This is a genomic window from Anabaena sp. CCY 0017 (assembly GCF_963920885.1).
Lineage (GTDB): Bacteria > Cyanobacteriota > Cyanobacteriia > Cyanobacteriales > Nostocaceae > Nodularia.
On record NZ_CAWUDG010000013.1, the window covers coordinates 1 to 57,671 of the forward strand.

The following is a 57,671-nucleotide window of genomic DNA, read 5'->3' on the forward strand; positions in this document are numbered from 1 at the left end:
CAGTTTTTGCGATCGCTTGTTTTTTCTCCGACTTCACAAAATCGCGTTGCTCCCTTTGATGGCGGTAGTACTCAAAGATTAGCAGGAATTGAGCCTTTAGTCATTCCTGGTTTGGCGAATATCCCTCTACTGGGTTCTATATTGTTTCAGCAAGATGTTTTCGTATATTTACTGATAATTTTAGTTGCTGTAAGTTACTATATTTTATTTCACACTAGCTTTGGGTTGACATTACGGGCTGTAGGTGAATATCCCGAAGCTGCTGCTACGACTGGGGTTGCAGTCTCTCAGGTGCGATATTGGGCGGTTATCCTTAGTGGCTGTCTTGCCAGTTTAGGAGGTGCTTATCTGACTTTAGTACAAATACAATTTTTTGCCGAAAATATGAGTGCAGGTAAAGGATTTATTGCGATCGCAGCTTTAATTTTTGGCAGATGGCATCCTATAGGTATTACTCTAACTTGTTTGTTGTTTGGCGCGACAGAAGCTTTATAGTTACGGATTCAAGCCCTGGGTGTGAACATTCCCTATCAGTTTCTCGCCATGTTACCCTATGCGATCGCTTTATTAGCATTACTGGGATTAGCTGGTAAATCTAAACCTCCCCAGGGCTTAGGTGTTCCTTACTCGCCAGAAAATCGCCCAGATTCTCAAATCTAAAATTGCTTCACCCCAAAGCAAAGGAGGCAGTTACTAACCACCTCCTGATCAATTAAAGCTGGGTTGAGAAATGCTTTGATAGTAGCCTAGGAATTCAAAAATATAATTAAGGCTACTCCCAGAATAATCGCTCCACCTCCCAGGATGAATGACCAAAAACGATGGTAACTATTGACAATTGTGCCATTTTCACTCTGAAGTTGGATTAAATCCATCCAAGGCATTATACCCCGGCGAAACCAACCTACAGCCCCGACTTGTTCACCAATCAAGCTTTCTACTCGCTTCATCCCAAATAAGAAGTTACCGATGGGGCCAAAACGGGAGGCGTAACGCAGATAAAGCATCCCGTTACGGTCTTGGATTTTCAAATCGGAACCAAATTTATAACCAGCGTCGCCACGACCAATTAGTGAACCTTCTATTTTTGCGGGTTGTCCGCGTAAAGGACTAGCATAGGGGTCTGACATTAAAGTGAGAATATCAGTTGCTGGTGCTTGGTTGTAGTCGGGAAACATGACAAAGGCTTTGACTAGTATTCCTAACCCTAAGCCGATGAGTGGCGCACCCAATATTAAACCTGGATTGGCGGAAGTTGATAGTAAAATGAAGCCAATTATTAAGCCTGCGAAGAAACCAATAGTTTCCGCACCATATAGCAGCATATCTAAGAAAAAGTTACCGTAAAGCTTCTGCTTATTCAAAGTTTTACCTTCTCCGATGACTCTTCCCATGTCGAACTCGATTGGTAAACCTAACTGTTCCGCATAGGTACTCAATGCACGGACACGTTTACCTGTCAATGGATGAGTAGAATTTAATTCCATCCACCAACCCCAAGGATTAAACATATCCCACAAAAAGACGCGCCCAATTTTTTGGGGGTCAGATGCAACTCGGTAAGCGGTTCCGGTGGAACTTGCGGCTTTATGGTCATAAATACCCAAAGCACGAGTGCCTTCAACTAAACGACTGGGTTCAGGCGATCGCTCTCCTTCTTCTAAAATACCATAGGCAATTTTCACCAAAGCACGGGATAATCCATTGGGGTTCCCTGTGGTTTCGGCGGCGAAGTGGTCAGCAAAGTATTCTCTGGTACGGGAAAGGTACAATAATAAATAAGTGCCAACAATATAAAACACGTAAGCCAGGGAACCAGCAGTTTGCAAAGCATCTTTGATTTTACTATTGCCGCCACGACTCAATCTATTGGCTGTAATATAAATCAGGTAGCAAATCTGCACTAAGGTAGAGGCTACTGTCATCACCGCAAAATCCCAATGCACAACGTGTCCTAATTCATGGGCGTAAACGGTAGCAATTTCATCATCATCCAGGTAAGTGAAAAGTCCCTGACTGACTACTAAACGAGCGCTATTAGGTAAGGAACCGTAGGTAAAAGCCGTGGGGTTTTGGTCGTCAATAATTCCCAAGCGGGGAGTTTTGAGATTTTTATCTTCGCAGATTTGGCGTATAATTTTCGCTGTTTCTGGGCTGAGGCTTTCCACTTCTGCAAACTCTACCCAGCGAGTCTGATAAAGCCAGCGTTGGGTTAAGTCCATGAACCAAGGAGACAGAAAAAAGGCCGCGATATTGAAAATTAAAGTAATGGCGATCGCAAAGAATAACCCTTGCACTGGATTGTCACTACCCACAATTAATACTAAGCTTAAACCCAAGACCAACACCATACCAGACATCAAGGTCATGGTGACACCAGAAGCTAAAGCTAAATTACCGCCTACACCTCCCATCGCTAATTTGACACCAGTAGTAGCCGCACGTCCAGCTTTTTGCATGGGGTTAGACGGTTGAGTGAAAGATTTGCGGGCTTTTTCTGCCCATTTACGAGCCTGTGGGTTTTCACTTACCATTAACTTTTGACAGAGGATTGTGGCTTTTTCAATTTCGCCTGTACCTTGATAAGCTTTCATCAGCCACATCTGCGCTGAAAGATAATCAGAGGAATTTTGGTCAACACAATTACGGCTGAATTGTTCGAGTAATTCCACCGCTTCCTGATAACGTCCTTGTTGAAAGGCTTCTAATCCAGATTGCAATGACATAGTATATTATTGTGGGCAAAGTTTATCCATCAATACTCAATAGATCCAGCCCTTGTCATCAGAATTACGGAAACTTAACAAGTATAATATGGAGAACCTCACCCCCAGCCCCTCTCCTTGATAAGGAGAGGGGAGATAAAGATGTTATTTAATTCAGATTCCTAAGATTGATAGGATGAGGAAAAAGCTCAGTTTTGTAATATGACTATTATTCAAGATACTTCTCCCTTAATTGCGATCGCGCAACAAACCCGCCAAGCTGCTAGTAAATTGGCACTTCTGGACACTGAAGCGAAAAATCAAGCCTTAGAAGCGATCGCGCAAGCTTTAGAATCAGCCAAGGATGAGATACTACAGGCAAATATCGCTGATTGTCAAGCCGCAGATGCTGAGGGAATTGCTAAACCACTGTATAAACGGTTGCAGTTAGATGAACATAAATTAAGAGATGCGATCGCTGGGGTGCGAGATGTGGGTAAACTAGCTGATCCAGTGGGTCAAATGCAGATTCACCGGGAACTTGATACAGGTTTAGTTCTCAAGCGGATAACTTGTCCTTTGGGTGTATTAGGGATTATTTTTGAAGCCCGTCCAGAAGCAGCGATTCAAATTGTTTCCCTGGCGATTAAATCAGGTAACGGTGTAATTCTCAAAGGTGGAAAAGAAGCAATTCGTTCTTGTGAAGCCATAGTTAAAGCCATTAAACAAGGATTATCTCAGACTGCGGTGAACTCAGATGCAGTACAGTTATTAACAACCAGAGAAGAAACCTTAGAACTTTTAAATTTAGATAAATATGTAGATTTAATTATTCCCAGAGGTTCCAACTCCTTTGTGCAGTTTGTCCAGGATAATACCCGCATTCCCGTATTAGGACACGCCGAGGGAATTTGTCATATTTATATAGACAAAGCTGCTGATATTGCCAAAGCCATTAAAGTTACCGTTGATGCTAAAATTCAATATGCCGCAGCTTGTAATGCCATTGAAACTTTGTTAATTCACCAATCAATAGCTGCCGAATTTTTACCGAAAATTGCAGAATCTTTGCAACTAGTTGATGTAGAATTAAGAGGTGGTCAACGCAGCTTAGAAATATTACCAAATATTTTCAAAGCCACAGATACAGACTGGGAAACAGAATACAGTGATTTTATTTTAGCGATTAAAATAGTAGACTCAATAGAAGAGGCGATCGCTCATATTAACGAATATGGTTCCCGTCATACTGAAGCCATCATCACAGAAGATTTAGCAGCCGTAGAAACCTTTTTTGGACTAGTGAATGCAGCCGGAGTATTTCACAATTGTTCTACCCGTTTCGCTGATGGTTTCCGCTACGGATTTGGTGCAGAAGTAGGAATTAGCACCCAACAAATGCCGCCCCGTGGACCAGTCGGATTAGAAGGATTAATTACCTACAAATATCAAATGACTGGTAACGGTCATATTGTCGCCGCATATACTGGAGAAAACGCCCAATCATTTACACATCAAGATTTAGGATAAAAACACCCAAAAACCGGATAATTACAGCAAAATAGCAGAAATCCATCTGCACTTAATAACCTCTTCCCAATACTTAAAAAATACAAACTTAAAATTCAAAAAATAATCTCTCTTCCCTTGGCGTACTTGGCGACTTGGCGGTTCGTCCTCCAACCTCCATTATTCCTGACAACCACCAAAGCAAAACCGAAAAACTTATCATTTTCTTAAGTAATAACATTCGGTACAATACAAAAGCCTCACTTTTTTTCCTCAACATCATGGGTAACACATTCGGACATTTATTTCGCATTACAACATTTGGCGAGTCCCACGGCGGCGGTGTGGGGGTAATAATTGATGGCTGTCCTCCACAACTGGAAATTACAGCCGAAGAAATTCAAGTAGAATTAGACAGAAGACGACCGGGACAAAGTAAAATTACCACACCCCGCAAAGAAGCCGACACTTGCGAAATCCTCTCTGGAGTATTTGCAGGAAAAACCTTGGGAACACCCATAGCCATTATGGTGCGGAATAAAGACACCCGTCCCCAAGACTACGACGAGATGGCGCAAACCTATCGCCCATCCCACGCCGATGCAACTTATGATGCAAAATATGGCATTCGTAATTGGCAAGGTGGCGGCAGGTCATCAGCCCGTGAGACAATAGGTAGAGTTGCAGCTGGTGCGATCGCTAAAAAAATTCTCCGTCAAGTTGCTAATATTGAAATTATCGGTTACGTCAAGCGCATCAAAGACTTAGAAGGCGTAATAGATCCCAACACCGTCACCTTAGAACAAGTCGAAAGCAATATTGTCCGCTGTCCCGATGCGGAATGTTGCGATCGCATGATTGAATTAATAGAACAAATTGGCAGACAAGGTGATTCCATCGGTGGTGTAGTGGAATGCGTCGCCCGGAATGTCCCCAAAGGTTTAGGCGAACCAGTATTTGATAAATTAGAAGCTGATATTGCCAAAGGTGTGATGTCTCTACCCGCTAGTAAAGGCTTTGAAATTGGTTCAGGTTTTGCCGGGACACTACTAACAGGAATTGAACATAACGACGAATTTTATATTGATGAAAATGGAGAAATTCGCACCGTTACCAACCGTTCTGGAGGTATCCAAGGGGGAATTTCCAACGGTGAAAATATAATTTTAAGAGTTGCATTTAAGCCCACAGCCACCATTAGAAAAGAGCAAAAAACAGTTACTAAAGAAGGTGAAGAAACAGTATTAGCAGCCAAAGGAAGACATGATCCTTGTGTTTTACCCCGTGCAGTGCCAATGGTTGAAGCGATGGTAGCATTAGTATTGTGTGACCATTTATTACGCCATCATGGGCAGTGTCAGGTGTTGTAATTGGTCATTCACGATCAGTAAACAAACACAATCAATGTTTGTGCTATAACTCTTATCCTGTAAGGATTATAGATTATTCTGTCGCGCAATTGCGTGATAGAATATGGTAAAAATAAATATCTAAATTTACATTCTGACTAGATATTTTTACTTGCCATTGTTATAGTAGTCTGTAATACATTCTAAAGCGTGTAATAGCAGCTACTGTCAACATGGATAAAGATTATAAAACTCGGCTCAAACATTTTGCTGAACTCAAGTGTAAATACCAAGCAACTCAATATGAAGATTCATCACCTTCTAACTTGCTGTATCTGATTTTGCGAAAAGTTGACTTAGATATTGAACTCAGTGAGTTAGAATTAAATTGGTTGCGAAAACGGAAGCTTTTTGAAACAATTGAAATTATTGAATTAGAAAAGTTTAAGCTGGGAGAACGCAAAAGGCTAGAAATTGAATTTTCTCAACTAAAAACTAAATATAAAGTCTCCAACAACTGGGATACATCAGTAACAAGTTTTTTATATTCTATACTTTGGAAACTTGAAGCAGGAAATAATTTAACTGATTCAGAATTTAAATTATTGCAAGATAATCGACTTACTCAAACCGTCGAAATTGTTCAGGATATGAGACGATTTGCTGCTTTGAAGCAAAAGTATAAAGCCACTAAAGTTCAAGATTCATTCCCTAACAGCCATCTGTATAAAATACTAAATAGACTAGATACAGAAACAAGTTTAACTCAGTCTGAATACCAGTGGCTACTCAATCATAAACTGTCTGAAACGATAGAAATTTTTCAACAACAAGAATCTGCAAGACAAGCTAAATTTACCGAATTAAAGGCTAAGTATCAAGCAAGCCAACACCCAGATAAAGAACTATCCAGTCAACTATATCTAATACTACAAAAACTTGATACAGATACAAAACTCATTGCTTCAGAAATGCACTGGTTGAAGAAACAAAAACTTACAGGAACAATTACCATTGCAGAGGAACTTGAAAAAAAACGAGAATTCACTGCTTTGAAGGTTAAGTATAAAGCAACTAAATACACAGATTTATCATTGAATAGTGATTTATATAACCTGCTTAAAAAGATTGAGACACATCCTCAGCTAAATAAGAGTGATATCAAATATTTAAGGGGAATTAATCTAACTGAAACAATTGAATTTGCCAATCAAAAATATGCTTTTATTTTGAATTCAAGGATAGAATCAGGAGGAGTTCTGAGCGATGGAGAAATTGACTGGCTAAGAAATAATAAATATGAAGATATCATTATTTTAGCCCAAAAAAAGCACTTTGCGATTCTCAAGAAAAAATATGGCTTGATAGATCCTGCATTACCAATGGAGCCATTCTACGAAATTATGCTAAAAATTGAGAAAAAAGAACGCTTAGATCCTGTATTAGTGTTCCAGCTTATAGAAGAAGATTTGTTATCTCATGATGGAAAGATAGCTCGTGCATATTACAGATTAGAAGCAGAATTTTATGAGAGTGAAATGAAACGGACTGGAAATAAATGGAGTATCCCAAATGCTAGTAGTTGTTGGCGTAAAGCAAAAGAACCTGAAGAGGCTTTAAAAATTACAAATTTAGACTTAAATAAAATTAAGGATAATAAGCTAAAATCAGCTATTTCAGTATCTAGAGGTGCAGCCTTTAGAGATATTTATAAATTAGATGATGCAGAAATATGTGCAATGCAAGCCATTGATTATCAACCTGAGACTCATCAACCTTATACTTTAATGGGAGCTATCTGTTATGACAGATATGCGTATGATAAAGGTAATGTTTGGTTTGAAAAAGCTATTAAGCTTGGGGCTGAAACTGAAGATATTGATGCTGAAATTAAAAGAATACTCAAGAATGCCAAGAATGATGACAAACGAGATGAAGCAGCACAGTATCTTTTGAAAAAAGATGCAAAACGCTATGCTTGGGCTAAAGATTATCTCAAAAAGCAGAATACTCAGAAATAAAACCGATATTTTCAATTTTTAAATTGTAGAGATTTTATGTACAATGTCTCTACAATTAAACCTGTTAAATACAAAATTATGTGATAATTTAGCAGTCGGAAGAAACTTTTTTTCCGTCAACATTCCCTTGGCGTTCTTGGCGACTTGGCGGTTCGTTTAAAATTACTTATTAAAACTCAGATATAATTCCTATATATTACAACCTAACGGATATGGAATTTATCACAATATTAGGATTATGTGCTGCCACCTTAACAACCAGCGCCTTCTTACCCCAAATGTGGAAAACATGGCAAAGCAAATCAGCAAAAGATGTATCTTACCTGATGCTGATTACATTTATAAGTGGTCTTTCCTTATGGTTAATATATGGAATTTATTTAAAATCCTTACCGATTATTCTGGCTAACAGCTTCACCTTATTTTTCAACTTCATAATTCTATGGCTTAAAATTAAATATAGATAAACTTGCTCCTAATAAATACCTGTGACATCATCTCTATTTGCCTCTGAACGCCTTCTATTCACCCCCACAACCCCCCACAACGATGCTATACCGCTAATTTTCGCCTTTCCCAACGAGTACACAGTGGGTATTACCAGCCTCGGCTATCAGGTGGTGTGGGCAACTTTAGCCATGCGTGAAGATGTGCAGGTGAGTCGCTTATTTACCGATATTCAAGAACAACTACCGAGAAACCCGGAAATTGTGGGATTTTCTATCTCCTGGGAACTCGATTATGTGAATATTTTAAATTTACTCGAATCTTTAGATATTCCCATCAGGGCTACTTCTCGCAATGATTCCCATCCGATAATTTTTGGTGGTGGCCCTGTTCTCACTGCTAACCCAGAACCTTTTGCCGACTTTTTTGACATCATTTTACTCGGTGACGGGGAAAATCTGCTACCTAATTTTATTGAAACTTATAAAGAAGTCAGAAACGCTTCTAGAGAAATTCAACTCAAAGCTTTGGCGCAAGTACCAGGAATTTATGTTCCTAGTTTGTATGCGGTGGAATATCACGCAAAAGATGGTGAGTTAAAGTCAATCAAGCCAATGTTCCCAGAAATTCCCGCAGTGGTGCAGAAACAGACTTACCGAGGGAATACTTTATCTACATCAACTGTGGTGACAGAAAAAGCCGCATGGGAAAATATTTATATGGTGGAAGTGGTGCGGAGTTGTCCCGAAATGTGCCGCTTTTGTATGGCGAGTTATCTGACTTTACCTTTTAGAACAGCCAGTTTGGAAGAGTCGTTAATTCCCGCTATTGAAAAAGGGTTAGCTGTCACCAACCGCTTGGGGTTATTGGGGGCTTCTGTGACTCAACACCCAGAGTTTGAGGCTTTGTTAGATTATATTAGTCAGCCCAAATACGATGATGTCCGTTTGAGTATTGCCTCGGTGCGAACCAATACCGTAACTGTGCAGCTTGCCGAAACTTTAGCAAAACGAGACACGCGATCGCTTACAATTGCAGTAGAGAGTGGTTCTGAAAAACTCCGCCAAATCGTCAACAAAAAGCTGCATAATGATGAAATCATCCAAGCAGCCATCAATGCCAAGGCTGGAGGATTAAAAGGTTTGAAGCTTTACGGTATGGCAGGTATCCCCGGTGAAGAACCAGAAGATTTAGAGCAAACTGTGGCGATGATGCGGAGTATTAAAAAAGCCGCCCCAGGACTGCGGTTAACCTTTGGATGTAGTACATTTGTTCCCAAAGCACACACGCCATTTCAATGGTTTGGGGTAAATCGCCAAGCCGAAAAGCGGCTACAGATGCTGCAAAAACAGCTAAAACCCCAGGGGATAGAATTTCGCCCAGAAAGCTATAATTGGTCAATTATACAGGCTTTGATATCGAGAGGCGATCGCAGACTGTCCCAACTTCTAGAATTAACCCGTGAATTTGGCGACTCTTTAGGTAGCTACAAACGTGCTTTCAAACAACTCAAAGGGCAAATACCCGATTTAGAGTTTTACGTCCACAGCAATTGGTCAACAGAGCAAATCTTACCTTGGAATCACTTGCAAGGGCCGCTACCACAGTCTACACTACTGAAGCACTTGGCTGAAGCTACCAGTCATTTCAACTCAACCCCCCCAGAACTACAGCCATTAAATGCAAAATACTGCTGAGTACTACTGCGCTTATTGCGGCGAACCAAACTTAACTTTTATCGATTTAAGTGCCGGTTCACAACAATCTTATGTAGAAGATTGTCAAGTTTGCTGTAACCCGAATATTTTGTATGTATCGGTTGATGAAGATACCCTAGATATAGAGATTTCAACTGACTGCGAAAGCTAAATTTTACGTTTTTTCTTTCCATGCTGCAATTTCAACATTCCTCAGTCATTAATGCGCCAGTCGAAGTAGTGTGGAAATTCCACGAAAGACCAGATATTTTACAACTACTCAACCCACCTTGGCAACCGGTGCAAGTAATTCGTCGTGAAGGCGGGCTAGAAGTGGGCGCTATCACTGAATTTCGTTTATTTTTAGGGCTATTACCTTTAACTTGGTTAGCGCGACACACTGAATGTGAAAAAAATCGTTTGTTTATTGACGAACAGATATCTGGCCCTTTTGAAACTTGGGTACATCGACATGAATTCGCCCCAGAAAATGGTAAAACCAAGTTAACTGATGCGGTTTCCTTCTCTATGCCTGGTGGTAGTACAGTTGAATTTGCCAGTGGTTGGCTAATACAAGCCCAATTAGAAGCGATGTTTCGCTATCGCCACCATGTCACTAAACGCGAGTGTGAGTCACGATAAGGGAGTGACAAAGAAGAAACCATCCAAAAAGCTAAAATAATAAACTCTCTCTTCCTTATTTCTCTGTGTACTCTGTGTCTCTGTGGTTCGTTTGCCCTAAGAAATCCATTCGGGTAAATGCGATGGACTTATTCTTTAGCGACTGAAGAGTATTGCCAATAATAACTTAGAGAAAATTTAATTTACTAATTTAGTTGAGGCATTAGTGATATTTTGGAGAGTTAACTCTAACTTATTACGAATCTATATGAGTTGTTGCTTTCCTTTATTAAAAGTTACTATCGACTGTTCTTGAGTTCGCCTAGTCTCAGCAATTTTATTTTCAATTTCCCAGCATCGAACGAAAAACGGAAATAAGCAGCATTACATGAATACTAAAAAAGTTTTTTACCGCTAAAATCCTTAATTTCCTGTTAAGCAGTTAATTGAGGATTTGAAAAGTGAGCTACTACTACCCTTGAAAGAATCCTTACTCAATCAAAATTTTAAGCTTAACCCCGTTTTCTTTTTCAATGATTTTCATGCCCCTACAAACGGTAATTTTTGATGCGGAAGACAAAAGAGTCTTCAATTGCTTTCATATCTTCGACAAAATGTCGGAAGAGTGACCAATAACTGCTGTTCCGATTAACATCATGCCAAAAGTACTCGCTGTCCCAACAACGCAGAGCATAATATGCAAACATATAGAAGGCAACATGACGTTTCATTATGCCGGAATATACCATTAAAGCAACATCCTCATAGAACCCTAGTAGCTCAACCTTTTCCGACCAAGGAAGTTTAGCTAGTTTAGGGTCATTTTCCTCAAGCAAGTCAAGTAATTTTGGAAAAGTTTTACTCTCTCTAAACCGCTTTCGCATTTCCGCGTACTGCTCACTTCGTTTTTGCGCTACCTGGCGTGTGTATTCATAAACGCCCTTGATCAAGGTTAGCAAGGTAATAATTGTTCCTACGATTATCGCAATGTTCCGCCCATCATCTAGTATCAAAGAAATAGGTTCACTCATACAAATCATTATCCATTTTGTTACATTTTTTATTTAATTGTATTTAGTTATTTGTTGAAATTTGCAAGCATTTTATTATAACTTAAATAGTCATAAACCTATAATGTGCAGATTAATTCAATTTTGAGCAAGTATTAATTTTTTCGCAGTAACCTAAAAAAGTTGTGAATTTTATAAATTGTTATGAATGCTCTTGAATTCTCAGGATTTATAAAAGTATTAACTGATTTATTTTTATATTTTCGGAAAGTGATAATATAATCTATGTTTTTATCAGTTAAAAACCATAAGCGATATGCTTATGTACCTCCAATGTTTAATTTTTCCTTATGTTGATGTAGCAAATGATGTATCAATTGAAATTATAAACACATTTAAACTTAACAGCAAGAGTTTAAATAGTAAATTTTTCATGATTACTATTGAAAAAAATAAATACAACGTCTAGAGGACTTTCAGTAAATACCACAATAATTGCCATAGCTATTCCACCCCCATAAATCTTGAGTAGGGAAGAGTGCCTAGCAACTGAATATGTGGCAATACAAAAATATGTAAAACCACATATTGAAACATGAAGAAACTACTGTTATATACTTAAACCTAAGTATTGAAACTATTGGTAAATGACTACATCATTATACAGACTACGAGAAGATACTTATTTCAATGCAACTTAGCCTACTGTCCATAATTCAACATTCTTGAGGGAAAAGCTATGACGAGCGATCGCACAAACATCCACCATGAGCGATCGCTGATAACATAAATATGGAAAATTGTCTTTACTTTTGCTTACATACTTATAGTTAAGTTTATTTCCACTGACCCACTTATATCCTGTTGAGCAATCGAGAAATTTGTAATATTTTTATCCTTCTGTTTCTCCTTATCTTTATCTTTCTCGAAATCACCATCCACATCATCTGGGTTTTGTCCACCAGATAAAAGTTCTTGCTCCACTAAAGTTAGGTCAAAGAGGAACATAGAGTATAAATTTTCATTTTTCATAAATTCATTCCTTAAATCGTATTCATCCCGTTTCTACAGGCGTTGAACTTCCTAAATTAGCAACGGTATTGATTAATTATCTTGATTTTTCAAAGTTTGCCGAGAAACCCACTTCATCACACCAGGAAACAATCGATATAAACCCTGAGAGACATTAGCAGAACCAACCATGACATCTGACTTTTGATGCTGGACTGCATCCCAAATAGCATTCGCCACATCTTCCGGCTTCTCTATTACAGGAGTTTTCAGGACATTATCAAGCTGTTCCCTTCGAGTTTGGATTTCTTGTTCATCCTGTCCTCGAAAAACTGCCCGTTCCATAAAACTACTCTTGATTAAATTCGGATAAATCCCACAAACTTGAATACCTTTTGGTTGTAATTCCGCTTGCAGTGTTTCCGTTAACCCTGTCACAGCAAACTTACTCGTACAGTAGGGAACCATGTAAGCTGTAGGTACTTTACCGCCAATAGAACTAACATTAACTATGGTTCCCCTTCCCCGTTGTAGAAAATGCGGTAACAGGGCATGAATAGTATGAATATATCCCCAAAGGTTAGTGTCTATAACTTCATGCCAATCATCGAGCGAAAATTGTTCTACTGGCCCTGATGCAAATATCCCGGCATTATTTACCAGCACATCGATATCAGCATAATTTTCTAATGCTGCCTGCACTAATATATCTACCTGAGATGGATCTTTGACATCACAAGTTATAGTTAATGGGGCGGGATGACCAAGGTTTTCTATCTCTTGGGATGTGGTGGCTAATGTTTTAGCATGACGGGCTGCAAGGACGAGATTATAACCTTTGCGGGAAAATAAAAGTGCCGTTGATTTGCCGATGCCTTCAGATGCACCTGTAATTAATACTGTGGGAGCCATATTCAGCAATTATAAATATAATACTGTCTTTTAGTTTGGATAATAATACTCACGAAACCTTCTAACTTTCGTTAGATTTTTTATGGCATCTGAAGTTTGATTTTTTGTTCACATTGCCAGTGTTATGACATTTATAAATTATTTGAGCAAAAATTCTCATAATATTTAAAATCTAAAAATTCTCAGAGTTGCGATTCTTCCCAGTATTCCTGATAAATCTGAAAAATTCATCCTTTAGACTTGCTTACACTTTGGCACTAGAGACAGATAGCACTAAATGAGCAGGTAAATACTATAAAAAAGGAAATCTTATTATTGGCTGGAAAATTGATAATGGGAAATTATCCTAATGATGCTACAGAAACCGCCTACAACGGCAAGGATCGTAATGCTTTAAAATTTGGGTTTACGCCTCAATCTGAACTTTGGAATGGTCGCTTGGCGATGATTGGTTTTGTTGCTTACTTACTTTGGGATCTTAATGGCTACAGCGTATTGCGGGAAGTACTGCCGTTCGGTTCCTAATTGTCGGTTGGGGCTGTTGAGAACAAACTAAACAGTATCTTCACCATTATTACCTATTTTCTTAGCTGAATACAGTTTTTGGTGTGGGGAGCATAATGTGTAATAATAGTTAAGTTATTTTAATATTTCTACACAGTTTGGGATGATTGGCACTGCCTAGTGCAGAACGCTTACCACCAAAATTAGTTTCTAGACTAATGTTGAGTGCTTTTCCACAACTATATTCTGAAATTTTCACCTGAATCCTACGCGGAGTAAAAGCGTGTTCCAGTTAGAACAACCACAGTTACCTCAAATCAAAATCGCCACCACGCCAGCAGTGAAAAGTACATCCCCGTTTGGGGGCATTTTCATGGCGATCGCCATTATTAGTATATGGGCTATTAGTCTCGGTTTGTTACTTTATATTGATATATCCCAATTCAAATTCTGGATGTTGTTGCCGATCATCTTTTGGCAAACATTTTTATATACTGGATTATTTATTACTGCTCATGATGCCATGCATGGGGTAGTTTTTCCCAAGAATCCCAAAATTAACCATTTCATTGGCTCATTGTGCCTGTTTCTTTATGGTCTTTTATCCTATCCCAAACTTTTAAAAAAGCATTGGGTACATCACCATAATCCAGCTAGTGAAACAGACCCAGATTTTCATAACGGTAAGCATAAAAACTTTTTTGCTTGGTATTTATATTTTATGAAGGGTTACTGGAGTTGGCTGCAAATTATCACATTAATGATTATCTATAATTTTGTCAAATATATATGGCATCTTCCAGATGATAATCTGACTTATTTCTGGGTAATTCCTTCAATTTTAAGTTCCTTACAATTATTTTATTTTGGAACTTTTCTACCTCACAGTGAACCTGTAGAAGGTTATAAAGAGCCTCACCGTTCCCAAACTATTAGTCGTCCCATTTGGTGGTCATTCATCACTTGTTACCATTTTGGCTACCATTACGAACATCACGAATACCCCCATGTTCCTTGGTGGCAGTTACCAGAAGTTTATAAAATTTCTAAACAGTAATTGTTGTTGCTGGGAATTGAAATGACTGCGAAATTTTAGTGATTACCGATTAGCTGATTAGCCAGCTTTCACGAGTGGGTAACGGCGGACGTAACCACAGATAAGCAAGTGGACCCAGTAGCAGAACAAAAGCTACTATCCCAAAGATTTCGGGACTATACCAGCGACGGCGAGACATATCATCATAAAGCACTGTGGGGAACAACAAGCAGAAAAGACCAAATGCTAAAGTCATACCATGAATGAAGCGATCGCTGCGGAAGTGTTGCCAAAAGTCTCCCCAATTACCAAAAAACACAGCATAGGCCAGCAAGCCAATTGTACTGAAACTCAGAATTATCGCGAACCAGCGAGAATCTAGCAGACTCAAAAAAGCATCCTTTTCTCCAGAAAATGCTTGATTTGGTTCACGAACAGCTAAATATGGTATAAGACCAAGCACACCAGACACCACCGAGGCTAAAGCAAAAGGCCAAAATGGAATCTGTTGCATTCTGCCATCAATGAACAGCACGCTACTGTAAATTAATAGCCAAATACCCACCAAAGAAAATAAGGACAGGATAATGGGATTTATATTCGCCCACTGAAGAGTCAAGAGATTTTTCAGCAGTGCGAGTGTTTCGTCTAAGTGAAACGGCGGCGCTAAAAACACAAGATAGGCAATAAATCCCACCCATAAGATCCACAAAGCCAGTTTTCTCTTCATCAACAAATATTAATTAGTTACTTGCTGATTGTTGCTGATTGGATACTGTCTCTGCATCTGCTTCTGGTAAGGGCGATGGGCTACGCCCCACCTGCGGCGATCGCACTGTTAAATAAATTAAGGGACCGAATAGGGGAATCAATGCGATTAACCAGAACAATGGCTGATTTTTCATCCCCCGACGTGCCATATCATCTCCCAATAGTGCGGGAAATAATAGCGAAAGTAGGCAAAAGTCTAAACTCATCACATGGATGAAGCGGCTAGTTTGCCACTGCTGTACAAAGTTTCCCCAATCTCCTTGTAAACCAGATGCGACTAGAATCGCTGCGCCGATAGTCAAAATAAAACCAGTAATCCGAGAATCTAGTAACTTTAGCCAGAGATTTTTGTTTCCAGAAAACTCCAGATTTGGTTCTCGTAAAGCTAAATAAGGTAATAGCGCAAAAGCACCGACAGCAAAAGAAGCTGTAGCAAATGGCCAAGCGGGGATTTTCTGCCCTCTACCATCAATAAACAAAACGGCACTGTAAATTACAGGCCAGATGCCCATGAGGTTGAATAATGCTATGACTATGGGGTTAATACCTTGCCATTGCCCAACGGAAAGATTTTTAATTAACTCAAATGTATCAGGTTGATCTGGGGGAGCAAAGATAAAAGCATAAGTAAGAAATCCCAGCCATATTAAACCAAAGGCAATTTTTCTGAACATAATTTAAACAATTTAACTAAAAGCGTCTGAGAGGTAATCAGCCGCAGCCGCGACAACTGCGATCGCGCTATCATAATCCAGGCGTGTCGGTCCCAAAACTCCTACACTCCCTACAGGTAGCAAACCCCGGCGATAGGTAGAAGTAATTAAGGTGCAAGTACGTATCGGTTCCAGGGGATTTTCTGTACCAATGCGAACCGTTACCCTGGACTTACCCACATCTTCCGCTTCCGGTTCCTCAAAGATTAATCGCCACAGTTGGTCTTGTTCTTCTTCCAGCAGGTGGATAATTGTCTGTGCTTGCTGTAATTGAGAAAATTCTGGTTGACGCAAAACTTCTGCTACACCCCTAACCATAATTTGGGTTGTAGTTGGTGTCAAATTACGACGAGTTAATTCTGCGACTGAACCTTTCAAGAATTCGCCATAACGTTGGAACGCTTGATCTAAATCACTCCAGTCGAGAGTGGCTAATTCCAATAAACTGCGTCCCCGCAAGTGGGTATTCAAAAAGTTAGAAACAATCTGCAATTCACGATCTATTCCCTCTGGATCAAGTTTTGCTTCTTCCTCGATTGGCGACAAATTCATCACCTTAGAATGGGTCTCATAAGCATCCGTCACCACAATTAGCATAATCTTGTTAGTTTCAATTTGCACTAATTGCAGATGTCGCAAGATTGCTGTGGTGGTTTGCGGCATAGTAATTAAACTAATGCAGCCACTCACAGTGGCTAAAATTTGCGCTGCACCTTGGAGTACGGCTTCTAAACTCCAATCTTCCCAGTGGAGGCGATTTTGTAGCGCCAGTTCTACCTCCTTGGCTAAAACATCCGTGCGCGTCGCGTCTCGCAGACCAGGTGTAATTAACTGGTCAACATAAATCCGATAACCTGAGTCTGAAGGTATTCGTCCAGCAGAGGTGTGTGGCTGGTAAAGTAACCCAGATTTTTCTAACACGCCCATCACATTGCGAATTGTGGCTGAACTCACACCCAAGTCGTACTCATCAACCAAAGCTTTTGAACCTACAGGTTCTGCTGTAGCGATATAGTGACGTACTGTTGCCCAAAGTATATGCTGTTGTCGATTCGTTAACTGGACTTGCATAGGGTATGTTTTGCTGAAGGCAAATTTTGACTAAACTGGGAAAATTTTGGGGATTTAAAAGCCAGATTTTATGAATAATAGTTAATTAATTTAGCAAATTATTTAATTTTGTTGTAAGTACAGTAGGAAAGTGCTGAGTATCAAGCCAAGTAGGGGCGGGTTTACAGATATGTTCGATTATCAATAATTTTAATAAACGCGCCCCTACATCAAGGATCTCAAGTTATCAAGACTGTGATCACTCTTATGAAAACCGCTATGATAGTCAACTTTCCATCTTACGAGACAGGTCAGCATTTTTAAGTATTATTGCATCTTTAGCAGAAAAAAGCTGTATTTAAAATTACTTATTGTTAGACAAAATCCATATATGCAAAATGAGTCAAATCTTAGTGGTGCTAAGAGTCGCGAGTTTTGTTTGCTAGATCCTCAACTGAAAGGGTATTGTGTTCAGAATAGCATTGCTCAGAGGTCAGTATCAGCCGCATCTTCGCAATGCCATCTTTTAGGGGATGATCAAACCGCTAGGCGGAATCATTAGTCCTTGGTATTTAGCCCTTAGTTAACCACACCCAATAGGGGCAGGGAGGGGTATGCAGCCTGAACAACTAATGACTAATATTGGGGAATTGAATCATCCACTACTAGAGAATAGGCATCAATGCCACCCGTAATATTTTTAACATTTGTAAATCCTTGAACCGTTAGCCACTGGCACATTTGGGCAGAGCGAATGCCGTGGTGACATAATACAAGGGTTTCAGCTTGGGGATTGAACATAGTGGGGACTTGATCACCCCATTCCACAAATTCACTCAGGGGGAGGTTGACAAAACCCTCAAGTTTAGCTGCTGCCAGTTCTTGAGGTTCACGTACATCTATTAACTGAATACTTGCATCACCAGAAGACAGACGTTGCGCCAGTTCCTCTACACTAATCTGAGTAATGACTTGACCAGAAGGATTCCCTGTCATGAGATTTTTGTAAACAACCTTATCACCTTTATGGTGACAGAAAATCTTTCTCCTAGCATCAGCATCTATTCCCAGGGAAGTAGTTATAAGAAAATACTGAGACTAGCTTCCTTATCCCTAGCCTCTGGGCTGGCAAATCTAACTGTGTAAAATTTATTTCTGGTGTAGTATGTCTAATGTCAATAGTCAACGCTCATTTATTGGTTTCTTGGTGGCTGGTGCAATCGCACTACTAATCATAGCCGCAGGTTTTTACTGGTTTTTCGCCAAGACTCCGGTGAAGTTATTCGCCTCTACCTCACAGCCCAATGCGGCTATATTCGTATCAAAACTGGCTCCGGTGACGGTTTCGTTGCTGACCAATCCTGAACGCTTACAATCGTTGGAGCGTAAAGGGGAATTCTCACAACTCAAAACCAGTCTCTTGGCTAAAAGTGGTATAGATTACAAACAAGATATTCAGCCTTGGCTAGGAAATGAAATTACCCTCTCCGTGACTACTGTAGATATTGATCGTGATCCAGAGAACGGAAAGCAGCCAGGGTATTTAATGGCACTCGCTACTGAGAAACCAGACAAAAGCCGTGAGTTTTTAGACTTGCTATTTTCTCGCAGGGTATTGGCTGGCGCAAATTTGGCTGTGGAGGAATATGAAGGCGTAAAGCTAATATCTGACGATTCCCAACCACAGCAAGATTCCCTGGCTGGTGCGGTTGTGGATGGCTTTGTTTTATTTGCTAATGATTTGAAGGTGCTGCGAGATGCAATTAATAATGTCCAAGCTCCTGATTTGAATTTGTCCAGTTCGCCCAAATACCAAAAAGCTGCCCAACAATTGCCTAAAGCGTCCTTAGCTACGGCTTTTCTCAATCTTCCCGCCGTGGCAGAATGGCAAGGTTTAGAACTACCAGCAGCAACCTTTGATAGCCAAATTATTTCTTTGTCTTTGAACTCCAAGGGACTGTTAGCAGAAACTAATTTCCTGACTGACTCGGAAATTACGCCCGTTTCTGAACCACTTAGTAAACCTGTCAAGGCGTTAGAATATATACCAGATGGGGCGGGTTTGGTGATTTCCAGTTCTCATTTAGACAATTTGGGTAATAGTGATTTAGCCCAACTCTGGACACAAGTAAAAACGGCTCTCTCTGGTTCTGGAACTGATGTAATTTCTACTGTGGTAAAACCCTTGGCAGAATTGCAAAACAACCAGGGGATAAATTTGGCAGAGGATATCTTTAATTGGGTAAAAGGAGAATATGCCTTAGCTGTGTTACCCCATGCTGGAGAAAGCGCTGCTGATTGGGTGTTTGTGGTGGAAAAACTAGAGGATGTTTCAGAAGGAATTTCTCGTTTAGATGCGATCGCCTCGTCTCATGGACTCAGTATTAGTTCTTTCAACTTGAATCAACAAAAAATCTTTGCTTGGACACAGTTAAATGCTGTAAGTAAAGAAACTGATACTCAAGTACGCCCAGGATTTGCTATTGAGGCCGATGTCCAGGGAGTACACACAACTCTCGGAAATTACGAAATTTTTGCCTCGAATTTGGAAACTTTGAACGAAGTGATCACCAGCAAAAACGATTCGTTGATCAGCGATCGCAATTTCCAAGCTAGTATTGCGGCGATTCCCCAACCCAATCAGGGGTATGTCTATCTCGATTGGACAAAAAGCCAAACTCTGTTAGAGCGTCAATTGCCGATTTTGCCGTTAGTGGAAATAGTGGGTAAACCGTTTTTCCAAAACTTGCGATCGCTCACAATTAGCAGTTATGGTAGCGAGAAAGGATTACTCAAAGGCGGAATATTATTCAGACTTGACCATTGATAGCAAAGGATAGGGATTTGTCCAGTCTCCCCTCTCCTTAGCAAGGAGAGGGGTTGGGGGTGAGGTTCTGTATTTTATTAAATCCACATTCCTAAATTAAAGGTCAAAGTTAATCACCCAACCCGTCTACTAACAAAATGCTGTTGAGTAGATTTAATTCACTAGAGGCGAGAAAATAGCGATCGCTAAAAATAGTCTCCAATTGGCTAAAAACTCTCCGCCCAGCTACAGCAGCCCAAGGAAATGTTTCATATTGGGGAACTACAGGCATAACTAAACCTTGTGGTGTTAAACTTCTTCCTAAAGTTTTCTGCCATGTATCAGGTTCTTCTAACACTTGTTTTGGACTATCATCGTCTGACCTTTTACGCCAAAAATGGGGATAATCAAGGGGAATACTCGCAACAATATTTTGTGTTCTCAAACTTTGGAGTGTGGAATATTCCCAAATCGATTCTTCCTTTTCTCGAATTAAAAGTTGATGTAATTCCTTTGCAGGACGTTTGAGTTTAGGCGGAAACTTGCCATTTTTATCTTGATAAATTACTCTCAGTAATCCTAAAAGTTGTTGGCTATGTTCTTGAATATATTTTCGCCATCCTTCAAAACTGAATTTTTCCTCCGTGCGGCGATGAGACCAGTCTTCCATCCAGAAAGGACCAATACAGGTTAAATAATCAGGAATTACTAAAGCGGCATTTTCTAAAGATGGTAATAATCGGCTTGAACTTCTAGATACAGCTTTGATCAAGGCTTCCAAAGTAGCATAATCTACATAAGACTTAGCCATTCTATCAACTGTATTCCCCTTTAATGTAAATTGGGCAAAGATTTGTCGTGTTAACATCTCTGCTTTTTTGACAATACCTTTTTCCTCTTCCGATTGATGATCATAGACAAAAACTCGTGCTTCTTGCAAAAAACTCCAGACATCATCAGACATTAAATTCAACAATTCCTCATCCCCAACTGACCCCACCGGCACTAAAGCCAGGCGCTGGTTTTTTAGTCCTGCATCCCCTTTAATCCTGGTGTGAATTGTCGAACGTAGCATCATCAATAAAGTTAATAAATCACTAGATTGACGTAACCAGCGCCTTGAGTTGTCAATATCTTCCTCTACAACAAAACCATCATTAATCAGCATTACTAATCGCCTGGCTTTATCATCTCCAGAAACTAGCGTTTTTGTCTCTGGATCTGTATACATCCCTCGACCTCGATAAATGAGTTGGGCGACTTCCATCAAAGCAGCTTCTATGTTAAATCTAGGAATTGCGGCAATAATCCAATCAGTTTTGGGAAAAGAAACACCTCTAGCCCCTGAAGAAGTCATTAAAAAAACGCGGATTTTATCTCTTTTTTCTTCCTGGACTAATTCTAATCGCTTGTTAGGCGGTACACTTTGATCTAAAATTGCCACTTCAGGACTTTGACAAAGAGCATTTTTACACCCTATCAATTTCTGCTTTAATTTACGCAGAAAGGTTTTATTTTGGGCAAAGAAAATTAATTGTTCTGCCCCTGCTTTTAACCCGCGTTCAATTTCTTTGTAGGCATTATCTAATAATTGTTCATCTAATGTAGCTCGTATTGCTTGACGAATTTGTTGTTGAATATTTGTTTTGATCAGCTTCGGTATGATTGGTGAAAGGCGGATACTATATTCAATATTAAGTTGAGAAGCCGGATAGCTATTAGTCATGATATGTAATGCTGGGTATTTTCTCAACCCAATTTTGATATCAGTACCCGTAACGCGAAATGGCGCTTCCCCTTGCGTCGGACTAATTAATACTTTATCAGGGGCAGAATCGCCAGAATTAAGATAACTATTCAGGACTATTTCATTACTTAAAGAAGCATCAGCAATAATCAGAATTACTTTAAACGGTGATTGAGTCCCTTCAAAAGATTCAATAAACTGTTGCTGCAACCAATCTGCTAGTTTATGAACAAATAACGCCCCTGCACCATCACCAGCCAATTCATCCACCATTGCAATGATAGTAGGGATTCTGGCTGCAAAGTTGCGGCGTTCTTGTTGTCCTGGTTTGGTATGAGCTTTTTTAGCAAATAAATTTCCTAAACCATCAATTGTAGTTGTTTTATCAAGGTGTCGATAACCTTGAATTGCTGCTGTCATCACCAGATGATTTACTTGGGGATTGTGTTCTAATAATTTGCGGGCGGAACTAGCAAGAGTGCGGAATACACCGGGACGACGTATTGATTCTACGCTGTCTTCTCGTTCATTGCGAGGACGTTTAAAGCGGCTAGAAGTGACTACGTTACAATAAATTTCGTGTTCCTGTTCAGGTGTTAAGAAAACGGTACTACAATCAGGATGATTCAGTTCTGCAATCCCATCTACAACAACTGCACTATCTACACGGCGCTGTTTTCTACGTTTTTGCTTCACTTCTTCTTCGTACCATTTAGGCGCTGAGGCAATTAAATTGGCATTAGTAGTGATGGTTAATATATCGCGATGATTTTCATCTTTTTTGGCAAGTTTAGAGGTAACATCCCCATTAATCACCACTCGTGGACTGAGATAAATAAACATAAAACCTTCTGACTGTGCTTCTAGAAATTTAATCACAGCCGTGGTTTTACCAATTCCTGGATTTCCTTCTAAAGCAATGACATTCAGCCTTCCAGTTTGGGCAGATTTAAGACCGGTAATGACTGCACTTTCATGGATTGTTCGCAGGGGAATTTGTTCTGGTAGGTGTTTAAAGATGGATTGAAAATGAACCAGAGGACTACTACCAAAGAATTTATGCAGCGATTCTGTTGTTTCAATATTGGCGATCGCATCCTGCTGAGAAAATTCTTGCATAGGGTTGTAGAAACCTGTCACCTGTTCTGTAAATTGGTAGTGCAGTGACGTTTCTGAATTGGGTTTTTGCCTGAGTTGCTTGGCTTGGCGCTCAAAATCCGAGGGAAGCGATCGCACCAATTTATTAAAGGCTACACGAATTTCTGTTGACAGTGCATCCGGTTGGTCATCTAGTTTGCGGGTGTGACGATATGCTTCTCCTAGAGATGTCATCAACTGAGTTCTAGGATTTGGTTCTGATTCTTCAAAAAAATGGGCAGCAATACTTTCACAGCCATTGGAGGTAATAGCGATCGCTCTAGCACTACAACCACCCTCTAACCGTCCTTGTTTTCTTAACAAATTTATCAGACGCTCAGTATAAGATGAAGCTTGACACAACTTAAACAAAGGTTTATCCAAACCACTGAAAGCTGCTAGGTGATTTTTCAGACTTGACGAAAACAAAAATTCCCCACCTTCCACCTCCGCACAAACCCTAGAAAAAACACCTCGTGAATCAATATAACGAGCATAACGGCTCATTTCCTCCCGATGAGCAGCTTCTGTGGTAAAGTCTGCCAATTTTACCGGTGCATTATAAGAAAACTCCAAACACAGAAGGAAATGCTCAAATTTTTGTCTGGTATTCTTTCCACTCGATAACCAAAGCAAAAAATCTGCTCTTGCTGGTTGTCCTGTTGTGACTAATCCTAAATCTGGTTGTCCAGGGAGATTAAAAGCCGCCTTAAATTCCTGTGCTGTTTTTTCTTTTTCCGCTTCACGTTGCATCTGCTGTCCCGGAAGCAGCAACGGACACCAAATAGCTGCCAACTGCGGCTGACGGACTGCTACATACTTGAGACATTCCCGCATTGCTGTCCAGCCTAACCCATAGCCCAATCCCAGCAGATGACGCACCATAGAGCCAACCCATGCTTGAGCATTTGGATCGGTCAACTTCAGAGTTTTCACCAACTGGCTATCAATGTCTGCATTCTTTACCTCTTGCCAAGGTTTCAGAAGCGGATGTTGATCACTAAGTAACTTTTGATGAATCAAATTTTGCAGAACTCCGCGTTTGACAGCAATTTCAAACACCTGTCCCCATATAGATGCTTGTTCTAAAAATGAAATTTGCTTAACTTCCTGTCCCATAAAACTAATCCAAATCGTTAAAAATAGAACAATTGATATTACAGCAATTTCCAGGTAAATGAACCACACTTTAAAATCTCACGCAAAGGCGCAAAGACGCAAAGGAAGAAGGAAATACATCAACAATAGTGTGGTCTAAATGTGTGAAAATTGCTGTAAAAACTGAAAATGTGAACCTTGCAGAACCCTTCTCAGGAAAACGAGCCAACCAAAACCACTCCTTCTTCTTTCTCTGTGTCCTCTGCGCCTCTGCGGTATGCGCTACGCGCACGCTACGCGAACGTTAAAAAAAATTGACTTTGATAAAAAATTGGGTTACTTAACCCAAAATGATATTACTTCCTGCGGTGCAGAACCTGAGAAATATGAGTCAATAAAGCCGGATAGCTGAGATACACCTTACCTTTGCGCCGAGTATGCAATACTTCCACCTCTCCCGCCGCCTCAACAGTATTTGGTGATATCCAACGAAAAGGATCTAAAACGGGAATCAGTTGTCCTTGCTTCTCACCACATTCCGCCTCAATAAAATGTAACCCCCGTAAAACAGAAATTAAGCAAGGATTAACAGGAGAATTTTGCTCTGCATTGACAAGATGTTGGCGAGCGCGTTCTGTCCAAGTAATATCACTTACCCGTTGGTCAGACACTAGAAAATAGACACAAAAACCAGACTGTGGCCGTTCTTGTTCTTGAACTGCAAACAGTGTCGCAAAAGTGTAAACCGGAATTACATCTCGCACCCGAACTGTTTCTACAGAATGCAGAAAATTAGTGTGATCTGCTGCGTGTAAAATTTCAAATGCAGCTTCACCTCTACCACGTTTTTGTAATCTTGTCGCTGGGAACACATCCCGCAGCATAGTATAAATATTTAAATCAGGAAAAGTTTGAAAAACATCTTCTAAAAATTCCTTCGGTGTTAAAGCCGAATTGTAATCTGCTGTGCGGTTAAACCTGCGTCCACGATAAGCATGAGACAGCAAAATAATATGTTGACAGCCTTGATTTTTCAGATAACGAATTTCTTCTTGTACTAAGCGTTGCTTTTTCAACTGTTCTGGAGAATCAACAATATCAGACTGGATTCTTTCTGCTTTGAGTTCATAACCAGAAACAGGATTAACTACAGCAGTAGCAATATAACTTTGAGTCAGAAAAAGATAACCTTTATCTTCCGATTTTAATAAAACAGCCTCATTACAAGGACGAGTTGCATAGGAAATTAAACCAATTTTTGGTACTTCTGGCGGTACTGGTGTAGTAATAGCCAAAGGAAAAGCACTTAATAAAGCATTAAAAATATTTCGTTTTATAAATTTAGTACTGTCATTCTGTTTAGCCAAATTGTCGAGAATAACTCCTTGCATTCTGATATTAGTATCTTCAGCTAATATCGCTTCTAAAGTTTGGGCGGCTGCATAAACGTAATTATCACCACTGGTTTCATCAGCAGTTTTACCTTGATCTTGGAGTCGTAGCATTAAGGTAGTAAAATTAGATTTACTACTTTGGTTTAATTTATCAATAATCCGCCATAAACAGCAGTAAACTAATACTGTAAAAGCAGCAACAGCCGCCGCATGATATTGTTTATTTTCTTCACCTCTTTTTTTGTCTTTGGAACGAGTTAAAAGTTTAGCGTCATAATCAATGATGACTGCTGCTGGTAAAATCCATCCTCCAGCATGACGAGCATTGGGAGATAATTCATACTTCCAATCTTTTTCTTCTTTATTAAAAGAGAAAGAGCGAGGAACCCAAATAATTTGCAGCAGTTGTTGGGTTAATAACCTTTGGGCTTGAATTGGATAGCTATCGCCTTTGGTTACTAAATCATGTTCGGAAATATCTGTATTTACATGAACAGAAAATAAAAGCCCCGGTGTTTCTGGAGTATTGCAAATTTCAATATGTTTAAACCATTCTACATTTTCACGGCTAGTTTGAGGAGAACTTTTGAGTAAATCCCTGACTCCTGCTTCTGCTCCTTCTAAACGTGACCATTCAATAATGCTCCGTTTTACACAAATAAATTGTTGGGAAGATTGCTTTTGCACCTGGGAAATAACTTTTTCACCTTTGGTTTGAAGTACATCAATTAAACCAGAAGCAATTGTTTGCATTGAAGACTCACGGTTTCGTAAATCATCTATGACTTGTTGGATATCTGTCTTACCGCCTGCTTTCATCTCTGTGATGATTTTGTCAACAAAATTAGGGAAATCTTCTGCACTTATTCCTTTTTCACCTGGAAGAGGAATAACAATTCTTAAAAATATGAGTTCAGCTAGACGACGACATACTCTCCAGGGGTTTTGGGCTACTGTTTCATCATCTGTTTTTAGTTCTTCTTCAATTTGGTCAAGTCGTGCTAAAAAAGCTGATTTCTGCTTCTCAGGATTATTACCATTAATCCGAAAACGATAACTTACTTCGCGGACTACCCCATAACTAGTTCCTTGTTGATTTCTGGTTTTTTCCTCGAAGATTTGAGTTTCCCATTCCGCCCAAACTGGAAGACAGTAATAGAAAGTTGCTTTATTCAAGTATTCTGATAAATCAAATTCAGCACCAACGCCAAAAGCAGCAGTTAAATCAACGTTGTAACCGACTTCTGTTGCAGATGTTAATAGATTGCTGACGCGATGGACATATTCTGCTAAAAGCTGATGTTTGGGTTGACTATTCGTGGGACTATATTGAGCGATCGCCTCCATAATCCGCAGGGTAATTGTCTGTCTTACCCGTGCTAAGGCTTCATCATCTAAAAAATTAAGAAATCGAGTTAATTGGCTATCTGTTCTATCTCGCTCTGCACGTAAACTATCAATAGCTGCTTCAATATCATCTTCATCCCAATCTAGCTGATTCTGCACATAGTCCCTAACTGCACTACACATCCGTTCAAAGTAATCATCAGCATCAATTTGTTCACGAGCCGAAATTACTTTGGCGACACGCTTATTTTTGATATTAGTCTTAGCCTCAGCATCAGGGAAAGCAATCGGCACAAGGTTAGCTGTTTGTGGTTTATTCTGAAAATTAGCACCTGTTTTTTTCGCTAATTGCTGAAGCTGTTGAATCGGTTGATCTAACAACAGTGTTGACAATGAATTTTCTTGAGGTAATGCAGCCTCAATCTCTTGATCAATAACTCTAATTAACTTCTCTACAGCAGCAGATAGCCTAACTGTACTTTTTTCTGTTAAGTTACCACCAACCAGAGACTTAGTTCCAAATCCTGATAATTCCAAATCTTGAATAAACCCGCCACCTTCTTTGGGGTTAAAAGCTTCGTTGAAATCTTTTAATCCAAACAGCCTCCGTAAAACTGCTGAACTACAAAGCCGTAACCGTTGCTTTTGACTATCGAAATCAAACGCCAGCTTGTAGTCAGGATGTAACCCAGTTGTATTTGTTCTATTTTCCTTAGTGGGAATAGATTTAGCTAGTAATTCTACCAGAGTTGCTAGGTCAATAGAAGGTTTAGGTGAGCTTGCCTGAATTTTGGCACTACCAATTTTCTCTGACGACATATTTACTTTATCCTTTACACCAGCCTGTTGACTGCTTCACTTGCTTCAACTATCAAGTTGGAACAAATGGAACCTTTCCCCTACGTAACTTAAGTATAAGTGATTTGTCAAGTTATGGCAGCCCCAGGTATAGTCAGCTACAAAAATATCTGTGGTCAATTGCCACAATTTTCAATAAATTAGACCACCATTTAGAGACATTGTATACAATACTCTACGGAATTTAAAATTCCTTTATGTATTTCATGTACCTGAAAATAGCTGTAATTGTGTAGCTCATCAAGGTAGGAATCGCCATAAACTAAATTCTCCAACGTTTTGTGACATTTTTCTTTGATCCCTACTGTGAAATTTGCCAATTGTCTAAAAATTTATCTGGAATTGTTGCACGATAAAATGTTGTATATATCATCAAGATAAAGCCTGTTGAGATGCTCCTTTATGAAATACCGTCGCCCCCGGCATCATTTTCGAGGTAGCTGGATGGTAGCGATTACTGCCGCCATTACAGCTACACCAGCAATAGCAGCCACATCACATTTTGGGACATTTAGCCTATCACCAGGTTTTGAACCAGCAGCAGGAATAGTGACTGGTCACACAGGTGGTTATTATTCCCTGTCTGAGATTAGCAGACGCGATCGCGATAGAAATCCCTGCGTCGGTTTTGCTGACCCCCAACCAGATCACATTTTGAAGTTGGAAAAAGACTTTGATCGGCTGAACATACAAGTCAACAGTGGCGCGTATGACACCACCCTAGTCATCCAAGGCCCAGACGACAAAACAATACGCTGCGGCGATGACACTGGTACAAACAAAGATGCCAGCTTTGAAGACAAAAACTTTAAAAGTGGTACTTATAAAATTTGGGTAGGTACTTTTAATCCTGGGATGAGGCGTAACTATACTCTAACAGTGCAGCAGAAATAACTCCCCAATCGCCAGAAAAAAAGAACGGGAAAAAGGGATAAAAATTTTGCTCCGAGTCCAATTCCCCCCTACACCCTGTCCCCTGCACCTCTGCCTCTTCCTACTCACCAAATTTCAGAGTTGACCCAGGAACGATATTATGGGAAAGTAGCTCGTTTTGCTTTCCGAGGGTACTATCTCGTGCTATCTAGACTACGTGCTGATTTTCGCATCATATTTGAACGTGACCCGGCTGCCCGTAACTGGTTAGAGGTCTTGTTTTGTTACCCAGGTTTGCAAGCCCTGCTATTCCATCGGCTAGCTCACTGGCTCTACCATATTGGTCTGCCCTTTTTCCCCCGCTTAATTTCTCATACAGCTAGGTTTTTGACAGGAATCGAAATCCATCCAGGCGCAACAATTGGGCTGGGTGTGTTTATCGACCACGGTATGGGCGTAGTAATTGGTGAAACCGCCATAGTGGGGGACTATACCCTAATTTATCAAGGTGTCACCCTTGGGGGAACTGGTAAACAAACCGGCAAGCGCCATCCGACTGTGGGGGAAAATGTCGTAGTTGGAGCTGGTGCAAAGGTGCTGGGCAATATTCAAATTGGTAATAATGTCCGCATTGGTGCAGGGTCAGTTGTTCTCAGGGATGTGCCTACTGATTGCACAGTGGTAGGCGTACCTGGTCGCATTGTCTATCGTTCTGGTGCGCGAGTTGCGCCCCTAGAACACAACAACCTACCAGATTCGGAAGCTGAAGTAATTCGTGCTTTAGTTGATCGAATTGAGTCCTTAGAACAACAAGTCCAAAATCTCCAAAACAATCAGACTTCTCCAAAAACTCATGTTTTAGCCGTTTCTGTAGTTTCTCCTGAAAGTGACTTATTAAAAGATCCTCCTTTGTGTAGCCTCCGAGATAAAGCCATTCAGCAATTTCTTGATGGTGCGGGTATATAGCGGGGATTGGGGAGAATTTTGGACATTTCTGGATCAAAGTATAAATCACGCGATCGCCTCAAACTTGGGGCGTGATGTGATTTTAGCGTTAAAAAACCATACTTTGGCTCATGTGTCGCCAAGTGCTGAATGCTGAGTATAAAACCAGTTTCTCGTAAAACCAAGATGTAAAGGTATCACAAACTTAAAGTTTAGATTGTAAAATGTATGAACCATTTTATGAATTTATTCGGCAAATTTTGCCTGAGTTCACAATTGACTTGAACCTTGTTGAACCACTGCTAGAGTCAAGAAAGGTTTACAAGGGAGAATTTTTGTTCCAAGAAGGTGATTTCTGTAATTTTCTTGGTTTGACACTGAAAGGTTGTCTGAGAACGTTTTTTATCAAAGAAGCAAAAGAGTTTACTCTATTTTTTCACCCTGAACATCAACCACTAGGTGACTACGAAAGTTTCTGCAAGCAATGCCCCGCGTGTTTTTCCTGTCAAGCAATTGAAGACTCTGAGGTACTGCTCGTTAATCATCAGGTATTTCACCTTTTTGAAATAGCACCAGATGGTCAAAAATTTCTTCGACTTCATGCTGAAAACCTTGCGTTTATGCTGCGAGCTAAATTGTTTTCTCTTTTTAGAGATTCTCCTGAAAAGCGTTATCTCGACCTTATTCAAACTGAACCTGAACTTTTGCAGCGCATTCCTCAATACTATTTAGCTTCGTATCTTGGTATTGAGCCAGAATCTCTAAGTCGATTAAAACGAAGAGTCCATAGCCAATCGGTTTCTTAACTTAAGTCAATGCCAACTAGGGGCTTATGAGGTAAATTCGCAATGAAATACTTCAAAAACAAAAATCTGCAATGTTGTTAGAACAAAATAAATCCATTGTCCTGCAAGCCTACGAAGCTTTTGATTTGGGAGATATCGAAAAAGGTAGAGCGTTTGTCGCCCCAAATATTACTGGTTGTGTAATGGGAAGCAATAAACTTCTTGGGGCTAATGCCTTCTTTGAGTATGCACTAATGATGCGTGCGGCTTTTTCAGATGGTCGCCACACTTTTGAAGATGTGATCGCTGAAAGAGACTTAGTTGTCACCCGTGGAACGTTTAGTGGCACTCATTCTGGAGAAATTATGGGTATTCCTCCCACAGGAAAGCTGGTCAAGTTTTCAGTTTTTCATGTTGATCGTGTCATAGATAGCAAAATTTTAGAGCATTGGGGACAAGGTGACACGATGGCGTTAATGCAGCAGTTGGGATCATAACTGCTAAAACAGGAAAAATGATATTGACAAATCCTCTCTCTTTATCGAATGAAACAGCCTTGAGTCCCTAAGTCAAGGATTAATTTCTTGACTAACCCACTCTTGCTGCTCATCAAGGTGATAAATTCGCCGATTTTGGGGTTCTCCACGTAATTCTAGATGATCCACCTGTGTGGGTTCCAGTAACAATAAGCAAAAATTTGGCAGTGGTTGGGCAGAATTCGGTGGTGATGGCGCAAAGGCTTCTGGTTTATCTACTCTGGGTTTACCAGGATTAGGCCAAGCAAATTGTAAACGCGCTGCATCACTTAATTCTTGCCAAATTTTGATTCGGGCTGGTTGGAGGATAGGGTGAGAATCATCGTCTCCGATTAAAGTTAAGCAACCAGAAAGCCGAAATTGTTCTCGCGTATTGGGAAAATACCAACAAATTTCTGCCCAAGGTTGTTTTTCTATTTGGTCAACTTTATCACTCCGGGCATCAGTAATAAATTTTAACTGGTTGCTATCTTCCAGAAAACCACGAAACACAACGGTACGGTTAGCAGGACGATTGTTTTCCCCGACTGTTGCTAATTGTAGGTAACGGGCGTAAACTAGGCTACGATTACGATGCAGCGCACGGGCGATCGCACTTCGCCAAGGAGCAATGGACATGATTTTAATAACCTACCACTTTAATATTTGCTGCTTAACTTCAATAATATCTAGATAATCCTCAGTAAACGCTTTTCGTAACAGCGAATGGGGAATAAATTGATCATACTTTTGCAGTTCTGGGGCTTCTGCGGAACTGACTAAATCTTCTGCTGTAATTCTTTGTTCACACAATGAAACAAGTTCTGTGTGCAGATGTTTAAATTTATCTTTACCTAATTTGATTGTCAAATAATAAGGATTCACCCCACCAATACTGTTGATTTCTAAAGATTCTCGACACAAAGAATTAAGCAATCTTTCCAAAGTCCGGTAAGCCACTGTACCCATCCAAGGAAAGATGCAACATCTACCTTTTTCTAAAGGTAAAATATTTTGTTTATCTAATCCAGCTTTTTGGATAAGTTGCCGAACTAATTTTAAACGTGCGTGAGCATTTTTTTGTAAGTAACTATATTCTATATCTTCTAGTAATACCTGCCGCATTTTTTGCAAAACTCTGGTGTGAATGCTACCACTACCACCACGCCAATAAATAGTAGCTTTACCTGCTACTTGCTTCACCAAAATTACCTTTTTTTTGAAGTCAACTTCTAAAACTTCCCAAGTTCTACCGGCTAAGGCGAATTGATTACCCACAGGCGAAGGTATAGAAATACTGCCAATTTCTGTTGTCCCTTGCTTGACAGTATATTCTTGAGTATCAGCAAACACAGCATAAAACTGGAATTTTCCGACTATCTTTTCTCCAGCCAAACCAATGATTAATTTACCTTGTTCTGTCTGCTGAATGTGGTCTATATCAATTAAATAGCGTAGTAATAACTTATATTCTTCTGAAGAAATAGCCGCAAAAGGTGATAAATTTAAAATCTGTTTAGCTAAAGCAGCAGGTTTCATTTCTCCTGTTGCTGCCAAAATACTCATTGTCTGATGATATAACAAACTCAAAGGATATTTAATCGGTTCTATCGGTTCAATCCAACGTTCTTCTAGATAAAGTTGAATAATGGCAATACACTGTAAAAGTTGCCAAGGAATTTGTTCTGGTAGGGGTGCTTCGGATAATGGTTGATTTTCTCCACAAATCAAGCGCATATCAGCAGCTTCGCCTCTCCTACCACTGCGTCCTAAACGTTGTAAAAAACTCGCAACAGATAAAGGCGATTCTAACTGAATAACTCGCTCTAAATGACCAATATCTATGCCTAATTCTAACGTGAGAGTAGCAGCAGTCACAGCCGCACTGTGGGGTTCTCTCATAGCATTTTCCGCAGATTGGCGTAAGCTAGCAGAGATACTACCATGATGTACGTGATAAATATCTGGTAATGCTTGTGCTGTAGCAATTCGGCGTAAAGATGCAATTACTGATTCAGTTTGAGTGCGATTATTAGCAAAAATTAGGCATTTACGAGATTTACTGAGGTTAAAAATATATTTTTCGTAAGCTGTGGCTTCTGATTCATCAATTTCACTATCAAGATAAAAATGTTCTACCGCCAGTTTAATTTGGCGTTTTTCGGTGGTGATATTGGGAGTAATTACAGGCTTGTCAGTTCCAGAACTTAACCACTCTTCAGCCATTGCATAATTACCCAGAGTGGCTGATAAACCAATGCGGCGCGGTTGGGTTTTTGTGATGTTGGCTAAACGCTGTAATTGGCAAATAATCTGACAACCACGTTCAGAACCCATAAAGGAATGAATTTCATCGATGATTACAAATCGTAAATCACCAAATAAGCGCATTAAGTCATTATTCTTGTTAATTAACAAGCTTTCTAAAGATTCTGGCGTAATTTGGAGAATGCCTTGAGGATTCTTAATCAGCCTATTTTTGCGACTTTGTGCTACATCACCATGCCAATGCCACACGGGAATATCTGCTGTTTTCAGCAAGTCGTTGAGGCGTTCAAATTGGTCGTTAATTAAAGCTTTGATGGGACTAATATACAATACACCGATGCTTTTAGCGGGTTTTTCATGTAATAGAGTCAACACTGGTAAAAATGCTGCTTCTGTTTTTCCTGCCGCAGTTGCAGCCGCAATTAATAAATGAACATCAGTGTTAAATATAACTTCACAAGCGGCTAATTGTACTGTTCGTAATTCAGTCCAGTTGTGATGGTAGATGTATTCTTGGATAAAGGGTGCAAGTCTGGAAAAAGTCATTAGTCATAGTTATGGATAAAATAATTAACCACAGGTAAACCCTATGTCAATAATGTCGAACCTATCCCACTAATACCAGATCGTGGTAATCTAATTTAGGATATAGGTGCGCTCAAACTCAAGGGTGCTGGAGCTTAACTAACGCTTTGTTGTTTCAGCAGATATGGCAATTGTCGCATATCCTCAAACAGGATAGCACCCTCTTTTTCTAGCTTATGTGCGGGTGTAAGTTTCGCATAACCAAATACTTTCATCCCAGCCGCTATACCTGCTCTCGCCCCGATGGGAGTATCTTCAACTACAGCACATTTTGCTGGCTCAACTCCCATCTTCTCGGCTGCATATAAAAATACATCAGGATATGGTTTTCCTCTCGCTACCTCTGTCACACTAAAGAGCCTTCCCTCAAAGTGGCTGAATAAATTTGTGATTCCAAGGGTGGTTTGCATCTTGTTATGGTCGCCACTTGAGGCCACGCAGTATGGCGTTTCCATCACACTCAGCACTTCCACAATTCCATCTACTGGTTTAAGATTGTTGTTTAATGCGATCGCCGTTCTGTTTGTATACTCCTGGATAAATCCTTCTGGGATTGGCTTTCCTAAAAGTTCCTCGATCAACTCAACACAACGAGACATCGAGTTCCCGACAAACTGCTCAAACATATCCTCCAGTGTCACAGGTATTCCCAACTCATTCAGCATTTGGGCAAAAACTGTATTAGTCAGATGTTCACTATCTACCAACACCCCATCACAATCAAAAATAATTAAGTCAAACATGAAAATATAGTGATGTTCGATACTCAGGATGTAGAAAGTATATTACTTGCAAGAATTTAATAACTACTATTTCGCAAGTGTTTCACAGCCGTTTGCAATTCCCCCATCAACCAATTATCAAACTGGGGATAAATAGGCAAACGTGGCACTAACTCCCAACCCGCAGGCTGTAAAATTTCTCTCAAAGCTTGTTCCTGAATATGAGGATAATCAGGGTTCACTTCATCTTTGGGGCTGATTCCGCCTAAATCTCTCGCGCCAGCTTCGATACAAGCCAGTAACCATCGGTCATCTTGAACTAAATTTGGCGGAATTTGAATTGTAATATCTGGCGGTAAAATTTGACGTGCTTTGGCAATTACTTCTGGTAATTGATGAGGGTCAAAAGCTGCTGCATCAAAGGTTTGCTGATTTCCTGGGCTGTGGGGTTGTAAGATGACTTCTTGAATGTGATGGTAACGCTGATGTAAATCAGATATCGCCGCTAAAGTTTCCCAGCAATCATCTTCAGTTTCCCCAATTCCTAAAAGTAAACCAGTGGTAAAGGGAATCTGCAACTCTCCCGCCCATGCTAATTGTTGCAACCTAATTTCTGGTAATTTACTTGGTGCGTGTCGATGCACAGTATTTAACAATGCTGGGGTTAACTGTTCCAGCATCAAACCCATCGAAACATTGACATTCTTCAGCTTTTCCATCTCCGCAAAACTCAGTATTCCCGCATTAGTGTGTGGCAAAAATCCCATTTCCCAAGCTAATTCACACAAATCATAAATCCTCTGAAACCACTGCTGACGCTGGGGTGAATGGGGATGTACTTCACCGCTGAGAATGAGGATTTCACATACTTTTTGGCTTTGCAGTTGTAGCAAAATGGTTTCTGCTGCCGCTAAAGTCATCCAGGGGCTTTGACCTGGTGCGGTGCGAAAGTTGCAGTATGTACAGCGATTGAAGCACTCGTAAGTCGGAACGATGGTATACGCCGGGCTATAGGTAACGGTGGAAGAATGAGAATTTGGCATAAGACACTATATATATACACATATCTTGCACCAGGCGACTGGAAGTCACGGCTACACAGGCGAAACCCGCACTTCGACAAGCTCAGTGACCACCTACGCGGGTTGAAAACCTTAATTTTATGTTAGTCCGCGCAGGCGGACTTTGTTTGGGTGGTTCCGCAATTTCTAAGGGTTCCAGGGCTAGGTGCAAGATGTGAGTATATGTTGATTTGCTCAGATTCCCTACTGCATCAAATATATGATTTTGCTTACAGCATGGGCTTTTAGAGGTTTGCACAGGGTGATTGTAAATATATTTGTTAAAAAGCTTTACAAATCGAAATAAATGATTTAGTATGTTTACAACAGGTAGAAAGACCTACCTGATTCATAAAAACAACAGCAATTATAAAAACATGACTACTACCTTACAACAGCGCCAAAGCGCTAACGTATGGGATCGCTTCTGCGAGTGGATCACCAGCACCGACAACCGCATTTACATCGGTTGGTTCGGAGTCCTCATGATCCCAACCCTACTAGCTGCTACCACCTGCTTCATCATCGCATTCGTAGCTGCTCCTCCAGTAGACATCGACGGTATCCGCGAACCCGTAGCTGGTTCCTTGATTTACGGAAACAACATCATCTCCGGTGCAGTTGTTCCTTCTTCCAACGCTATCGGCTTGCACTTCTACCCCATCTGGGAAGCAGCTTCCTTAGATGAGTGGTTATACAACGGCGGTCCTTACCAATTGGTAATTTTCCACTTCTTGATCGGTTGCGCTTGCTACTTAGGTCGTCAGTGGGAACTATCTTACCGCTTGGGTATGCGCCCTTGGATCTGTGTAGCTTACTCTGCGCCTTTGGCTTCTGCTACCGCAGTCTTCTTAATCTACCCCATCGGACAAGGTTCATTCTCTGACGGTATGCCTTTGGGTATCTCTGGAACCTTCAACTTCATGATTGTGTTCCAAGCAGAACACAACATCTTGATGCACCCCTTCCACATGTTGGGTGTAGCTGGTGTCTTCGGTGGTTCTTTGTTCTCCGCAATGCACGGTTCCTTGGTAACTTCTTCCTTGGTACGTGAAACAACCGAAACCGAATCACAAAACTACGGTTACAAGTTCGGACAAGAAGAAGAAACCTACAACATCGTTGCTGCACACGGCTACTTCGGTCGGTTAATCTTCCAATACGCTTCCTTCAACAACAGCCGTTCACTTCACTTCTTCCTAGCTGCTTGGCCTGTAATCGGTATCTGGTTTACCGCTTTGGGTATCAGCACAATGGCATTCAACTTGAACGGTTTCAACTTCAACCAATCAGTAATTGATTCTCAAGGTCGCGTTATCGCTACCTGGGCTGACGTAATCAACCGCGCTAACTTGGGTATGGAAGTAATGCACGAGCGTAACGCTCACAACTTCCCCCTAGACTTGGCTGCTGCTGATGTTGCTCCAGTTGCTTTAACTGCACCTGCTATCAACGGTTAATCATCAAGTTTAGCTGAACGAAAAGCGCCTCCTGGAAACAGGGGGCGTTTTTTATTGTGAACGCAGATAAACGCAGATAAACGCAGATTTAACTAAATTGTTGGGCGTAAAATCTTGCGTAGCGTTGCTCAAGGGCTAATAGTTGTTGGTGGGTTCCTGATTCGACTATTTGTCCCCGTTCGAGAACTAATATGCGATCGCATCTTCGGACTGTGCTTAAACGGTGAGCAATAATAAATACTGTGCGATTCTGCATCAGTCTTTCTAAGGCTTCTTGGACTAAGGCTTCTGATTCGGAATCTAAGGCAGATGTGGCTTCGTCTAATATCAGGATTTGCGGGTTGAGAAATACCGCACGGGCGATCGCTATTCTTTGGCGTTGTCCACCAGATAAATTGACTCCTCTCTCACCTACCCAAGTATAATAACCCTCTGGTAATTGGGTAATAAATTGGTGGGCGTTGGCAATTTTAGCGGCTTCTGCAACTGCTTCCATGTCAAAGGAATTTTGTCCGAAAGCAATATTTTGGGCGATTGTCCCGGAAAACATGACGGTTTCTTGGGGAACAATTCCAATTTGTCGCCGCAAACTTTGAAGCTTGACATCCCGAATATCTACACCGTCAATCAAAATTTCACCGGCTTCTGGATCATAAAAGCGGGGAAGCAAATTTACAAAGGTGGTTTTACCAGCACCGGAAGCACCAACTAAGGCGATCGCTTCTCCTGGTAATGCCAATAAACTGATATCTTTTAATACAGGTTCACCGGGTTTGTAGGCAAAGGAAACATGGTGATATTCTACTTTACCTTTAACTGGGGGTAAGGCGATCGCACTGGGCTTTTCTAATACCGTGGGTTGAATAGCCATCAATTCAAAAATCCGGTCAACGGAAGCCTCACCTTGTTTAAACTCGTTGTAGTTATTAGTAGTATGACCAATAGGATCAATTAACAACGCCGCCGCCGTTAAGTAACTAAAAAACTCTCCCACCGTTAAGTTATTTTGGGCAATTTGCCATGCTCCCACTATGACTAAAGAAACTGCACTTAAGGCTTCTAGAAAGCCCACGATGGGTATTTGAATGGCTTTGAGGCGGTCGGCAGAGTATTTGGCTTGAAAACTGCGTTCTGCTTCATTGCTAAATCGAGCAATTTCATAGGTTTCAGCAGCAAAAGCTTGTACTAACCGAATACCGCTAAATACTTCTGTAAGAATTGCCGATAACCCAGAAACACGATTTTGACTTTTGAGGGAATACTTACGTAATCTTTCGCCAAACCAGCCAATTAAAATACCCATCAATGGCGCAACAATGACTGTCGCTAGTGTCAATTGCCAATTCAGGTAAATCATGTAGATGGGAATAGCCAGCAATTGCAAAGCGCAGGGGATAAAGTCGTGAAATCCTTTATTGACCACTTCCCCAATCCGGTCAATATCTTCGGTGAGGCGGTAAGATAAATCACCGGCTTTTGCTGTTTCAAAATAAGTGAGATCCAGTTTTTGCAAATGGGAGTAAACCCGCTTGCGGAGGTCAAAAGCTACCCTTAAAGCAACTTTCGCCATGTACATATCTTGTACAGACTGAAAAAAGCCCCGCACGAGAAAGACTAAAACCAGGATTGCGGCTAATTGAGCGATCGCTACTACATTACCTTCACCAAAGGGAGTTGCCAATCTACCCGCAAGATTAATTAAGGTTAACGTCGCCAGTACATAACCGATAATGCCAATAAATCCCTTGGTAATATTTTGCCAATGGGGTCGGAGATAGGGTGATAATTGCCAGTAATTAGAACGGGTTTTCAAGCTGTAACTTCCACAAAGATATTTTCTATTGTTTGACGCTATCAGCTTTTGCGTAGTTTCAGGATAATTATTTGTTTTTCTTGGGAATGTTTGGAGAAAATTATGACGTTAATTTTAGCGCTGGATTTTGGCGGAACGAAGCTGGCCGCAGCACTGGTAAATTCTGGTTCTAGGGAATGGTTACGTTATGAACGTCGCCTTTCGCCAGATCATGCCAATGCTAACACTGACTTGGAAATTATGCGCGACCTGATTGATTCTTTACTGCAAGGAGAAAAACCTGCTGCAATTGGTGTCAGTTTTGGGGGACCAGTAGACGCTGACACTGGAACTGTGCGACTGTCTCATCATGTAGCTGGTTGGGAAAATATTCCGCTTAAACAGTTGCTAGAGGATGAGTTTAGCGTTCCTGTGGCTGTGGACAATGATGCTAATGTGGCGGCTTTGGGTGAATACCGCTTTGGTGCTGGTGAGGGAAATCACAGTTTGTTTTATATCACTATTAGCACTGGTGTGGGTGGTGGTTGGATACTCAATGGTCAGCCTTGGCGGGGTGTGGGGGGAATGGCTGGTGAAATTGGACATATAGTTGTCGATCCTGCGGGACCTGTGTGTTTGTGTGGGAAGCGGGGTTGTGTGGAAAGGTTGGCTTCGGGGCCTTATATGGCGAGGAATGTTAAGGAATTTTTGGAAAACGAACCGCCAAGTCGCCAAGGACGCGGAGGAAAGATTTTGAGGGGGTTGGTGGGTAATGATTTGGATTTGATTACGGGAAAGGTGGTGAGTGATGCTGCGGCCCAAGGTGATGAGTTAGCGCAGGATGTTTTATTTAAGGGTGCTTGGGCTTTGGGTGTGGGTATTGGGAATGTGGCGAATTTGATTAACCCACAGTTGTTTATTTTGGGTGGAAGTGTAATTAAGGCTGGGGATAATTGGTGGAATGTGGCGCGAAAGGTTTCACGGGAAACGGCTTTACCGGAAGTTGATTTTAAAGTTGTGCCGGCGGCTTTAGGTGATGATGCGCCGCTTTGGGGTGCTGTGGCTTTGGCTGAATCTGTTTTGGATTAGAGAGTTTCAAAGTGTGATTAAGCAATAGCGTCAGCGCTGCGAAGCGCACTATTCTAATATTCTTTCAACCTCTTTAAGTACTTCAACTAAAAAAGGCGCATCTGATTTAATGACATTATCCTCGCTACCATTATGTTTATGATGAGGAAAAGTAGGAAGATTTAATTTTCGGTGATATTCGGTATTGTCATAGCGAAATATTAGATTATTATGTGGATTCATATATTGATAACTATACATTTTTCTATCTATCTGGATTTCAACATAGACAAATTCTCGCAAATGTAGTAATGAGTTATCTTTAAAGCTTATATGTCCTTTAATAAAGCCTTCGTATAACCCTCTTTTTTCATTAGTAATATTAAATAACTGTACTATTTTAGAGGATTCAATCAAAAGTTGAATTTTCTGAAAATAGTCTTCAATTAACAAAATCGACTTCCTCTATAGCTTCTTTTGTCTGTTGTAAATGCGCCAACATTCTAGATTCTCCAATCCATTCATCAAAGTCAAAACTATGAGAGAATTCATCATTATTGAAGCGGCTGATAAATTCCACTGTCGATAATTGATACTGAGTTTCAAATTCCTGAAGGCGTTCTTCTGTTCTTTTAATTCCGGCTTTAACACTTTGTAACCTTTCCGATAAAGCACTTTGAATGATTCTTCTCAGGGAATCTGGATCTTTTGACCTGAGTTTGAGTTCAGCCATCATCTTTTCTTGGTTATGTTGCCGCAGTGGGAGGAAGTCCAGCAAATTCTTAGTTTAGCAAAAATAAACTACTATTACTGCGATCGCGCACTCCTTCTGCTGTCGAACCATATCATCCGCGTTTATCGGCGTTTTTTTACCTCTAAACTAATGCACTATATTTAAGCTTGCCACGCCACTACGTGTTTGTAAGCGCAAAGCGCAGGCTACGCCAACAATAATCAAATAGTAGTCCTATAGATGAAGACTTAACCGATTCTGCGTCACAATAATGAATAATTAACCATGTAAAAAGGTTTTTAATCATGTTTACTCGTGGCGCTGGTGGTTGGGATTTAGCTGTATATAACCAAGACAATCAATTAGTGCTTGTTGTCGAGATTAAAAACAAACTCAATACCTCATCAGAATGGGCGGAAAAACTGCGGCGCAATATGTTGGCGCACGGTACTTTCCTAAAAGCGCCTTACTTCTTGATGGTTTTTCCAGATAAATTTTACTTGTGGACTGGTGCGGCTGCACAAGTAGACCAAAGTCAACCCAGTTATGATATAGACGCACGCCCTTTTCTTCAACCCTACTTTGAACAAGCAGGAGTATCTGCTAATTACATCACAGGTCAAAGTCTGGAATTAATTGTTGCATCCTGGCTGAGTAAAATTATTAATTCTGAGAAACTTACCGAAGAAATTGATGATTCTCAAATATGGCTGATTGAATCAGGACTATATACTGCTGTAGCTGGAGGTCATTTCGGTCAAGAGGCTGCTGCGTGAATATTTATTAGGACTTACGCAATAGCTCTCTCAAACCCTCTTTCCTTTGTGTTCTTTGCGTCCTTTGTGGTTCGTTTTTTCATGATTTTGCGTAAGTCCTGATTAAATCACAATTACAGTTGTAAGAGGATATCACTGATACATTTGCGTTGCTTTCAACATATGGTAGGTAATAATCAACTGCGTCAGCGCTAAAGGATAACTTTGCAATGTTTCTCCAGTTGTGCCGGCAATTTTGCCTAATTCTGGATTACTTTCGCGATCGCACACATTTAGTAAGTAAGGCATATCTGAACATAAAATATGCTCTAACTTATTCACCTGTTCCAAAGTCGCGTGACCATCAACTTCCAACACATCCACCGGTTTACTCATATCCCTGTCTAATCCTAAGCGAACTGCTGACTCAGAATTACCGTTAGTTAAATTCAAAATTGAAGTAAAATCAGGATGAGGGATTGTTGGTCGCAATACCAACCGCACATTTAAATGTCCGTTATTGTCCTCGTCTTCTTCATTGGCGGGATAAAAACTTACCACTATATCCGACCATTGACGCTGGGGACGAATATAATTTGCTGAGTCTGGTTCACGCTTTTCTAGTTCTGCCAATACTTGCTCGGCAGTGTAACCTCGTTTTTGGGTGTCCCGCTTTACTTTCCACTCAGCACGTAATTCTTCGGGAGGTGCAAGATAAACTTTTACGTCGTAAGCCTCACGGGCTGCACGGGTAGAATAACCAAGTAAACCCTCTATTATAACAAATTTATTAGGTTTGATGTATTTGGGAGCCTCAAATTTTCCAGTTGAGTGACTGTAAACAGGTTTGAGAATGGGCTGTCCTGTGCGTAGCAGCGATAAATGCTGCTGCATGATATCTAAATGGTTACAATCAGGATGAAGGGCAGTGATACCCATTTCTGCACGTTGTTGACGGTCATAACTGTGATAATCATCAGTACAGATGAGCGTCACATTTTCTGGCCCTAGTACCTGAGCAATTCCCCTAGTCAGTGTTGTTTTGCCTGCTGCACTATCACCAACAATCCCTAAAATTATTGGACGAACCATTGCTACCCCTCCCGATATGAACAATAAGTACAGAAATAAACTTTTCAGATAATGTTTTTTATTTTAGGGGGGAATTGACCAACTGACTCAAACCCAACTGGGTAAGCAACATCTCTATACATACAATTTATTTATGTCTATTTATTTACAAAGAATTGGAAAAATCTCTTTGCCTTTAAATAAGTCCTAAATCGGTCAAATATGTGAAATATAGCCATTCAATTTGATGCGCGATCGCTCCCTTAGCGTAGCTATAATTACTTGGGTAGGGAGACTACAGAAAACAGAAAAATTTACAAATAATTGGGTGAATATAACGTCCCACTACGTTAACAGCAGTCAAAGAAGTGTTGCATATTAGCGCTATGTGACTGGCTTTGGTATATACCAGATAGTAAAGCCGGATTGGGGATCAATACAGGGGAGGGATTATGGTGATGGTGAATATTTCCGAATTAGACAAAATTGATAAGTTTCGCCATCTTCAGTTAACTTTATGCGATCGCTGGCCGACCATTGAGCTATTTGACTATGGTGAGGCGGATATTTTAATTATTCCCTCCCTCAGCATCGACCAGCATGAACTGCATAAAATCGAAGGTTGTGAGCATTATGAGGAAAGATTATTATTCTCTTTAATGCGTTTGCGAAACCCCCGGACTCGGTTGATTTACGTCACATCAATGCCTCTACATCCGAGTGTTATTGATTACTATTTGCAACTGTTGCCGGGCATTCCTTTTTCCCATGCGCGGAATCGCTTGCTGTTACTCTCAGCTTATGACTCTTCCCTTAGACCCCTAACTGCCAAGATTTTAGAACGTCCTCGGCTACTAGAGCGCATCCGCCAAGCCTTGAGACTAGAAAAATCATTTATGACTTGCTACAATTCCACATTTTTAGAAGCCGAATTATCTCTAGAATTAAATGTGCCATTGTATGCTGTTGCGCCAAACTTACAAATTTGGGGGACAAAAAGCGGTAGTCGCCAAATCTTTATGGAAAGTGGAGTTCCCCTTCCAGATGGCAGCGAAAAGGTGTGTAATCAGGAAGATTTGGCAGAAGCTGCGGCTAATTTATGGGAACGCCAACCGACATTACAAAGAATAGTTGTGAAACTCAATGAAGGTATTTCTGGAGAAGGAAATGCACTGCTAGATTTGAGACCAATTATGGATTTAGCACCGGGAAAAGTATCTCATAGCCAAACGGTTGCAGCAATTAGCGATCGCTTCCCCACCATGCGCTTTCAATCCACACACGAGACTTGGGGAAATTTTGCCAACCGAATTACAGAATTAGGTGCGATCGCCGAAGCATTTGTAGAAGGAGAAATTAAGCGATCGCCTAGTGTCCAAGGACGCATCACACCCACAGGTGAAGTCGAAATTGTCTCCACCCATGACCAAATTCTCGGCGGTCCAGATGGACAAATTTATCTTGGTTGTAGATTTCCGGCTGATTCCCGCTATCGGCTGCAATTACAGCACTGGGGTTTACAAGTCGGCAAAAAACTCTCTGAAAAAGGTGCAGTTGAAAGATTTGGCGTAGATTTCATCACCGTAGACAAAGGAAATGGCGAGTGGGACATTCATGCGATTGAAATTAACTTGCGTAAAGGTGGTACTACTCATCCTTTCATGACCCTGAAATTGTTAACAAATGGACGCTACGACCTTTCCACCGGGTTATTTTACAGTCAACAAGGGCGACCAAAATACTATATAGCCACCGACAACCTGCAAAAAGACCGATATCGGGGATTATTACCCAACGATTTAATGGATATTATCGCCCATCACCGACTGCACTTTGATAGCGGTACAGAAACTGGCACAGTTTTTCATCTCATGGGTTGTCTTTCCCAGTTCGGTAAGTTGGGATTAACCAGCATTGGCGATTCCCCACAACAAGCCGAAGACATTTATAACAAAGTAGTGAAAGTTCTGGATGAAGAAACCCGTAAAGAAAACACAGATTTTCCCTTGTTCTCAGATTACACCTTCCCTCTAGCCTGAGATGGATATAGCTAGCGCGACCGCAAGGCGAAAGTCAAAAGTTTACCCTGCGCTTAGTCGTAAAGCCTACGGCATAGCTGCGCTTACCACGTAGTGTCTCGCAGAGAAGGGTCAAAAGTCAAAAAGCTTATTTTATAGGCTTTTCAATGATTGCAAACGCTTCTTCTGTTTACTAATACTCCATACCCGATAATTAATACCCAAACGCTGGAATTTCCTAAAAGTTCGGTCTAGTTACAAAAAACTGGCCGGACTTTTTTTGCCTAACTGTAATTTAAACAGTGGCTAGATAGGGTTTTCAACCATAGTTGTCACCCCATTAGCTACAAAATGAGTCAAAAAATCTCAGAAATTTCTAGCATACATATAGACTTGCTTTCATGACCTCTAGACCTAGTGAAACTACACAGCCCAATCACAAGCAGAATTTGAGGTGCAGGTTATTGAATCAACTTTCTTGAATCATGCTGACTTATCACTCTTTTTAATTGTGGACGGGGATGAGGTTTTGTGAGAATTTGGCAGTTCAATCTGATTTTTAGCTAACCAGTCTTCAATAAGTTCAGCCGAAACGTCAGACATATTCAGTCCCTTAAAAAAGCAAATCGTTTTAAACCTGTCTTTGATGTCAGGGGGTAAGTAAACCCGAATCGAAGTTTCTCCTTGTGCCACACTATACTCCAGCTAATAAACTTATTCACTAGTTTATTGGTGTAATGGTTCATCGGGGAAAAATATTAACTAGTTGACTAATGCACCAATGCATTGGTATAGTATCACCTATACCCAAAGAAAGAGAAGTAACTCTCTCCAAGGGGTGACACAAAACAAAGGCAATGGAAGCCAGAAAGTGTCAAATAGTGAAAACACATATCAAAAGAGCAACAGCAGCTAAATTTGTCTAAATTTGGCTAGTTTTTCCTGCAATAAACACTTTAGATAAAAACAAACCGAAATGATTGTTGTTCCACAAAGCACACAAAATACTGGAAAAAAATTTGAGCGCTAAAGCACTCACGACAAGCCAAAAGTTCGGTTAGATTTTGCAAGAACTTCAGAAACTCCGTCTTCTTCAACCGCGATTTAGTATAAATCAACACTTTTGTTAAAGGGTTAGGAAATTAGGGATGCTAAAAAACTTCTGGTACGCTTGTGAATTTAGTTCAGCTATTACTAAAAAGCCAAAGCAAATTGTGATGTTAAATCAGAAGTTTGTCCTCTATCGCAATTCTCAAGGACAAATAGTTGCATTGAAAGACCAATGTTCTCATCGCGGTGCAGCATTATCTATGGGTTGGCTAGAAAATAACTGTATTCGTTGTCCCTATCATGGATGGAAATTTCAAGCTGATGGAAAATGTGTGCAAATCCCTTCTAATCAAGTGGGTATACCCATTCCGAAAAGAGCTAATATAACCAGCTACCCAGTACAAGAGAAATATGGTTTTATCTGGCTATTTTATGGAGATTTGCCCGCAGGAGAACGACCACCTATTCCGCCTTTCCCAGAATATGAAGACCCCAAAATGCATCCTATTTATGTAGAATATGGAATGCAAACTAATTACACTCGTGTGATAGAGAATGCTCTTGATCCTGCCCATCTTTATGCAGTTCATGCTAGTTCTTTTGGTGCAGGATTTGCACAAGACCCCAGAGTGGAAGACTATGTAGTTAAAGATGAAAATTGGGGCATAAGTACGAAAATTGTCTATAAGAATTATACTCAACCTAAAAATGGCATTTTCAAATCTTTTTTTCGTCCCAAGCAGACACAATTGAATGCCACAACTACCTTTTATTTACCGAACATAACTAAAATTGAAAGTGATTTTGGTCGGGGCAAAATTATCAACTATGCTATTCATCTGCCTGTGGATGAGAACACAACCATTAGTAAACGAATTCAACTGCGTAATTTCTTTACCTATTCTTGGGCAGATAGATTATTCATCAAGTTTCATCATAAAGTTGGGTTAGAAGATAAAGTAGTAACTGAGTCTCAACTTCCTCAACTAATTCCTGATAATTTATTAACTGAAGTTCATGTTCCTGCTGATGCTTTGACTCTGGCTTATCGTCAGCTTCGCCAAAAGTATTTAGCTAGGGGATGGGGTTTGAATTCTCATCAATATAAACTAGATAATTATTATCAACATAAATCAGAATCTACTTGCACTTCATTGATGAATTAGATTTTATTTGTTTTCGGCTTTTATCTAAACATATCTAAAAAGGATGGGAGACAAATATGTTAAAAAATTTTTGGTATGCTTGTGAATTTAGTTCGGCAATTACCAACAAGCCAAAGCAAGTTTTAATGTTCAACCAAAGATTTGTGCTTTATCGCAACTCTCAAGGACAAATAATAGCTTTGAATGATCAGTGTCCCCATCGTGGTGCTGCTTTTTCTCTGGGTTGGATTGAAAAAGATTGTCTTCGTTGTCCCTATCATGGATGGAAATTTCAAGCTGATGGGCAATGTGTTGAAATCCCTTCCAATGCACCGGAAACACCTATTCCTAAAAAAGCTCGTGTTGATAGCTACCCAGTTCAAGAAAAATATGGTTTTGTCTGGCTATTTTATGGAGACTTACCAGAATCCGAACGTCCTCCTTTACCTACTTTTCCCGAATACATGGTTTCGACTATGCGTCCTGTGTACGATGATGGTATAGATAATGCTAACTATGCTCGTCTCATGGAAGCTAATCTTGATTTCACCCATGTGATTGCAGTCCATAAAAAATCTTTTGGTCAGAGAATACCCATCGATACAACTATTAAATACCAAGTTGATAAGTATGATTGGGGTGCAGTTGCTAAAGTTAATTATGAATCTTTAGGTAACTCGAAAAGTTTCTTGAACTTTTTACTCGGTGGACGACCAGAATTGAAAACCAAATTGACTTTATATCTACCTAATGTTACTCTGGCAGAAATTAGTGTTGGTCGCGGTAACAGATTTGATATCAAGTTTGGCATTTTAGTTGCTCACCTACCGATTGATGAGAATAGAACTCGTGTCAAACGCGTTTTATATCGCAATGTTTTACCCTTTCCTTGGTTAGATGGTTTCTTTAGAAAAATTGACCACAAACTAGCCCAAGAAGACACCGTAGTAGTTTCAACTTTAAACTCTCAATCAATGCCGCAAATATCAGAGGAGCTTCATGTTGCGGCTGATGCTTTAGATATTACTTTTCGTCAGTTTCTGCAAAAGTCTCAGGCTGAATTTTCTGCATCTAGCCAGGAGAAAACAAAGCAAACTGTTGATGTGAAGTAATGCTTTGAAGTGACAGCAGAAAAGAGATTAGGAACCACAGATAAGAAGAATTTGTTTTGGGTGCTGGCTTATAGGTTGGAAATTGAAGTTTTATGTTGATTTCAGTTTTACAGCACTCATGATTTTGGGCAAATGAATACACATATATAGACGTACTTCATCACTAGTGGGGAGATAATTATGAACCATGTCCTCGAAAGATCATTGACACGACAATCATCAATGCGTGGAGTTATTGACAAGTTTTTTAGACAAATGTTTGATAATACTTGCCAAGCGCTAGAAATGTTAGATGGTAAAAAGTTTTCTGAACAGTCTTGGAATCGTGACCACAAGGGACTGTGGACGGTTGGTGAAAGTAGTGAAGACGCTGTATATATTGACCGGGTTCTGCACAATGGTAATGTGTTGGAAAAGGTAGGAGTTAATTATGTAGCCATAGATGGTGAGTTACCTCCGGGAATCACCTTTGAGAACTCAGGCGCTCTCGCTACAAATACAGCAGATAAAATGACTACGAGCAAAGGGAACCGCTTTTTCGCTACAGGTTCTAGCTTTGTCATCCATCCTCATAACCCGATGGCTCCCACGGCTCATGTCAACTATCGCTATTTCGAGATTCGTAATGCTAACCAACCTGTGTATTGGTGGTTTGGCGGCGGCGCTGATTTAACACCAGCATATCTTTTTGAGGAAGATGCAGTTCATTTCCATCAGGTGCATAAAGATGTTTGTGATCAGTATGGTTCTGCTTATTACCCCCGGTTTAAAAATGCCTGTGATGAATATTTCCACATCCCACATCGTGGCGAACATCGAGGTGTAGGTGGTATTTTCTTTGATAATTTAAATCATGATAATCCCGAAAAGCTGCTGTCATTAGTGACTAATTGTGCTGATGCTTTTCTCCCTGCTTATATGCCCATTTTGGAAAGACGTAAAGATATGTCTTTTACAGAAGCAAATAAGTATTGGCAACATCTGGTGCGTGGGCGATATGTGGAGTTTATTTTATCGTGCGATCGCGGCATTCGTTTTGGTTTAGCCAGTGGTATGGTGAAGCAGCAAAGTGTGTTTAATTGTATGCCTCCTGCTGCTAACTGGGAATACGATGATCAACCTATTGCTGGTAGTAAAGAAGCCATGTTGAAAGAAGTTTTAAGAAATCCTCGTAAGTGGCTATAAAATTTTGTTGATTGCAACTGAGAGATACTTTCATAAAAGCGACGCTGCAATGAGAAAACCCAAATCATTCAACATCAGACAATCAATAGCTAAAACCTTATTCAACACTCGCACCCAAACCCACACACAGCCATTACAGGTAATGTCAAAAAATATCACTTTGAATAAAACAACACAAAATACATATATTACCAGCGAACTAGAAATAGACATTGCATTATCCTTTCTTAATGCTTGTAAATATGTCCTAGCTTGGATAATATGCCTTTGCATCTACTCAAGTATCTAAAACACTATACACCAATCCTTATCAACTTGTAACTAATCAATATTCGCTCTCTAACTTGGCGTTCTTGGCGGCTTGGCGGTTCGTTATTCCATCTTAATAGTATGGACAGAAAAATGAGCATAGAAAAAGAACTGTTTACAGGGAATCTCCGCATGGAAGATGTCATCAATCTAGATGAATCTAAAGCCGTGAATTTGTTTAGGAAGAGATTTCAAAAATATAAAAATCTGGTTGCAGAAAAGGGAGAAGCTGCTGCTTTTGAACAGATGATGGAAAAATATCCTGAACAACAAAAGGCGTTGATGGGTACTTTCATTGATCATAATACCTTAGCCAAAGGTTTCACCCAAGCAGCACCGTTACTGGGATTAATGGGCTTTGTGATGGATGTGGTAGATGTTTCTCAAAATGGCACAGATGCAGCATTAGAAATTCAAAGAATTTGTCCCGTTTTATCTATCGCTAAAGAATACGGTTTTGATAGTCCTTGTCGTGTGTTCTGTGAGATGGAGCAAGAAGCTACTAGAAGAGCTTTTCCGGGAATAAAGGCGGCAATTTTGAGTAAACAAGCTGAGGGTGATTGTGTTTGTGTATTTAAGTATGAAAGGAATGCAGATCATTTGCTGGGGGCTAAGATAGATACTCAAAATAATGTTTCTCAGGTGATATCTCGTGTTTTTAATTTTATGCGATTGATTCCTAGTTTGTTTAAGGTTGGTTTTAAGATGCTGAAAATGCTGGTGTTTAATTAATTTTGGAGAAACGAACCGCCAAGGAGCCAAGAACGCCAAGGGAAGAAGGTATAAGAGGTTTTTCTCGTCGGTGTTATATGTTTATAATGCCCATTCTTTATTCCTCTGTGTACTCTGCGTCTCTGCGGTTCGATTAAAATCTTAATTAAAATATAAAAAAATGAACAACATTATCACTGATTTAAAACAAATTATTTCCGGCGAAGTTAGTAACAAAGAATTAGATTTAGAAGCAGTTTCTCAAGATTTTGGAAACATTGTTAAAAAACAGCCTCAAGTTGTGATTCGTCCACAAAATTCCAGTGATGTGGCTCAAGCAATTAAATATGCTGCTAAACAAGGTTTAACAATTTCTTCACGGGCTGCGGGACATTCTTTAAGTGGTCAATCTTTGAATCAAGATGGCATTCTTTTAGATATGAGGAGTCTTAATAAAATTGATGAGATCCAGCCTAATGAACTTTGGTTTCAAGCTGATCCTGGTGTGACTTGGAAGCAAGGTGTTGACACGGCTTTAACTCATGGTGTAATTCCGCCTGTTCTGACTAATAACTTTGAGGTGACTTTGGGGGGTACTCTCTCTGCGGCTGGTTTGGGTTTGAGTTCTTTTCGTTACGGTTCTCAAGCTGATAATTGTTTGGGTTTGGAAGTTGTCACGGGGACTGGTGATATTGTTTGGTGTACGCCTGAAGAGAATAGCGAACTTTTTTATCATGTGCTATGTGGTTATGGTCAGTTTGGTATTATTACCAAAGTCAAAAATCGCCTGAGAAAATATCGCCCTTACACTCGCAGTTATTTTCTTTGCTATGACGATTTAGATCAGCTTTTACATGATGCACGTCGTCTTGTTTCAGAAGGTCGAATAGATGGTTTAGTATCTTTATTTTCACCCTGCTTCCAAGGAATAAGTAGGAAAGAAGAGCAGATGAAACCGTTAATTCAATGGTTTTATAGGATGCAAATTACTCTGGAAGTTGATTCTGTACATGAGATAAATGATTCTGAATTACTTGCTGATTTAAAATTTTATCGTCATATCCATACAGAAGACTTAACTTTTGAGAAGTTCATTCAACCATTAGGTCAAGTTCCTCATCCTGTAAATACTGCTAATACCTGGATAGATGTACTTTTACCAGGACGTAGGGCAAAGGAATTTATTGATATTGCTCTGCAACGTTTACCATCTTTCGTTGATTTCCGCACCGTACCTGTAGGTTCTTTTTGTCTCAATTCTCGCCATCATAAAATGCCTATGTTTCCTTTACCTGATGATGATTTAATTATCGGTTTGGGAATGTATCCGACTATTCCGAAAGCTCAGGTTCAATCTGTGCTGGAGCAGTTAAATTTACTGACTGATTTGGGTTTGCAAATGGGTGGTAAAAGATATATGGCGACTTGGGCGGATTTTGATTTGCCAAGATGGCGATCGCAATTCGGAAATTACTGGTCTAACGTCAATGATATGAAACGGAAATATGACCCTCGTGGGATTCTGAATCCTGGTTTCTTTAAGTATGAGGAACTTGTAGAAACAGGGGCAAAATATAAAAATTAAGCCTCGGAAAACCCCACCCCTAGCCCCTCCCCGCAAGCGAGGAGGGGGACAGGAATAGAGAAGATTTCATGAATTATTTAAAACTGCTATATAAGGAACTATAGAATGTTGCGAAATTCTAAGGAAATTAGGAAATCGTTTTTGTTTCCGCCTAATTTACGTTGGTTGGTCGCTTTGGGTATTACCTCTGTGATGGCGATGGGAGCAGGTGTAGTTTATATAATTCGTCCTACAACTAATCAAACAACTCCAGTGGTGTCAACACAAGTTAGTCAACCAGTTACGCCCAAAGTGAATGCGCTGGGACGATTGTCACCAGCTGGGGAGGTAATTAGAATTTCGGCTCCTACTGATCCTAGTGGTGGTAGTCGTGTGGCTCAATTGTTGGTTGATGAGGGGAAGCAAGTTCGCGCTGGAGATGTGATTGCTATTTTGGATAATCGCGATCGCCTGCAAGCTAATCTTAAGGAAGCACAGCAACAAGTCGGAGTAGCGACATCACGCCTAAATCAGGTGAAAGCTGGCGCAAAACAAGGTGAAATATCCGCTAGAGAAGCCACTGTGAGAAATCTGCAAGCACAGTTAGATGGTGAAATTCAAACCCAACAAGCGACAAATGCTCGTCTAAAAGCTGAGTTACAAAATGCAGAGATGGAATTTCGCCGCTATGAAAGTCTTTACAAGGAAGGTGCAATTTCTGCTTCAAACCTAGATTCTCGCAGATTAACCGTCAGAACCGCCCAAGAAGAATTAAATGCTGCTCAAGCCAGTTTAGGAAGAATTCAACGTACCCTCACGGCGCAGATTCAAGAAGCTAAAGCGACTTTAGAACAAACATCTGAGGTGCGTCCTACTGATGTAGCTATTGCACAAGCAGAAGTGGATAGTGCGATCGCTACTGTGGAAAAAATGCAAGTTGAAGTTGATACAGCATACATTCGCGCCCCCCAAGCCGGTCAAATTCTGCGAGTTCAAGCACGTCCCGGTGAAACTATTGGTGAGGAGGGAATTGTGGAACTTGGTGAAACTACTCAAATGTATGCGATCGCGGAAATTTATGAAAGTGATATTGGCAAAATTCGCCCTGGTCAAACTGCTAATATTACCAGTCCTAGCAATGCTTTTACGGGTGAATTAAGCGGAATTGTGGATCGCATTGGCTTGAAAGTGGCGAAGAAAGATGTGTTAGATAGTGACCCCACAGCAGCCACAGATGCGAGAGTAATTGAGGCGAAAATTCGTTTAGATGCAGCTTCTAGTCAGCAAGTGGCTAATTTTACTAATCTTCAGGTGAATGTGGAAATAGTCATTAGTGATTAGCCCTTCGGCTACGCTCCCTTCGGCTTACGCTCAGGGCAAGCAGGGTAAATCATTGGTCATTAGTTATTATTAATTATCCTTATGTTTAATCGTAAAATTCCTTTGGCTTGGCGGCAATTAATGAAGCAAAAAGGGCGGTTTATTGTTGCTCTTTGTGGAATTACTTTTGCTGACTTTTTGATGTTAATGCAGTTAGGGTTTCAATCGGCTTTATATGATAGTAATACCCGCTTTCATGAACTTTTACAAGCTGATGTGGTGTTAGTTAGTCGTCAAGCCCAAAATTTGGGACTTCTCAGTAGTTTTCCGCGTCGGCGATTGTTTCAAGCTGCTAATTTATCTGAGGTTGAGTCTGTTAATCCTTTATATGTCCGTTTAGGTGTTTGGAAGAGTCCCCAAACGAAGTTAGACGAATCAATTTTGGTAATCGGTTTTAATCCTGAAAAACCTGCGTTCAATTTGCCGGAAGTTAATCAAAAATTAGAACAGATTAAATATCCTAATACGCTGTTATTTGACCGCAATTCTAGTGGAAAATATGAACAGGCGATCGCACAAATTTCTGAAGGTAAATCTATTACCACAGAATTGCAAGGACGTAAAGTAAAAATTGGCGGTTTGTACGAAGTTGGCGCTTCTTTTGTGGCTAATGGTAGTGTTATTACCAGTGATCAAAACTATTTGCGAATTTTTTCAGGACAGCAACCAGGTCAAGTTAACTTAGGTTTAATTAATCTTAAGCCGGGTAGTGATGAGGATTTAGTAGCCAAAGCTTTGCGGTCTTATCTCAATGATGATGTGCAAGTTTTCACCCGTCAAGAATTTATTGATTTTGAAAAGAAATATTGGCAAGAAAATGGCGCAATTGGTTTTATCTTTTCCTTGGGTGTCGCCATCGGCTTCTTAGTGGGTGTAATTGTTGTTTATCAAATTATTTACAGTGATGTGATGGATCACTTACCTGAATATGCTACACTCAAGGCTATGGGTTATCGTAATAGCTATTTATTATTAGTTGTATTCCAAGAGGCATTAATATTAGCTATTTGCGGTTTTATTCCAGGTGGCTTTGTTTCCTTCGTGATGTATGCTTTTACCCGCAATGTCACCAAGTTACCACTCTTTATGACACCTGACCGGATAATTCTAGTTCTAATTTTAACAATTATAATGTGTCTGATTTCCGGTGCGATCGCTATGCGAAAATTAAACTCAGCAGACCCAGCCGATATTTTCTAACCCAGATTTATTTCTGCCCCCTCTATTAACTCCTGCTCCCTCTCCTTACCTTCGCGTAGCGTCTCCCTTTGGGAGAAGGAGAGGGTTGGGGTGAGGTTTCTTATTTTAAGATTCAGGCACTATCTGCACACCATCTTTGACATTCAACAGTCCTGAAGTAATAATTTGATCTTCAGGTTGCAGTCCTGCCAAAACTTGGTAATGATCATCTTTAGTATTTCCTAACTTTATCGGCTTTTGTCGAGCTATTAGTTGAGAGCCTCCTTGTGGTGACTCTTCAGTTTTAATTACATAAACAAAAGTTTCTCCACCTAAACGAGACACGGCTTTTGTGGGAACTAATACCCCAGAACGCTGATTTAAAATCACTCTAGCCCGCACTAATTGCTCTGGTTGTAACTGATTTTCAGAATTATTAAAAAGTGCTTTTACTAGAACTGATGGCTTCTCATTATTAGTATCAGGAGCAATTAAAGATATTTTACTAGTACTGAGAATTTCTCCTTGGGGATTCAAAACCTCTACAGGCATTCCCTGACGTAATTGGTTGCTTTCTTCGGGTGGAACAGAAATATTCACTTCTAAAGGTTGTTTCTGAGAAACTGTAACCAGTGGCGTAGAAGTATTCACTAAATCACCTACTTTCACCGGAATATTCCCAACTATGCCTCTAAAGGGTGCTGTAATTTTATAGCTGCGAGGCTGGACTTGTTGGTTCCTAATATTGACTTCAGCTTGCTGTACAGCTTTTTCAGCCTGTGAAATGGTGGTTTGCTCTCCTTGAATCTGGGCATTAATTGCACTCAGTTCAGCTTTGGCTGTAGCTACGATGCTGGCATACTCATCCCTAGAACGTCGAGATACGGCTCCTTGCGCTGCTAAACTAGCATACCTTTCATAGTCCTGTTGCTTTAATCGCAAATCAGCAGTTTGAGATTGGCGTGCTGCTTCCAGAGATTGAAGTTTAGCACGGGCATTTTCCCGTTGTACTACAGCAGCCTGTCTAGTAGTATTAATTTCATCAATTGTGGCTTGTCTAGAATCGACTTGGATAATTGCTGTTCCGGCTGTAACTGGGTCTCCTGATTTCAGAAATATTTGGGTAACTTGTCCGGCAATTTTGGATGGTATTTGTACTGAACGCTGAGACTCTAAACTAGCAACAAAGTCTGAACTTTCCTCAACTGTACCAATTTGTACTGGTGATACCTTGACTCTTACCCCTGGAATTTTAATATTATTAACTGGTGCTTGATTTGGAGGGTTTAGAACACGCCAAACTGTAGCCGTTCCACCCCCAATAATTAGTATAAAAGCTAACGATAATCGCAGCCACCGTCGTTGTTTAAAGGGTGACTCGACTGAGGTTTGTGAAAGATTATCTCCAAATTCAGTTTGAGGCTCAGGGGATGTCATAAGAAACCTAAAAACAAATTAATTAATACTAAATCAGGATTTTGTATTTTGCCATGAAAATTATTTATTTACCATGATACTTCCTAAACCATGATGTACTGTCTATCTGAAATATACTGTTTAATAAATTATGCTTAAATCTACCTAAAGATACATGATATAATTTATTTATCATGTAATAGGTTATGGCGAATGTATACTCAATTCTTCTGATTCTTGCTCCCTCTCCTTAGTAATTACCTACGGTGTACACACAAGTCTAAAACCCTTGATTTGGGTCGGGTGCGTTATGGAATTTAGTCCTAACGCACCGAGAATCTAAGATGGTGCGTTGCGCTACGCGACAACACACCCTACTAAACTGATTCTGGCTCCCTCTCCTTACTAAGGAGAGGGTTGGGGTGAGGTTCTATAAGCTACTAATTTCCTTGGCAAATAGCTGAGAAATAAAAGGTAAAATATCCCGGCGTTTAGCGTTGGCTTTACCTTCAGTAAATACGACTAAAATATAGGGACGCTGTTCTGGTAACTCAATATACGCTGCATCATGGCGAACTTGACTTGTCCAACCTGCTTTTGACCAAATTTGAGCATCTTGGCTGAGTCCACTCCCTAAAAAACCTGTTACCTGGTCTTCTTCGATATCAGTGGGCAAATCATCGGGGTTGAGACTACGTTTGAGCAAATTCATCATGGCTTGCGATCGCCCACTAGACACTGCCACCCCACCCACAATACTATGAAGTAACTTGGCGATCGCATTGGTAGTTACCATGTTGCGATTATCGAGCATTTCCCCATAAAATGCCCGTTCCCTGCCATAGGGGCCATCACCCCAAGTTTTTTGACAGACGTTAATTGTCTCCATTTCCTCCCAACCCAAAGACTGGAAATAGCGGTTGACAATGTGACGTTGATATTTCCACGTTTCAAAAGGGCCAACCGGTAACTCTGGGCCGGAAGTCGTACCACTGAGGATATCTACAATTAAACTAGTAGCATCATTGCTAGAATCAACAATCATATCGCCCAAGGCTCTTGACAACTCCTGAGAAGCTGAAGTCATGCCTTTTTCCAACCATTCGTTAACTGCGACCAAATAAAACAGTTTAACTACACTCGCCGGGTAAATCCGTTCAACACCACGATAAGTAAAACCACGGACTATATGGTTCCAAAAAGCGTCAGGAGTCAAAGCCCCACCAGTATTTACAGGTACTGGGGGATCATACACAATCCAAGTTAAAGCGACTTGGTTACGGGCTAAGGTGGGAAATGTTGCCCAAGTAGCCTCTAAAATACCATTACCAAGATTTTCGAGTTGTTCGTCTTTTCTAAAGAAAATCATTGCAGAATGCTCTCTAATCCAGAATCCCAAATCCTAAATTCGACATCGGCAGAATACCACTGTATCGCTGATTTGAATTTATATGATTCTCCTGAATGTACGCGCCTGACTACTCAAGCAGCTTCTGGGCGACATTTGCGAATCACATCAAATCGTCAGGTGTCAGCAGTGGAGGTGTGTTTGTGTGAGGATGACTATCCAGGGTGGGTATCTTTTACCGATTTGGCTATATTACAACCTGCGACTGTACTTTATCAGGCTAAATCATTTTCTGAGTCTGAAATTACAAAACTACTCCCAGATATCATTGCTTTTACCCGAAAAGCGATGCAACAGTCAAATTATTATCTGTGGGGTGGTACAGTCGCGCCAAATTACGACTGTTCGGGGTTAATGCAGGCGGCTTTTGTTTCGGTGGGTGTTTGGCTACCCAGAGATGCTTATCAACAAGAAGCTTTTACTGAAAAAATTCCTATGGCTGAGTTAGCCCCTGGGGATTTAGTGTTTTTTGGCACAACCGAAAAGGCTACTCACGTCGGGCTATATTTGGGCGATGGTTATTACATTCATAGTTCGGGAAAAGATCAGGGACGTAATGGAATTGGAATTGATATTCTCTCGGAACAGGGCGATAGGGTGAGTCAGTCATATTATCAGCAGCTGCGAGGTGCTGGTAGGGTGATGAAGAGTTATAAACCACAGAGACGCTGTTCGCGCAGTGTCTTGTAGAGAGGAAGCTGAGGACGATGAGGAGTGGGTTAATTGGTAGGTTAAATCAGGAAGATGGGGCGATTTCGGTGATTGTTCCCGATGTATCTGTGGTTGTGCCGGTGCGGGATGAGGTGGAAAGCTTACCA

At 40.4% G+C, this 57,671-nt stretch carries 49 protein-coding genes and 1 pseudogene (1 of these 50 running past the window's edge); 28 read left to right on the forward strand and 22 right to left on the reverse strand.

The genetic code is table 11. From position 1 onward, the window contains the following. Positions 1–660 (forward strand): annotated as a pseudogene (locus ACM0OW_RS15800) (ABC transporter permease); the annotation flags it as partial. 86 nt (positions 661–746) lie between these two features. On the opposite strand, the gene ACM0OW_RS15805 reads toward ACM0OW_RS15800, so the two are convergent. Beyond that, complete coding sequence (locus tag ACM0OW_RS15805) at positions 747–2,726, reverse strand: M48 family metalloprotease (protein ID WP_414551120.1); 1,980 nt, start codon at positions 2,724–2,726, stop codon at positions 747–749. A gap of 201 nt (positions 2,727–2,927) precedes the next feature. Here ACM0OW_RS15805 and ACM0OW_RS15810 point away from each other — a divergent pair, with 201 nt between their 5' ends. The 7 genes from ACM0OW_RS15810 (at position 2,928) to ACM0OW_RS15840 (ending at position 10,370) form a co-directional block, all read left to right on the forward strand. Then, positions 2,928–4,235, forward strand: a complete 1,308-nt coding sequence (locus tag ACM0OW_RS15810; RefSeq protein ID WP_414551121.1) for a glutamate-5-semialdehyde dehydrogenase — start codon at positions 2,928–2,930, stop codon at positions 4,233–4,235. A 260-nt stretch (positions 4,236–4,495) separates the two neighbouring features. After that, positions 4,496–5,584, forward strand: coding sequence for a chorismate synthase (gene aroC / locus ACM0OW_RS15815; RefSeq protein ID WP_414551122.1), 1,089 nt, complete (start codon positions 4,496–4,498; stop codon positions 5,582–5,584). A gap of 212 nt (positions 5,585–5,796) precedes the next feature. After that, on the forward strand, positions 5,797–7,584 hold the full coding sequence (locus tag ACM0OW_RS15820) for a hypothetical protein (protein ID WP_414551123.1): 1,788 nt from the start codon (positions 5,797–5,799) through the stop codon (positions 7,582–7,584). Positions 7,585–7,796: 212 nt separating this feature from the next. Then, on the forward strand, positions 7,797–8,051 hold the full coding sequence (locus tag ACM0OW_RS15825) for a SemiSWEET transporter (RefSeq protein ID WP_414551124.1): 255 nt from the start codon (positions 7,797–7,799) through the stop codon (positions 8,049–8,051). A 21-nt stretch (positions 8,052–8,072) separates the two neighbouring features. After that, entirely contained in the window at positions 8,073–9,728 is a 1,656-nt protein-coding gene (locus ACM0OW_RS15830) for a B12-binding domain-containing radical SAM protein (RefSeq protein ID WP_414551125.1), read from the forward strand. Then, positions 9,712–9,900, forward strand: coding sequence for a CPXCG motif-containing cysteine-rich protein (locus ACM0OW_RS15835; RefSeq protein ID WP_074163337.1), 189 nt, complete (start codon positions 9,712–9,714; stop codon positions 9,898–9,900). Before ACM0OW_RS15830 ends, ACM0OW_RS15835 begins: the two co-directional genes overlap by 17 nt. A 20-nt stretch (positions 9,901–9,920) precedes the next feature. After that, positions 9,921–10,370 (forward strand): SRPBCC family protein, encoded by a 450-nt coding sequence (locus tag ACM0OW_RS15840; RefSeq protein WP_414551126.1) that lies wholly within the window; start codon positions 9,921–9,923, stop codon positions 10,368–10,370. Positions 10,371–10,897: 527 nt separating this feature from the next. Here the strand turns inward: ACM0OW_RS15840 and ACM0OW_RS15845 are convergent. From ACM0OW_RS15845 to ACM0OW_RS15855, 3 genes are all read right to left on the reverse strand, one after another. Then, positions 10,898–11,380, reverse strand: coding sequence for a hypothetical protein (locus ACM0OW_RS15845; protein WP_414551127.1), 483 nt, complete (start codon positions 11,378–11,380; stop codon positions 10,898–10,900). A 795-nt stretch (positions 11,381–12,175) separates the two neighbouring features. Continuing rightward, positions 12,176–12,391 carry a hypothetical protein gene (locus ACM0OW_RS15850; protein WP_414551128.1) on the reverse strand — a complete coding sequence of 72 codons (216 nt, stop codon included), beginning with the start codon at positions 12,389–12,391 and terminating at the stop codon, positions 12,176–12,178. Between the two features lie 72 nt (positions 12,392–12,463). Continuing rightward, on the reverse strand, positions 12,464–13,282 hold the full coding sequence (locus tag ACM0OW_RS15855; protein WP_414551129.1) for an SDR family NAD(P)-dependent oxidoreductase: 819 nt from the start codon (positions 13,280–13,282) through the stop codon (positions 12,464–12,466). Positions 13,283–13,615: 333 nt separating this feature from the next. Here ACM0OW_RS15855 and ACM0OW_RS15860 point away from each other — a divergent pair, with 333 nt between their 5' ends. Further along, positions 13,616–13,807: a chlorophyll a/b-binding protein gene (locus ACM0OW_RS15860; RefSeq protein WP_414551130.1), complete on the forward strand. Its 192-nt coding sequence runs from the start codon at positions 13,616–13,618 to the stop codon at positions 13,805–13,807. 109 nt (positions 13,808–13,916) lie between these two features. On the opposite strand, the gene ACM0OW_RS15865 is transcribed toward ACM0OW_RS15860, so the two are convergent. Beyond that, the gene (locus ACM0OW_RS15865; protein ID WP_414551131.1) at positions 13,917–14,045 is read right to left on the reverse strand and encodes a hypothetical protein; all 129 of its coding nucleotides are present in this window, start codon (positions 14,043–14,045) and stop codon (positions 13,917–13,919) included. Positions 14,046–14,069: 24 nt separating this feature from the next. Here ACM0OW_RS15865 and crtW point away from each other — a divergent pair, with 24 nt between their 5' ends. Continuing rightward, positions 14,070–14,843 carry a beta-carotene ketolase CrtW gene (gene crtW, locus ACM0OW_RS15870; protein ID WP_414551132.1) on the forward strand — a complete coding sequence of 258 codons (774 nt, stop codon included), beginning with the start codon at positions 14,070–14,072 and terminating at the stop codon, positions 14,841–14,843. A gap of 49 nt (positions 14,844–14,892) precedes the next feature. On the opposite strand, the gene ACM0OW_RS15875 is transcribed toward crtW, so the two are convergent. The 4 genes from ACM0OW_RS15875 to ACM0OW_RS15890 form a co-directional block, all read right to left on the reverse strand. Continuing rightward, positions 14,893–15,552 carry a hypothetical protein gene (locus ACM0OW_RS15875; protein WP_414551133.1) on the reverse strand — a complete coding sequence of 220 codons (660 nt, stop codon included), beginning with the start codon at positions 15,550–15,552 and terminating at the stop codon, positions 14,893–14,895. A 13-nt stretch (positions 15,553–15,565) separates the two neighbouring features. Further along, positions 15,566–16,267, reverse strand: a complete 702-nt coding sequence (locus ACM0OW_RS15880; protein ID WP_414551134.1) for a DUF2834 domain-containing protein — start codon at positions 16,265–16,267, stop codon at positions 15,566–15,568. Positions 16,268–16,279: 12 nt separating this feature from the next. Further along, positions 16,280–17,377 (reverse strand): heat-inducible transcriptional repressor HrcA, encoded by a 1,098-nt coding sequence (hrcA, locus tag ACM0OW_RS15885; protein WP_414551135.1) that lies wholly within the window; start codon positions 17,375–17,377, stop codon positions 16,280–16,282. Positions 17,378–17,992: 615 nt separating this feature from the next. Continuing rightward, a complete protein-coding gene (locus ACM0OW_RS15890) occupies positions 17,993–18,352 on the reverse strand; it encodes a rhodanese-like domain-containing protein (protein WP_414551136.1) in 360 nt (119 codons plus the stop codon). Between the two features lie 169 nt (positions 18,353–18,521). Here ACM0OW_RS15890 and ACM0OW_RS15895 point away from each other — a divergent pair, with 169 nt between their 5' ends. Further along, positions 18,522–20,183, forward strand: coding sequence for a DUF3352 domain-containing protein (locus ACM0OW_RS15895; RefSeq protein ID WP_414551137.1), 1,662 nt, complete (start codon positions 18,522–18,524; stop codon positions 20,181–20,183). A 109-nt stretch (positions 20,184–20,292) separates the two neighbouring features. On the opposite strand, the gene ACM0OW_RS15900 is transcribed toward ACM0OW_RS15895, so the two are convergent. Both ACM0OW_RS15900 and ACM0OW_RS15905 read right to left on the reverse strand, forming a co-directional pair. After that, complete coding sequence (locus ACM0OW_RS15900) at positions 20,293–24,165, reverse strand: helicase-related protein (protein WP_414551138.1); 3,873 nt, start codon at positions 24,163–24,165, stop codon at positions 20,293–20,295. A 335-nt stretch (positions 24,166–24,500) separates the two neighbouring features. Further along, complete coding sequence (locus ACM0OW_RS15905; RefSeq protein ID WP_414551139.1) at positions 24,501–27,704, reverse strand: hypothetical protein; 3,204 nt, start codon at positions 27,702–27,704, stop codon at positions 24,501–24,503. 441 nt (positions 27,705–28,145) lie between these two features. Here ACM0OW_RS15905 and ACM0OW_RS15910 point away from each other — a divergent pair, with 441 nt between their 5' ends. The 4 genes from ACM0OW_RS15910 to ACM0OW_RS15925 all read left to right on the forward strand — a co-directional run bounded on the left by ACM0OW_RS15910 (position 28,146) and on the right by ACM0OW_RS15925 (position 30,843). Then, positions 28,146–28,637, forward strand: a complete 492-nt coding sequence (locus ACM0OW_RS15910) for a hypothetical protein (RefSeq protein WP_414551140.1) — start codon at positions 28,146–28,148, stop codon at positions 28,635–28,637. Between the two features lie 180 nt (positions 28,638–28,817). Then, positions 28,818–29,582: a serine O-acetyltransferase gene (gene cysE / locus ACM0OW_RS15915; protein ID WP_414551141.1), complete on the forward strand. Its 765-nt coding sequence runs from the start codon at positions 28,818–28,820 to the stop codon at positions 29,580–29,582. A 203-nt stretch (positions 29,583–29,785) separates the two neighbouring features. Next, positions 29,786–30,367, forward strand: coding sequence for a Crp/Fnr family transcriptional regulator (locus ACM0OW_RS15920; RefSeq protein ID WP_414551142.1), 582 nt, complete (start codon positions 29,786–29,788; stop codon positions 30,365–30,367). A gap of 71 nt (positions 30,368–30,438) precedes the next feature. Then, positions 30,439–30,843: an ester cyclase gene (locus ACM0OW_RS15925; RefSeq protein ID WP_414551143.1), complete on the forward strand. Its 405-nt coding sequence runs from the start codon at positions 30,439–30,441 to the stop codon at positions 30,841–30,843. Positions 30,844–30,915: 72 nt separating this feature from the next. Here ACM0OW_RS15925 and ACM0OW_RS15930 read toward each other — a convergent pair whose 3' ends face one another. The 4 genes from ACM0OW_RS15930 to cofG form a co-directional block, all read right to left on the reverse strand. Next, on the reverse strand, positions 30,916–31,500 hold the full coding sequence (locus ACM0OW_RS15930; RefSeq protein WP_414551144.1) for an Npun_F5749 family FMN-dependent PPOX-type flavoprotein: 585 nt from the start codon (positions 31,498–31,500) through the stop codon (positions 30,916–30,918). A gap of 12 nt (positions 31,501–31,512) precedes the next feature. Next, entirely contained in the window at positions 31,513–33,675 is a 2,163-nt protein-coding gene (locus ACM0OW_RS15935; protein ID WP_414551145.1) for a DEAD/DEAH box helicase, read from the reverse strand. 134 nt (positions 33,676–33,809) lie between these two features. Beyond that, complete coding sequence (locus ACM0OW_RS15940; RefSeq protein WP_414551146.1) at positions 33,810–34,457, reverse strand: HAD family hydrolase; 648 nt, start codon at positions 34,455–34,457, stop codon at positions 33,810–33,812. Positions 34,458–34,513: 56 nt separating this feature from the next. After that, complete coding sequence (gene cofG / locus ACM0OW_RS15945; RefSeq protein ID WP_414551147.1) at positions 34,514–35,479, reverse strand: 7,8-didemethyl-8-hydroxy-5-deazariboflavin synthase subunit CofG; 966 nt, start codon at positions 35,477–35,479, stop codon at positions 34,514–34,516. 395 nt (positions 35,480–35,874) lie between these two features. Between cofG and psbA the strand changes: the two genes are divergently transcribed. Then, entirely contained in the window at positions 35,875–36,957 is a 1,083-nt protein-coding gene (gene psbA / locus ACM0OW_RS15950) for a photosystem II q(b) protein (protein ID WP_089090755.1), read from the forward strand. An 88-nt stretch (positions 36,958–37,045) separates the two neighbouring features. On the opposite strand, the gene ACM0OW_RS15955 is transcribed toward psbA, so the two are convergent. Beyond that, positions 37,046–38,770: an ABC transporter ATP-binding protein gene (locus ACM0OW_RS15955; protein ID WP_414551148.1), complete on the reverse strand. Its 1,725-nt coding sequence runs from the start codon at positions 38,768–38,770 to the stop codon at positions 37,046–37,048. Positions 38,771–38,872: 102 nt separating this feature from the next. On the opposite strand from ACM0OW_RS15955, the gene ACM0OW_RS15960 reads away from it, so the two are divergent. Next, positions 38,873–39,838, forward strand: a complete 966-nt coding sequence (locus ACM0OW_RS15960; protein ID WP_414551149.1) for an ROK family protein — start codon at positions 38,873–38,875, stop codon at positions 39,836–39,838. A 48-nt stretch (positions 39,839–39,886) separates the two neighbouring features. On the opposite strand, the gene ACM0OW_RS15965 is transcribed toward ACM0OW_RS15960, so the two are convergent. After that, the gene (locus ACM0OW_RS15965) at positions 39,887–40,270 is read right to left on the reverse strand and encodes a toxin-antitoxin system TumE family protein (protein WP_414551150.1); all 384 of its coding nucleotides are present in this window, start codon (positions 40,268–40,270) and stop codon (positions 39,887–39,889) included. Further along, entirely contained in the window at positions 40,260–40,595 is a 336-nt protein-coding gene (locus ACM0OW_RS15970; protein ID WP_414551151.1) for a hypothetical protein, read from the reverse strand. Before ACM0OW_RS15970 ends, ACM0OW_RS15965 begins: the two co-directional genes overlap by 11 nt. A gap of 260 nt (positions 40,596–40,855) precedes the next feature. Between ACM0OW_RS15970 and ACM0OW_RS15975 the strand changes: the two genes are divergently transcribed. Continuing rightward, positions 40,856–41,326 carry a hypothetical protein gene (locus ACM0OW_RS15975; RefSeq protein ID WP_414551152.1) on the forward strand — a complete coding sequence of 157 codons (471 nt, stop codon included), beginning with the start codon at positions 40,856–40,858 and terminating at the stop codon, positions 41,324–41,326. A 132-nt stretch (positions 41,327–41,458) separates the two neighbouring features. Here ACM0OW_RS15975 and ACM0OW_RS15980 read toward each other — a convergent pair whose 3' ends face one another. Further along, positions 41,459–42,397 carry a phosphoribulokinase gene (locus tag ACM0OW_RS15980; RefSeq protein WP_414551153.1) on the reverse strand — a complete coding sequence of 313 codons (939 nt, stop codon included), beginning with the start codon at positions 42,395–42,397 and terminating at the stop codon, positions 41,459–41,461. 431 nt (positions 42,398–42,828) lie between these two features. Between ACM0OW_RS15980 and ACM0OW_RS15985 the strand changes: the two genes are divergently transcribed. Continuing rightward, a complete protein-coding gene (locus ACM0OW_RS15985) occupies positions 42,829–44,415 on the forward strand; it encodes a peptide ligase PGM1-related protein (RefSeq protein WP_414551154.1) in 1,587 nt (528 codons plus the stop codon). A gap of 462 nt (positions 44,416–44,877) precedes the next feature. On the opposite strand, the gene ACM0OW_RS15990 is transcribed toward ACM0OW_RS15985, so the two are convergent. Continuing rightward, entirely contained in the window at positions 44,878–45,087 is a 210-nt protein-coding gene (locus ACM0OW_RS15990; RefSeq protein ID WP_414551155.1) for a hypothetical protein, read from the reverse strand. Positions 45,088–45,542: 455 nt separating this feature from the next. Here ACM0OW_RS15990 and ACM0OW_RS15995 point away from each other — a divergent pair, with 455 nt between their 5' ends. The 7 genes from ACM0OW_RS15995 to devC all read left to right on the forward strand — a co-directional run bounded on the left by ACM0OW_RS15995 (position 45,543) and on the right by devC (position 54,050). Beyond that, positions 45,543–46,610, forward strand: a complete 1,068-nt coding sequence (locus tag ACM0OW_RS15995; protein ID WP_414551156.1) for a Rieske 2Fe-2S domain-containing protein — start codon at positions 45,543–45,545, stop codon at positions 46,608–46,610. Positions 46,611–46,666: 56 nt separating this feature from the next. Beyond that, the gene (locus tag ACM0OW_RS16000) at positions 46,667–47,701 is read left to right on the forward strand and encodes a Rieske 2Fe-2S domain-containing protein (protein WP_414551157.1); all 1,035 of its coding nucleotides are present in this window, start codon (positions 46,667–46,669) and stop codon (positions 47,699–47,701) included. Positions 47,702–47,881: 180 nt separating this feature from the next. Further along, a complete protein-coding gene (gene hemF / locus ACM0OW_RS16005) occupies positions 47,882–48,886 on the forward strand; it encodes an oxygen-dependent coproporphyrinogen oxidase (RefSeq protein ID WP_414551158.1) in 1,005 nt (334 codons plus the stop codon). A 402-nt stretch (positions 48,887–49,288) separates the two neighbouring features. After that, a complete protein-coding gene (locus ACM0OW_RS16010; protein ID WP_414551159.1) occupies positions 49,289–49,927 on the forward strand; it encodes a hypothetical protein in 639 nt (212 codons plus the stop codon). 160 nt (positions 49,928–50,087) lie between these two features. Next, positions 50,088–51,491 (forward strand): FAD-binding protein, encoded by a 1,404-nt coding sequence (locus ACM0OW_RS16015; protein WP_414551160.1) that lies wholly within the window; start codon positions 50,088–50,090, stop codon positions 51,489–51,491. 105 nt (positions 51,492–51,596) lie between these two features. Next, on the forward strand, positions 51,597–52,811 hold the full coding sequence (locus ACM0OW_RS16020; RefSeq protein WP_414551161.1) for an ABC exporter membrane fusion protein: 1,215 nt from the start codon (positions 51,597–51,599) through the stop codon (positions 52,809–52,811). A gap of 81 nt (positions 52,812–52,892) precedes the next feature. Further along, complete coding sequence (gene devC, locus ACM0OW_RS16025) at positions 52,893–54,050, forward strand: ABC transporter permease DevC (RefSeq protein ID WP_414551162.1); 1,158 nt, start codon at positions 52,893–52,895, stop codon at positions 54,048–54,050. Between the two features lie 105 nt (positions 54,051–54,155). Here devC and ACM0OW_RS16030 read toward each other — a convergent pair whose 3' ends face one another. Both ACM0OW_RS16030 and ACM0OW_RS16035 read right to left on the reverse strand, forming a co-directional pair. Continuing rightward, positions 54,156–55,466 carry an efflux RND transporter periplasmic adaptor subunit gene (locus ACM0OW_RS16030; RefSeq protein ID WP_414551163.1) on the reverse strand — a complete coding sequence of 437 codons (1,311 nt, stop codon included), beginning with the start codon at positions 55,464–55,466 and terminating at the stop codon, positions 54,156–54,158. 409 nt (positions 55,467–55,875) lie between these two features. After that, complete coding sequence (locus ACM0OW_RS16035) at positions 55,876–56,814, reverse strand: serine hydrolase (RefSeq protein ID WP_414551164.1); 939 nt, start codon at positions 56,812–56,814, stop codon at positions 55,876–55,878. Positions 56,815–56,820: 6 nt separating this feature from the next. On the opposite strand from ACM0OW_RS16035, the gene ACM0OW_RS16040 reads away from it, so the two are divergent. Then, complete coding sequence (locus ACM0OW_RS16040; protein ID WP_414551165.1) at positions 56,821–57,543, forward strand: NlpC/P60 family protein; 723 nt, start codon at positions 56,821–56,823, stop codon at positions 57,541–57,543. A gap of 17 nt (positions 57,544–57,560) precedes the next feature. Continuing rightward, positions 57,561–57,671, forward strand: the start of a protein-coding gene (locus tag ACM0OW_RS16045) for a glycosyltransferase family 2 protein (RefSeq protein WP_414551166.1). Its footprint extends 900 nt past the window's final position; 111 of the gene's 1,011 nt are visible here — the first part of the coding sequence; it begins with the start codon at positions 57,561–57,563; the stop codon falls past the right edge of the window.

What these genes read in the sequence shown, in the direction of transcription:
- ACM0OW_RS15805 (WP_414551120.1), bottom strand. Translation starts at nt 2,726, where the DNA reads ATGTCATTGCAATCTGGATTAGAAGCCTTTCAACAAGGACGTTATCAG.
- ACM0OW_RS15810 (WP_414551121.1), top strand. Translation starts at nt 2,928, where the DNA reads ATGACTATTATTCAAGATACTTCTCCCTTAATTGCGATCGCGCAACAA.
- aroC (WP_414551122.1), top strand. Translation starts at nt 4,496, where the DNA reads ATGGGTAACACATTCGGACATTTATTTCGCATTACAACATTTGGCGAG.
- ACM0OW_RS15820 (WP_414551123.1), top strand. Translation starts at nt 5,797, where the DNA reads ATGGATAAAGATTATAAAACTCGGCTCAAACATTTTGCTGAACTCAAG.
- ACM0OW_RS15825 (WP_414551124.1), top strand. Translation starts at nt 7,797, where the DNA reads ATGGAATTTATCACAATATTAGGATTATGTGCTGCCACCTTAACAACC.
- ACM0OW_RS15835 (WP_074163337.1), top strand. Translation starts at nt 9,712, where the DNA reads ATGCAAAATACTGCTGAGTACTACTGCGCTTATTGCGGCGAACCAAAC.
- ACM0OW_RS15840 (WP_414551126.1), top strand. Translation starts at nt 9,921, where the DNA reads ATGCTGCAATTTCAACATTCCTCAGTCATTAATGCGCCAGTCGAAGTA.
- ACM0OW_RS15845 (WP_414551127.1), bottom strand. Translation starts at nt 11,380, where the DNA reads ATGAGTGAACCTATTTCTTTGATACTAGATGATGGGCGGAACATTGCG.
- ACM0OW_RS15850 (WP_414551128.1), bottom strand. Translation starts at nt 12,391, where the DNA reads ATGAAAAATGAAAATTTATACTCTATGTTCCTCTTTGACCTAACTTTA.
- ACM0OW_RS15855 (WP_414551129.1), bottom strand. Translation starts at nt 13,282, where the DNA reads ATGGCTCCCACAGTATTAATTACAGGTGCATCTGAAGGCATCGGCAAA.
- ACM0OW_RS15860 (WP_414551130.1), top strand. Translation starts at nt 13,616, where the DNA reads ATGGGAAATTATCCTAATGATGCTACAGAAACCGCCTACAACGGCAAG.
- ACM0OW_RS15875 (WP_414551133.1), bottom strand. Translation starts at nt 15,552, where the DNA reads ATGAAGAGAAAACTGGCTTTGTGGATCTTATGGGTGGGATTTATTGCC.
- ACM0OW_RS15880 (WP_414551134.1), bottom strand. Translation starts at nt 16,267, where the DNA reads ATGTTCAGAAAAATTGCCTTTGGTTTAATATGGCTGGGATTTCTTACT.
- hrcA (WP_414551135.1), bottom strand. Translation starts at nt 17,377, where the DNA reads ATGCAAGTCCAGTTAACGAATCGACAACAGCATATACTTTGGGCAACA.
- ACM0OW_RS15890 (WP_414551136.1), bottom strand. Translation starts at nt 18,352, where the DNA reads ATGACAGGGAATCCTTCTGGTCAAGTCATTACTCAGATTAGTGTAGAG.
- ACM0OW_RS15895 (WP_414551137.1), top strand. Translation starts at nt 18,522, where the DNA reads ATGTCTAATGTCAATAGTCAACGCTCATTTATTGGTTTCTTGGTGGCT.
- ACM0OW_RS15900 (WP_414551138.1), bottom strand. Translation starts at nt 24,165, where the DNA reads ATGGGACAGGAAGTTAAGCAAATTTCATTTTTAGAACAAGCATCTATA.
- ACM0OW_RS15905 (WP_414551139.1), bottom strand. Translation starts at nt 27,704, where the DNA reads ATGTCGTCAGAGAAAATTGGTAGTGCCAAAATTCAGGCAAGCTCACCT.
- ACM0OW_RS15910 (WP_414551140.1), top strand. Translation starts at nt 28,146, where the DNA reads ATGAAATACCGTCGCCCCCGGCATCATTTTCGAGGTAGCTGGATGGTA.
- ACM0OW_RS15920 (WP_414551142.1), top strand. Translation starts at nt 29,786, where the DNA reads ATGTATGAACCATTTTATGAATTTATTCGGCAAATTTTGCCTGAGTTC.
- ACM0OW_RS15925 (WP_414551143.1), top strand. Translation starts at nt 30,439, where the DNA reads ATGTTGTTAGAACAAAATAAATCCATTGTCCTGCAAGCCTACGAAGCT.
- ACM0OW_RS15930 (WP_414551144.1), bottom strand. Translation starts at nt 31,500, where the DNA reads ATGTCCATTGCTCCTTGGCGAAGTGCGATCGCCCGTGCGCTGCATCGT.
- ACM0OW_RS15935 (WP_414551145.1), bottom strand. Translation starts at nt 33,675, where the DNA reads ATGACTTTTTCCAGACTTGCACCCTTTATCCAAGAATACATCTACCAT.
- ACM0OW_RS15940 (WP_414551146.1), bottom strand. Translation starts at nt 34,457, where the DNA reads ATGTTTGACTTAATTATTTTTGATTGTGATGGGGTGTTGGTAGATAGT.
- cofG (WP_414551147.1), bottom strand. Translation starts at nt 35,479, where the DNA reads ATGCCAAATTCTCATTCTTCCACCGTTACCTATAGCCCGGCGTATACC.
- psbA (WP_089090755.1), top strand. Translation starts at nt 35,875, where the DNA reads ATGACTACTACCTTACAACAGCGCCAAAGCGCTAACGTATGGGATCGC.
- ACM0OW_RS15960 (WP_414551149.1), top strand. Translation starts at nt 38,873, where the DNA reads ATGACGTTAATTTTAGCGCTGGATTTTGGCGGAACGAAGCTGGCCGCA.
- ACM0OW_RS15975 (WP_414551152.1), top strand. Translation starts at nt 40,856, where the DNA reads ATGTTTACTCGTGGCGCTGGTGGTTGGGATTTAGCTGTATATAACCAA.
- ACM0OW_RS15980 (WP_414551153.1), bottom strand. Translation starts at nt 42,397, where the DNA reads ATGGTTCGTCCAATAATTTTAGGGATTGTTGGTGATAGTGCAGCAGGC.
- ACM0OW_RS15985 (WP_414551154.1), top strand. Translation starts at nt 42,829, where the DNA reads ATGGTGATGGTGAATATTTCCGAATTAGACAAAATTGATAAGTTTCGC.
- ACM0OW_RS15995 (WP_414551156.1), top strand. Translation starts at nt 45,543, where the DNA reads ATGCTAAAAAACTTCTGGTACGCTTGTGAATTTAGTTCAGCTATTACT.
- ACM0OW_RS16000 (WP_414551157.1), top strand. Translation starts at nt 46,667, where the DNA reads ATGTTAAAAAATTTTTGGTATGCTTGTGAATTTAGTTCGGCAATTACC.
- hemF (WP_414551158.1), top strand. Translation starts at nt 47,882, where the DNA reads ATGAACCATGTCCTCGAAAGATCATTGACACGACAATCATCAATGCGT.
- ACM0OW_RS16010 (WP_414551159.1), top strand. Translation starts at nt 49,289, where the DNA reads ATGAGCATAGAAAAAGAACTGTTTACAGGGAATCTCCGCATGGAAGAT.
- ACM0OW_RS16015 (WP_414551160.1), top strand. Translation starts at nt 50,088, where the DNA reads ATGAACAACATTATCACTGATTTAAAACAAATTATTTCCGGCGAAGTT.
- ACM0OW_RS16020 (WP_414551161.1), top strand. Translation starts at nt 51,597, where the DNA reads ATGTTGCGAAATTCTAAGGAAATTAGGAAATCGTTTTTGTTTCCGCCT.
- devC (WP_414551162.1), top strand. Translation starts at nt 52,893, where the DNA reads ATGTTTAATCGTAAAATTCCTTTGGCTTGGCGGCAATTAATGAAGCAA.
- ACM0OW_RS16030 (WP_414551163.1), bottom strand. Translation starts at nt 55,466, where the DNA reads ATGACATCCCCTGAGCCTCAAACTGAATTTGGAGATAATCTTTCACAA.
- ACM0OW_RS16035 (WP_414551164.1), bottom strand. Translation starts at nt 56,814, where the DNA reads ATGATTTTCTTTAGAAAAGACGAACAACTCGAAAATCTTGGTAATGGT.
- ACM0OW_RS16040 (WP_414551165.1), top strand. Translation starts at nt 56,821, where the DNA reads ATGCTCTCTAATCCAGAATCCCAAATCCTAAATTCGACATCGGCAGAA.